The sequence below is a fragment of the Bacteroides helcogenes P 36-108 genome (genome assembly GCF_000186225.1).
Taxonomy (GTDB): Bacteria; Bacteroidota; Bacteroidia; order Bacteroidales; family Bacteroidaceae; genus Bacteroides; species Bacteroides helcogenes.
This window is the reverse complement of the sequence record NC_014933.1, coordinates 1,038,085-1,095,755: the sequence shown is the minus strand read 5'-3', so window position 1 is coordinate 1,095,755 and position 57,671 is coordinate 1,038,085. Positions and strand designations below refer to the sequence as shown.

Here is a 57,671-nt window from a genome sequence, read left to right as displayed (position 1 = left end):
AGCATGTGCAGGAAGCCCACATCGTGTCGGTGAACAATGAATGTAAAGAGCTGCTGCTTGTACTGGGGCACGGCGAAAGTCTGTCGGCAGACGAAGTACCCATCCACTGCATCAATCTCGGACACGGCACTGATGCCGGACAAGGCATCAATCCCCCTGCCCTCGTCTTCACCCGCAGGAAAGAGAAAGAGCAGGCAGTGCCGCACACCACTGCACTCAAAGCCTATCTTTACGAACCGAATGCTTCTATCTTGAAAGCCGGTGCTTTCCGCAGCATTTGTGCCTCCTATAAGGTAGAGAAGTTGCACCCCAACAGCCACCTCTATACTTCGGATCAATACCTTGCCCACTTCCCCGGACGGAAGTTTAAGATAACCGGCAGTTGCGGCTTCAACAAGAAAGAAGTAAAGGAAATGGTGGGAGCAGAAAAGAAAGCGAATCTCACTGTACGCAACTTCCCCGCCACCGTAGCCGAACTACGGAAGCGGATGAAACTGGCAGAAGGAGGAGAAACGTATCTTTTCGCCACCACCCTGGGTGACGAAAAGAAAGTGCTGATACGCTGCCGGAACGTTTCAGAGAAGTAAGCACATATTCAATCGGAGGCAACGGTTATCTTACCTCGTCCGGCCACGGGCAAGGTTGTCCGCTTGCCTTGAATGACGGGCGCTGTCCGCCCACTTTGCGCAGATACTCGCCCAACTCTTTGGACAGACGTTTCACGATATCGGGATGACGGGAAGCTACATTGTCCTTCTCTCCGATGTCCTCCGGGATACAAAAAAGTTCTTTCGCGCCCGTCTCATAATAATAGACCAGCTTCCAGTCATCCTTCCGGATGGCACAGTTCAGGTTGATACCGGGACCGTCATTCCCCCAGATATTAGGGCAGTTCCATACCAAGGAGCGTCCCTTGGAAGGATTTCCCGTACCCTTGAGCAAAGGCAGAAAGCTGATGCCGTCCACAGGCGAAACCGTAGTATAGTTCTTGACTCCCGCCATATCAAGAATCGTAGGATAAAAGTCTTCTATCATCAGATAGTCGTTGCATCGCGTTCCGGGTTTCACCGTACCGGGCCAACTGACAATCATCGGTTCACGGATGCCACCCTCATACAGAGAACCTTTTCCACTGTTCAACGGTGCATTCTGAGTATGAATCTTTCCATCACGCCATCCGGGTTCGGATGCCAAGCCGCCGTTATCGCTCATAAATAGGATGATAGTGTTGTCTGCCTCACCATTCTCCTCCAGCCAATCCATCAGATCACCCAGACTTTTATCCATACCCTCTATCAGTGAGGCATAGGCCGCTTCCTTGTCGCTCAATCCTTTCCTTACATATTTGGGGAAGAAACGCATATCCTTGTCCACCGGCACATGGATAGCGTAATGAGCCATGTAAAGATAAAAAGGCTGGTTGTACTTCTTGGCCTTATCCAATGCCTTTACCGCCTCACGCGTCAGGGCTTCAGTGGCAAATACTCCCGTCCCCCAATAGTTCTCCAAACCGGGGATAGACATCAGTGAAGTGGGCTTCCCGTCACGAGTATGTCCATAGTTCTTTTCGCTAAGATATGTGGCAAGCCCTCCCGCAGCATGTCCGGCAATATTTACTTCAAAGCCCCAGTGCGTGGGATTCTCTCCCGGAGTGTCGATAGAGCCGAAATGCGCCTTACCGCAATGAATGGTGTGATAGCCGCTACGACGCAGCAACTCCACGAAAGAAGTGCCGACAAAGGTATTGTTGATGCCCTCCACCTGACTGATACCATTGTAGTTCCAGTCGGGCAGGTCTATGGTCTGGCTCTTGCGATCGGTCTGTTTATCACGCTGCAGCGTCCAGTTGGTGACGCGATGCCGACTCATGTTGGCTCCAGTCAGCAGACTGCAACGGGTGGCCGAACTGATGTTGCAAGCATAGGCCTGAGTAAACATCATGCCCTGCCGCGCCAGACGTTCCATATTGGGTGTCTCGTAAACTTCATTATAGTGCGTCTTCTGTGTCCAGAAAGGCAGTGAAGTATCTTGCCATCCCATGTCGTCCACCATGAAAAGGATGATATTGGGACGGGATGACAGAGGTTTCTCTGTGGGTGTCTTCTGTGCTTGTACCGTAAGCAACGTAGCAGCAGTAGAAGTCAATGCTAAGGAATATAAAAGATATTTGTTCATCAGTAGTTTTTATATAGATTATTAATAGATCTTCAACAGACTGTCAATAGATGCTGAAATTGATGATATCCGGCAAGGCAACCGCCTCAACAACTTTCAGCCTGACCCCGGTAGTCTCTACCGGTTCAAAGGTTTCAATACGCTTATGCCCCACAGCCTCACCGTCACAGACTGCCTGCCACTTCCCATTCACCTTTACCTCCACTTGATAGCGACGGATTCTCTCGCCTTTGGCAATATTCTCCTGAATGACGCAAGAGCTTATCACCTGCTTCTTTCCGAGATTCAGCGCCAGGCTTTTCTTCTGTCCGGTAGTCTTAGCCACAGGCATACCGAAACGGCGGTTTATTTCTTCACCCCATTCCTTCAGACGTTGCCGGTCACCTGCCGGAATCAGTCCGTCAGGATCGGGAGTCAGTCCCATAATCAGGGTAGCATTCCTTCCCACCGATTTCTCGTATATATCCATCAATGCCTCCAAAGAATAGACATTATTCTCATCATCCGGCTCCCAGAACCATTCATGCCGGCCATTGGCTCCGCGCAGGGGACTGTCGGCCATAGCAGGAACCCAGTATTTTCCAGCGGGATCTCCATGTTTCAACAGTTCCAGCAAATCAGTATCTGCTTCCAAACGCTTGTGGTGCGAGCAAGGCACAGGAAAGGTTGACCAGCAAGGATACTTCACCGTACCTGTTTCCGAACCACCCCAACGGAAGTCCGCACGATCTATATTATGATAGAACAAGCAGTTGGGCTGATACTTATTGACGATAGGCTCTACATCAGGCCCGTCACCTCGCGGATCATCCGCACCGCCATCGAACCATATCATGAACAGATCGCCATAGCGGGTGCAGAGTTCTTCCACCATCTTCTCGCACAAACGTTTGTACCAAGCCTGGCGGTTCTTGGCAAACTCTCCGTCACCTTCCGCCTTGAAGTTATGGATGCCCAGCAAAGAGTTCCAACGGATACCGATATAGATACCCGGTTGCAAACCATACTTGCGGCACGAATTAACGAAATCACGCACAATATCACCCTTTCCGTCACGCCATTTCACGGCTTTCAGGCAGTAGGGATTCACATCACTCTGCCAAAGCCCAAAGCCGGTTTCATGGGTAGCCGTCAGCACGGCGAACTTGCATCCGGCAGCTTTTGCAGCCAGCACCCACTGGTCGGTATCCAACTGCGTAGGGTTGAAAATATTATAGTCTTCTATCGGATTAATACGGTTGTTGCCTTGTCCGTAACGGATGCCATCGAAGACATGCAGGTCATAATGAAACACAGCTCCCATTTCGGCCTCATGCCACTTCAGTTGATGGGGCTTAGGGACAGTAATGTCTGACTGTGCAGAACATAAGAAGCAACTCATAAAGAGTATCACCAATACATATAGTTTCTTCATAACAGATATTCAAATTTTGTAGATATACAGGATTTCTCCTATAAGAAAGAATAAAAAGGATCGTCTTTCTCTCTCAACCACTGTTTGAGCTGAGCTTTCAGTTTCTTTACCAGCCTTTGCCGTTCTCCGGCAATATTTTTCATCTCGTATGGATCGAGCGTGCGGTCAAAAAGGAGTACATCGTCCACCTTTCCGTCCGTGGCATGCAGTACAAAAGTATGTGTAGGCGTGCGCAATCCGCGATAGCCGGTACTATGATTCGAAGGCAGGATATAGTAGTAAGGCTGCACCACGTCTCTTTTTTCTTCACCGGAGAGCAGAGCAGCAGAGAAATCCAATGTCTGCACCGTCGGCGGAATCTGTTTCTTGAATCCCATCATCGAAAGCAGCGTAGGATAAAGGTCGGCAAAGGCCAGCGGAGTGACATTATCCGTGCGCGGCTTCATCAGTCTGGGGCAGGAGACAATCATCGGAATGCGCATGGCCTCCTCATAGAAGATGTCCTTGCCGGCCAATTGATGCGCCCCCATGCAGATACCATGATCAGAGGTGACCACCACAATGGTATTGTGAAACAATCCGAGCCGCTTCAGTTCATTGACGATGCGGCCTATGTTCTCGTCCACTCCGGTGATACAGGCATAATAATTGCGGAGATTGTCACGAAAGTAGTCACCCATCTCCGTACCCTTGGCCGGAATATCGGGGCGATTGAGACAGAGAGCTTCCACATCGAGGTTATCATACATCTCTTTATAGCGGTCGGGGACAAGTTCATAACCAGTGTGAGGCGGGTTCATGGACACCACTAAGGCAAAAGGCTTCTTTCTGTCTATTGCATTCAAATACTTCACGGCTTTGGTTGCCTCGTACTCGGGCCCCCATTGGCTGACGTAATGGAAACTGTCACGCGGAGCATCCGTACTCCAGTACATGGGGTTCAGATGATTGTCATAAGTGCCGTATGCTTCCCAATAATCAAATCCATGACGGCGTTCCTTGGGACACCATTCGTTCCAAGCCACTTTTCCACGGTTGTTGTAAGTATCTACATAAGGCTGATAAGGAGCATCCAAGTGCCACTTGCCGATATATCCCGTCTGGTAGCCGCCATCTTTCAGCACATCACTCCAAGCACGCACGTCTTGGGGCAGTTCCACACCGTACGGGGCATTGGCAGAGTTGCAGTTTCCCGGCACGCCGCTTTTATGAGGATACATGCCACTCATCAGCATGCCGCGTGCAGGTGAAGAAACGGGGCAGCTACTAATGGCATTGGTGAAGTTAACACCTTCGGCGGCCAAAGCATCTACATACGGAGTTTTCACAGGTTCTTTGCCGATGCATCCCATGGCATCTCCACGCCATTGGTCGGCCATGATAAAGACAAGATTGGGAGAGTCCTGAGCATATAACTGCCCACTGATACAAAGCGGAAGAACACCCAGTAATTGTAACGGAGTACTTTTCATGTTATTCAGACGGTTAAAAGTATGTAAGAATTTCTGCAAAGGTAACATTATTTCCTTAGCATCCATCAATACGGGCTATATTAATAAAAAGGCGGAACTAACATGGCAAGGAGGATGTAACCGCATTGTAACCTCATTGTCACCCGTTCTTCAACCTCCCGTAAAATGCACGTAACGGCATACCCGTACTTTTGCGGCAGATTATTAACAGATGACAACAAGTATGAAACAAATCTTAAAAGCATGTCTATGCTTGCTATTACTCTTCGGAACGGCCAACGCGACAATGGCCGACGAAAAAGCAAATGTAACCAAACAAGGAACAGTGCGCGGACGTATTATCGACGCCACCAAACAAACTCTCCCGGGCGCCTCCATCTATATCGAGAAACTACACACTGGTGTGACGAGCGACGTCAACGGCTTCTACACATTCTCCAACCTGGACCCGGGAACTTATACAGTGAAGGTGAGCTACGTGGGCTACTCGCCTGTGGAACTGAAAATCACCATCCCCGCAGGACATACCTTGGAGAAGGACGTGACGCTGAATGAAGGCGTGGAGCTGCAAGAAGTGGTAGTGGGCGGAGCCTTCCAGGGTCAACGCCGTGCCATCAACTCGCAGAAGAGCAGCCTGGGCATCAGCAACGTGGTGTCCGCCGACCAAGTGGGCAAGTTCCCCGACTCCAACATCGGCGACGCGCTGAAGCGCATCTCCGGCATCAACGTGCAATATGACCAAGGCGAAGCCCGCTTCGGACAAGTGCGCGGCACGAGCGCCGACCTCAGCTCCGTCACCATCAACGGCAACCGCATCCCCTCTGCCGAAGGCGACACACGCAACGTGCAGCTCGACCTCATCCCCTCGGACATGATTCAGACCATCGAGGTGAACAAGGTGGTGACACCGGACATGGATGCCGATGCCATCGGCGGCAGCATCAACTTAGTGACGAAGAACTCGCCCTACAAGCGCTTCATCAGCGCCACGGCAGGGACGGGCTACAACCGGGTGAGCGAGAAGGCGCAACTGAACCTCGGCTTCACCTATGGTGACCGCTTCTTCAATGACAAGTTGGGCGTGATGCTCTCCGCCTCCTATCAGAACTCCCCCAGCGGAAGCGACGACGTGGAGTTTGTATGGGACAAGGACGCGAACTCCGGCGAAGTGACCCTGACCGACTATCAGATACGCCAATACTACCTGACCCGCGAACGCCAGAGCTACTCCGCCGCGCTGGACTACGTGTTCAACGCCAACCACAAGCTGACCTTCAAGGGCATCTTCAACAACCGCAACGACTGGGAGAACCGCTACCGCACGACCATCAAGGGCATCAACCTTGAGAAAGACGACAACGGCAACGACTACTGCTCCATCAATGACAAGGGAACCGTGCGCTTCCAGACCAAAGGCGGCAGCCCCGACAACCGCAACGCCCGCCTGGAACGCCAACGCACGATGGACTTCACCTTAGGCGGCGAGCACCTCTTCGGCAAGCTGAGCATGGACTGGAGCCTGAACTACGCCAAAGCGAGCGAGGAACGCCCCAACGAACGATACATTGACTATCAACTGAAAAAGCAGAAGTTCGACCTCGACCTCACGGACGAACGCCGGCCGCTCTTCACCCCGCAAGACGGCTCGTCCATGACGATGACCGCCGACCTGCTGGGCAACAAGAACTTCAGTCTGAAGGAAGTGACCGAGCAGCAGGAAGACATTCAGGAGAAAGACCTCAAAGCGAAGTTCGACTTCAAGCTGCCCCTGAAGAAAGGCTTCTATGCCAACGCCCTGCGCTTCGGCGCCAAGATGGTGCACAAGACCAAAGACAAGACCGTGGACTTCTACGAATACACCCCGCTGGACGAGACCGGATTTGACCAAGCTAACATGGCCGCCCTCACCAACCAGACACGCAGCGGATACATGCCCGGCAGCCAGTACGCGGCAGGCAACTTCATCAGCAAGGAATACTTAGGCAACCTGGACTTGAACAACAGCACCCTCTTTGAGAAAGCACAAGTGCCCGCAGAACTCGCCACCAACTTCAACGCCAAAGAGACCGTGACGGCAGGCTACCTGCGCTACGACCAGAAGTTCGGCAAGAAGTGGGACCTGATGTTGGGACTCCGCCTGGAGAACACCCACGTGAAGTACAGCGGCAGCCAGTACGACGCCGACAGTGACGAAACCACCCGCACCCCCTACGAGAGCCACACGTACCTCAACGTGCTGCCCTCCGTCCTGGTGAAGCATGACGTGAACGACGACTTCAAGCTCCGCGCCTCCTTCACCAACACCATCTCGCGCCCCAAGTACGCCGCCCTTGCGCCCAACATCAGCATCAAGCGCAGCGACAACTCCATCTCCGTGGGCAATCCCGAGCTGAGCCCCACCATCAGCTACAACTTCGACCTCAACGGCGAATACTACTTCAAGAGCATCGGGCTGGTCAGCGCCGGCGTGTTCTACAAGAAGATAAACGACTTCATCGTAGACCAGACCCTGCGCAACTACCAGTGGAACGGCAACTCCTACACCAAGTTCAGCCAACCCCGCAACTCGGGCGACGCCGACCTGCTTGGCGTGGAACTCGCCTACCAGCGCGACTTCGGCTTCATCGCCCCCGCCCTGAAGTGCATCGGCTTCTACGGCACGTACACCTATTCTTATAGCCGTGTGAACAACTTCAACTTTGAAGGCCGCGAGAACGAAAGCGGACTGCGCCTGCCCGGTTCGCCCGAGCACACCGCCAACGCCTCCCTCTTCTTCGAGAAGTACGGGCTCAACATCCGCTGGAGCTACAACTACGCCTCCGCCTTCATCGACGAGATGGGCAGCGAGAAGTTCTACGACCGCTACTACGATGCCGTCAACTACATGGACGTGAACGCCAGCTACACCTTCGGCCGCAAGCTCAAGACCACCTTCTACGCCGAAGCCACCAACCTGCTGAACCAACCCCTGCGCTACTATCAAGGCAGCAAGGATCGCACCATGCAGAGCGAACACTACGGCGTGCGGGTAAACGCGGGCGTAAAGATAAACTTCTGATTGTAAAGAATTATCAGTCCCTCCGCACAGACCCGGAAATACATGCGCACGGAGCAGAAAATGGAAGCGCAAGGAGTTGAAACTGCATGCGCTTCCATTTTCAACTGCATGCGCTTCCATTTTTCACTCCTTGCGCTTCCATTTTTCGCCCCCTCCAGAAGCACTTCTGACGGGGGTACGGAGACTCTTCCGGCATCCGCACTCTCCAAAGCGGCGGAAACGGCAGGCGGCAGGAACGTAAAGAGTTTTCAGCAGAAGCGCCTTTTGAATTATGAATAATGAACTTCGTAGCACTATCGGCCTCTAACGCCCTGAGTGAGCGAAATCCTTTTAGGCACGGAAACCGCAGATTAACGCAGAAAAAGAAAAAGCAAATCCGTGAAATCCGTGAATTCCGTGCCTGAAAAGAAATCATTAAACAAGCTTCGGCATCCCCCCCGCAGCGGAAAACTGAATACGGAGAAACCGATGCACCTGAATTATGAACAATAAACGATGAACAATAAACAATGAACGATAAGCAATAAACAATGAACTCTCAGTTTGCGGAGTATCGGCCTTTAACTCCTCAGCCCGCCTGCGGGCGATAACTCCCTGAGTGAGCAAAGCGAACGGTAACTCCCTTTAACTCCTTCAAAATAACAAGTAATGAAAACAACAATGAAGAAACTATTCCTCCTGCTGCTCGTCGCCCTGTTGGGCAACGCGGCAATCGCCCAAATCACCGACTACTCCGTCTTCGACAAGAAGCTGAACTTCTACGTGGCCAACGACCTGGGTCGCAACGGTTACTACGACCAGAAACCCATTGCCGAACTGATGGGCACAATGGCCGAGAACGGAGCCGACCCCGAGTTTGTCCTCGCCACCGGAGACATCCACCACTTCGAGGGCGTGCAGAGCGTAAGCGACCCCCTGTGGATGACCAACTACGAACTCATCTACTCCCATCCCGAACTGATGATCAACTGGTTCCCCCTCTTGGGCAACCACGAGTATCGCGGCAACACGCAGGCCGTGATGGATTATAGCAACGTCTCCCGCCGATGGAACATGCCCGCCCGCTACTACACCAAAGTCTTCGAGAAAAAAGGCATGACCCTCCGCGTCCTCTGGATAGACACCGCCCCGCTCATCGACAAGTACCGCAACGAGAGCGACACCTATCCCGATGCCTGCCGCCAAGACTACCGGGCACAACTGGCGTGGATAGACTCCGTGCTCACCGCCGCCAAGGAAGATTGGGTGATCGTGGCCGGACACCACCCCATCTATGCCGAAACGCCCAAGGACGAAAGCGAACGCGCCGACATGCAGGCACGCCTCGACCCCATCCTGCGCCGTCACAAAGTGGATATGTACATCTGCGGACACATCCACAACTTCCAGCATGTACGGGTGAAGGGCAGCGATACGGACTACATCACCAACTCTGCCGGCTCGCTGGCCCGCAAGGTGAGCCCCATCGAGGGCACGCAGTTTTGCAGCCCCGAGCCCGGCTTCTCCATCGTCTCTGCCGACAAGAAGACGCTGCAACTGCGCATGATAGACAAGCACGGGAATGTGCTGCACACGGTGACGCGCAGCAAGTAAGCCTGCCTGAAGTCTTGGGGTATACGGGGAATCACTTCTTCCCTTTCTCCCGCAAGTCATCCTTCGGAATAGTCGTCTCACTACCATCGCGCGTAGCCATGTAGTGGGGCGACATAATCTCAATCCCTTCCTCATTGAACTTGTCCTGGATGTTCTGATGAAGATCGGAGTATATCTGCGCCAGCTTGTCGGCCTCACGGATATACGCATTCACCTGATACACCGGATACCAATCGCTGAGCGAAGTCTCCAACACGAACGGGCGGGGGTCGTCCACCACGCCGGGCGTGTTCAGCGCAGCCTCTATCAACATCTGATGCACCTTGCGCCACGGAGCGTCATAGCCGATGGTGACCTCCGAATGGATAATCAAGCCGTACTCGCGCGCCGAAGCACTGTAATTCACCGTATGCGAAGACATGATGAAGGAATTGGGGATGGTGACCACCTCGTTCTTCGGGGTGCGGATGCGGGTCACGAGCGGCGTCTTCTCAATCACATTTCCCGTCGTATCATTCAACTTGATGCGGTCACCTATCTTAAACGGACGCATATACGTGATAACCAGTCCCGCTATGATATTTCCAATCACCGTACTGGAACCGAGTGACACTATCAACCCCACAAATACAGATATGCCTTGAAACACGCCCGATTTGGAGCCCGGAAGATAAGGATAAATCATCGCAATCATAAAGGCGCAAAGCAGAAAGCGAATAATGTGAAAAGTTGGAATTGCCCAGTCGGGATAAAATCCTCTCAACTTCAACCGTTCCGATTGAACTTCATTGGCAAGATAATGGAACAGCCTCACCAGATACTTCACCGCAAAGCATATCACAAAAATAGTGAACAGGTTAGGTATATAATCTACCACCCCGTTCAAGATGCTCTTGACAGGATTCCAAATATAGGATAATAACCGGTATGCAAGGCTTTCCGTCTGGGGAAATAAGGAAAAGAGTAATGGAACCGTCAACAACAATTGCAGAAACATAAAGGCATAGCGCAACAAGCTTGCCAAAAGGACCAATAGGTTTACCTGCTTCTGCGTATCCAGCAATTCATATTCTTGGATGGAAATTGGTTTCAGCCTGGTATCTTTCAACTTTTCAATGCAAACCTTGAGCTTCTTGAACAGCCAGATGGTGAGCTTAAACAATAGAAACTGACCGACAATCACCAAGAGGAAATAAAAGATTCGCTTACCCAACTGTATCAGGCCATGCTCTTCTTTCATTATTCTCAGCTTCTCAACAATAATGTGCCGCTTGCCGGCAGCCAGTTGCTGCCTCGTACAATTCTCCCACAATCCATCCTGGTCGGTAAAGGATACGATAACTTTATCGCCATACATCAAATCGGTCACTATGTCACTGTTTTCTATGTAAACCGAATCGGGGCGGAGGTTAAAGCGTTTTCCCAAATCGGTGATATTTTTCGAAATGGACTCCGCACGCTGCCGGGGAGTATGCCCGCCACGTTTGGCATATAAAAAGAAAAGAGTGTCATTCTCCACTGTCACCGGTATGCCGGGAGTCACTCTGCGCAACGAGTCGATGCGTTGCTTCTGGCGCGCCAACTTCACAGAGTCCACCGCATAACTCTCCAGCTTCATCTGCTCCATCTCCATACGCAGATTTGCCTCATTCAACTTCGCCGTCGCCAATTCTTGCCTGACCAACGATAATTTAACGGAGTCGGAATCTGATTTTGCAACCGAAGCTGCACGTAAACTGTCTTCATTGAATATATTGATGACTTTATCCACCAATTGTGCCGAAACGTCATTGAACGGCATCAGCAACAAACAAAAGCACAGAATGCGAATAATTACCATATCTTAATCTACTACTTGGTTGATTTTTCAAACATTTATCTAAAATAAATGCTTCAAACATACGGAATGTTTTTGACTTTCCGGCTTAATTTCAGTGCAAAGTATCATGAGTACAGAAAACAAACCATTATCTTTGTGCACAAATTTATATTTCTATGAATATACTGTTTCTTATCGGAGGATTGCTCCTTATACTCTTGGGTGCTAACGGACTGACAGACGGAGCCGCATCCGTTGCCAAGCATTTCCGCATACCGTCTATCGTCATCGGGTTGACTATCGTAGCTTTCGGCACATCTGCCCCCGAACTCACCGTCAGCATATCTTCTGCCCTGAAGGGAAGCGCAGACATCGCTATCGGAAACGTAGTGGGGAGTAATATTTTCAATACCCTGATGATTGTGGGATGTACTGCTCTTTTTGCTCCCATCGTTGTTACCCGAAATACTCTGCAAAGGGAGATTCCCCTTTGTATCCTGTCTTCTTTCACCCTACTGATTTGCGCCAATGACATACTACTGGACGGCAGCAAGGAGAACATCCTCAGCATTACCGACGGACTGTTACTGCTCTGCTTCTTCGCCATCTTCATGAGCTATACCTTTGCCATCGCCCAAAATAATCCGAAAGAGAAAGAGGAGGAAACAGAAGATATCAAGAAGTTCCCGATGTGGAAATCCGTCCTGTATATCCTCGGCGGCCTTGGTGCACTCATCGCAGGTGGAAGTTTCTTCGTGGACGGCGCCAGCGGCATCGCACGCAGCTTGGGCGTCAGCGAGTCCGTCATCGGGCTTACCCTTGTGGCAGGCGGAACATCCCTGCCCGAACTTGCCACCTCCATTGTGGCCGCCTTGAAAAAGAACCCGGAAATAGCCATCGGCAACGTGATAGGCAGCAACCTCTTCAATGTGTTCTTCGTTTTGGGCAGCTCGGCCTCCATTACGCCTCTGCATCTGGCAGGCATCAATAACATGGATCTATCGGTACTGGTCGGCTCAAGCATTCTGCTCTGGATATTCGGGAGCTTTTTCGGGAAACGTACCATTACCCGGATAGAAGGAAGCATCCTGATACTTTGCTACATAGCCTACACGGCAGCATTGATTTACAACCTGTGACATAACGACAGCACACATATTCACGGAATGATCGTTTTTTAATAACTCGGTGAGGTATTTTAAACATTATCGTGTATCTTTGCCGGCTCATAACGATATACAATTATGGCAATTACAATTAAAAAAGTTTCTACAAAGAAAGAACTGAAACAGTTCATTCGCTTCAACTACAAGCTATACAAGAACAATCCTTATTCGGTTCCCGACCTTTATGACGACATGCTCAACACATTCAACAAAAAAAAGAATGCAGCATTTGAATTCTGTGAAGCTGAATATTTCCTCGCTTACAAAGACGATAAGATTGCGGGACGTGTAGCTGCCATCATCAACCAAAAAGCCAACCAGACCTGGAACAAGAAGGAAGTGCGTTTCGGCTGGATAGATTTCATCGACGATCCGGAAGTTTCCGACGCCTTGATACGCACTGTGGAAAAATGGGGCAAAGACCGTGGAATGACTCATTTGCAAGGGCCACTGGGCTTCACCGATTTTGATGCGGAAGGCATGCTTATCGAAGGTTTTGACCAACTGAGCACTATGGCAACCACTTACAACTATCCTTACTATCCGCAGCACATGGAACGTATGGGATTTGAAAAGGATGCCGACTGGGTGGAATATAAAATCTACATACCAGATGCCATACCCGAAAAACATCAACGAATCTCAGACCTCATCCAACGCAAGTATAACCTCAAAATCAAAAAGTACACATCGGCAAGAAAACTTGCCCGCGACTACGGACAAGCCATCTTTGAACTAATGAACGAAGCATACAGCCCTCTGTACGGATATTCCGCCTTATCGCAACGTCAGATCGACCAATACGTAAAAATGTATCTCCCCATCGTGGACTTACGCATGGTAACGCTCATTACCGATGCAGAAGACAAATTGATTGCCGTAGGAATTTCAATGCCATCATTATCAGAAGCATTACAGAAATCTCACGGACGTCTGCTGCCCTTGGGATGGTATTACTTGCTGAAAGCATTGTTCATGAAGCGCCGTGCCAAAATGCTGGATTTGTTGTTGGTAGCCGTGAAACCCGAATACCAGAACAAAGGTGTTAACGCTTTGTTATTTTCCGATTTAATTCCGGTTTATCAAAAATTAGGTTTTATATTTGCAGAGAGCAACCCAGAGCTGGAAATGAACGGTAAAGTACAAGCCCAATGGGAATACTTCAAGACCGAACAACATAAACGGCGCAGGGCGTTCACAAAAAAAATAGAATAAAGAGGACAGTACATTCAAAGAATTATGGAAGAAGTAGAAAACGGCTTGCAATCAAACGGACAATCGGTGGACTATACGGAAGAAAATATCCGTCATCTGGACGATATGGAGCATATCCGTGTCCGTTCCGGTATGTACATCGGCCGTCTTGGCGACGGCTCACAAAACGACGACGGTATCTATGTGCTGTTGAAAGAAGTAATGGACAACAGCATCGACGAATTTAAAATGGGAGCCGGCAAACGAATAGAAGTCACTATCGAAGAAAATCTCCGCGTGAGTGTACGCGACTACGGGCGGGGTATTCCTCAAGGCAAACTGATCGAAGCAGTCAGCAAACTCAATACCGGTGGCAAATACGACAGTAAAGCCTTTAAAAAAAGCGTCGGTCTGAACGGTGTAGGTATCAAAGCCGTCAATGCCCTCAGCAGTCGTTTTGAAGTACGCAGTTACCGTGACGGCAAAGTGCGCACCGCCATTTTTGAGAAAGGCGTGCTTCAAAGTGATGAAACCCGAAGCAGCGAGGAAGAAAGCGGAACTTTTATTTTCTTCGAACCGGATAGCACGCTTTTCCTGAACTATCTTTTCCAAAATACGTTTGTAGAAAATCTGCTACGCAATTATACATACCTGAACACAGGGCTTGCCATTATATACAACGGTCAACGCATCCTCTCCCGTCACGGACTGGAAGACCTACTGAAAGACAACATGACTGCCGAAGGCCTGTATGACATCATACACCTGAAAGGGGAAGATATTGAAATAGCCTTTACGCACACCAACCAATACGGTGAAGAATATTATTCCTTTGTAAACGGTCAGCATACTACCCAAGGAGGTACTCATCAGAGTGCTTTGAAAGAGCATATTGCAAAGACCATCAAGGAATTCTACAATAAAAACCAAGAATACTCCGATATTCGGAATGGTATTGTGGCCGCCATTGCCATCAATGTGGAAGAACCGCAGTTCGAAGGGCAGACCAAGACAAAGTTAGGCTCTCCCTCTATGGAGCCGGGTGGTGTCAGTGTCAACAAATATGTAGGTGACTTCATCAAAACAGAAGTGGACAACTACCTGCACAAGAATCCGTTGGTCAGCGAAGTAATGCTGCAAAAAATTCAGGACTCCGAAAAAGAGCGCAAAGCCATTGCGGGCGTCACTAAACTGGCACGCGAACGTGCCAAAAAAGCCAATCTGCACAACCGCAAACTGCGTGACTGCCGCTTCCACCTGAACGATGGAAAAGGAAAGGACAAAGAAACCGAATCGTGCATCTTTATCACCGAGGGAGACTCTGCCAGCGGTTCCATCACCAAAAGCCGTGATGTCAATACCCAAGCAGTATTCAGCCTGCGAGGCAAGCCACTCAACTCTTACGGGCTGACCAAGAAAGTGGTTTACGAAAATGAAGAATTCAACCTGTTGCAAGCAGCGTTGAACATTGAAGACGGCATTGAAGGCCTGCGCTATAACAAGGTGATTGTAGCTACCGATGCCGACGTGGACGGCATGCATATCCGCCTGCTTATCATCACCTTTTTCTTGCAATTCTTCCCTGACCTGATAAAGAAAGGTCACGTATATATCCTGCAAACTCCACTTTTCCGTGTACGCAACAAGAAGAAAACCAACTACTGTTACACGGAAGACGAACGCATCAAGTCTATCGAAGAACTGGGGCCGAACCCTGAAATCACACGATTCAAAGGGTTGGGAGAAATCTCTCCCGATGAGTTCAAGCATTTCATCGGTAAGGATATGCGCCTTGAACAAGTGTCTCTGCGCAAGACAGACCTTGTAAAAGAACTGCTGGAATTCTATATGGGCAAGAATACCATGGAACGGCAAAACTTTATTATCAACAATCTGGTTATAGAAGAAGATTTAGCATCATGAGAAGGGCTATCTTTCCGGGAACATTCGACCCCTTTACCATCGGACATTACTCGGTAGTGAACCGTGCACTGACTTTTATAGACGAAATTGTCATAGGAATCGGTATCAACGAGAACAAAAACACGTACTTCCCCACCGAGAAGCGCGAAGAGATGATACGGAACCTCTACTGGAATGAGCCACACGTCATCGTACAATCGTATGACTGCCTGACCATCGACTTTGCCAAGCAGATGAACGCCAACTTGATCATACGTGGCATCCGCACCGTAAAGGACTTCGAGTACGAGGAAACCATTGCCGACATTAACCGCAAGCTGACCGGAATCGAAACCATTCTTCTGTTTACCGAGCCCGAACTGACTTGTGTCAGCTCGACCACCGTGCGCGAGTTGCTGCAATACGGCAAGGACATCAGCATGTTCATACCGAAAGGGATGGAGTTATGAAGAAACAATAATCAGTAACCAATTTATATCGCAATAGTATCTCAACTCTCCTCCCCCCCGGAGGAGGAGAATTGAGATAGTACCAAGACAATTAATTACCTATATTTATGAGAAGAATCCTATTTATTATAATTTGTATATGCGCAGTGACGGTGCAGGCTCAGAAACAGAATAACGAAGCCCTGCGCAAGTTACAGATGGCAGAGTTTTTCATAACCAACTTATATGTAGATAAGGTGGACGAGAACAAGTTAGTGGAAGAAGCCATCATCAAAATGCTGGCACAACTTGACCCTCATTCCACATACAATAACGCAGAAGAAGTGAAGAAAATGAACGAACCACTGCAAGGTAATTTTGAAGGTATCGGAGTACAGTTCCAAATGATAGAAGACACACTGCTCGTCATACAACCCGTAACGGGCGGACCATCCGAGAGAGTAGGTATTCTTGCCGGCGACCGTATCGTATCTGTCAATGACAGCGCCATTGCCGGTGTGAAAATGAGTACGGAAGATATTATGTCACGCTTGCGCGGCCCCAAAAACTCAGAAGTGAAACTTACCGTAGTACGCCGCGGAGTGGACGATACGCTATATTTCACCGTAAAACGTGACAAAATACCTATCTTCAGCTTGGATGCGGCCTATATGATACAGCCCCAGACAGGCTATATACGCATCAATCGCTTTGCCGCAACCACTGCCGAAGAATTTACAAAGGCCTTGAAGGAGCTCCAGAAGAAGGGTATGACAGACTTGATTCTTGACCTGCAAGGAAACGGCGGTGGCTATCTGAATGCGGCCATAGACCTCGCCAACGAGTTTCTCGGACAAAAAGAACTGATTGTATATACCGAAGGGCGTACCTCCCATCGCAGTGACTTCTTTGCGAAAGGAAACGGAAACTTCAAGAACGGGCGTCTCATTGTACTGGTAGATGAATATTCAGCTTCTGCCAGTGAAATTGTGACAGGAGCAATACAGGATTGGGACAGAGGCGTAGTCGTGGGACGACGCACTTTCGGCAAGGGATTGGTACAGCGTCCCATCGACTTGCCGGACGGCTCGATGATACGCCTGACCATCGCCCGATATTATACTCCTGCAGGGCGCTGCATCCAAAAGCCCTACGACAACACCGCCAACCTTGACGGCACTCCTGGAAATGTGGACGGTCAGGAAAGGTACAATTCGGAACTGGCAAACCGCTTTAACCACGGAGAAATGATCCATGCGGACAGCATCCACTTTGCCGACTCACTGAAAGTTCTGACTAAACGTCTGAAGCGCACCGTTTATGGCGGTGGCGGTATTATGCCCGATTTCTTCGTTCCGATAGATACCACCCAATATACGGATTACCACCGCAACCTTGTAGCCAAGGGTGTAATAATCAGGGCAACTACCGGTTACATTGAAAAGCACAGGAAAGAGCTTCAAAACAGATACAAAAAGTTTGAGACCTTCAATGACAAATTTGAGATAGACAACACTTTCCTCACCGAAATACACACCCTTGCCGATAAAGAGAAAATCAAGTTCGATGAGAAGCAGTACAACCAATCGCTGCCGTTAATCAAAACGCAGCTTAAAGCTCTTATTGCCCGTGACCTATGGGACATGAACGAATACTTCCGGGTGATGAACGGTACGAACAAGAGTGTGCAACAGGCATTAGAGATACTGAATAAGAACATTTACAGCACAATCATCCGATAACAACGATAATATATCATTTATTGATCCCGGTTGCAGGCAGAGACAACAGAATCGACTATCTTGTCAGAACTTCAGATTAAGCAGCCTCTCCAGCAGACTCTTCTCTTTGGTTACAATAGAGGCTGTACCCTCTATTGTCTTTATCAGCGGAAGTTTCCTTCCATAGCTTGTTTCCATTCCCAAAGGAAGTATAATTTCTAATACATAACAGCCTTCGGAATCGGGAACGGGCGATATGGACATAATTCGTCCTTCAATGAATCCGAACTCCTGTTCCGGAAAAGCCGGCAAGCGTATGATGACCCGTTGCCCAGTTTTTACCTTGCCTATTCCCTCCATCGGCAACAGCGCTTTTCCCATAGGTTGTACTGCATTCTGCGGAATGACAACAAACATCGTTTCGCCGACTTCCACATTCTGATTCAGCTTCCATAGCTGCATAAACGCTATCGTACCATCCACGGGACTCATCAACAGATAATTCATTTCCCATTCAGCCAAGGCCACCTGCATAGATGCCACGGCATTTATAACTTCTGTTTCATAAATTCGGTTTTCCTGCATATGCTGCAGGTAGTTGCTCCAGGCCAGCAAGCAGGAAGAATAGGCTGTCTGAATAGATCCAAGTTCAGGAATCCGATGAAAAAACAACATGTCTATCCGTTCTACCAATGAACCTGAGTTTTTCCATTCTTTCAATTTCTCGCGCAAATAAAAAATATCTTCCGTGTTGGCAGTATTTTGTATCACACCTATAAGTTCCCCTTCACGAACGGGTTGTTTGTTCTCCACATATAGCTGCTCTATTCTTCCGGACGTCTTAGGGATGATATAAGCAGGCGATGAGCCACTACCACGACCGTTTTTCCACGATAGAACTCATGCAGATGCTCCATAATTTCTTTTTCATTATTAGCGTCGAGCGCGTTGGTGGCTTCGTCAAAGAACAGAAACTCCGGATTCTTATATACGGCGCGTGCTATCAGCAACCGCTGCTTCTGCCCACGGCAATATTATTGGCTATGGTGTCTGAAAAGATAAAGCCCTCTTGCATCACTGCCCCAAAGCCAAGCCTCTTACACTTATTTTGAACAGCTTCACCTGAATACGCTCCCACTGCCAGCGTTTTTGCTTTTCACAGTTGTTCAGCTTTATTTCTTGCATACCGGTAACCAACTGTATCAGGCTACTTTGTTCATTGGATGCCTGTGCAAAGCGCCGGATGTCCAGTTCGCGGCGGTACTTCATGAAGCATAGCACCCAGCCTATATAGAATGCGTTTCCCAAGAGGAAGATGCCCAATATCGTCCAGTTGTAATAAGCCAGAATAAAGCCGAAGATGAAGAAATTGACGAATGAAAACAGTGTACTGATCGATGATCCGGTAAGGAAAGTCTCGATGCGGTTATGGTCGCCGATACGCTGCATGATGTCGCCTATCATTTTGGTGTCGAAGAAGCGCAAAGGAAGCCTCATCAGCTTAGAAAGGAAATCCGAAATCAGAGAGATATTGATACGGGTGTTCATGTGAAGCAATATCCAACTTCGGATAAAATCTACCGATAGCTGCGAAACAGAGATAACCAGTTGAGCCACAAGAATCAGTGTGATGAAGCCAAGGTTTCCGTCGCGAATGCCCACATCCACAAGTGATTGCGTCAGGAACGGGAATATCAGTTGAAGCAAGCTTACACACAGCATTCCCAACATGAGTTGTATCACCTGCTTCTTGTAAGGAGACAGGTGGGACCGCAGTCCATGGCATCCAGTTGAAGATAGTGAGGAAATGTTCTCATTAGGGCCGTTTTGATGCGCCAAGGTACTACTTTTTAGTTAAACTTGATATTCATCCATCACTTTCTTTCGTAATACTACCTTCAATGTTATTATTTTGCATTACAAATATGTTTGATGACATGTTTTGATACTTTATCCCTACAAAAAGTCTTTTCCCCACTTTATAAAGTCTATATTTGTAACAAAACATTCTCACTTATTCTTCCTCTTTCATTATGCGCAATATACAGGGAAAACTTTATATGCAGATAAATAGCAATATCACTCAACACGGATAAATTATGAAATACACTTATCTGATTCTAATCGCCATAGCATGCTTCGGTTGTACTTCCACTCAGAAACCATCCGGTCAAGATACTCCGGAGGCACAACTTCCCCACATTATTGATCTGTCTGAACTGGAATTCTCGGATACACCGCAATGTCTGTCAGAATTTGCCGATAGCATCAGTTATATTCGTCTGTCAGAAGAGCCATTATTACGAGATCTTGGTTTGACCACTCTCTATTTAGACCGCAATAATAATATTTATATAGACGATCGCCTCATTTACAAATACACTCCTAAGGGAGAATTCGTGAAGTCTCTTTTTAGGTTCGGACAAGGGCCGGAAGAAGTAATACAAAAGTTAGGATCTGGCATTTATAACTCGGAGGAAGAATCTGTTTTAGTTAATAATTATGGTTCAGAAAGCTTCAGGAAATATTCTCTGAACGGGGATTTCTTAGATGATATTTCTAAAGAGGAAGGCCCGGGCTTCTATAAACAAATAGTTGCCAGTATTGGTGATAAAGAAATATTTTATTCTATACCCGTTCACCCCAATCGTGGAGATAAAGTGAATTACGACGGGGCTTACTTATGGTATGTCAAAGACCTCTCTAAAGACAGCATTGTTTATAAAATGAAGAATTCCCTGTTTCATATAAAAGCAGAGATGGGGTACGGGCTGATGCAAGAAGGAGCCTACCCCTTGTATCTTCAGACTATAGATTCCGTATTATGTATTCGTCATGTTCACCAAGACACTCTGTTTAGAACAACTGATGCTTTGAAATGGGAACCGTGGTACGTCATAAAACACCATGAGAGAGATGCAAATTACTCCATGCTCATAAGATTTAGAGTTTTCGATGTCTCAATAAGTGAGATAAATGGTAAATATCGGGTACATGAAGTATATCCACTGCCATCTGGTGTACTCTTTTTATATAGCGAACTGAATAGCACTTCTAAGAAAACAGGTTTCTGCAAACATGGAGAAAAAGCATTAACTTGCTCCACTAAATCCTTTAAGAACGATTTGGATGATTGTTTGACCTCATTAGACATATTGTCGCAGCCGCATTTTCAAAAGAATGGATATCTATACGTATTGGTCGATGCATTTGAATTCTTTAAAGAAGGAGCGAAATCTCCTTTTCCGGATTTGACAGAAGAAAGCAATCCGGTATTGGTGAAAATTAAATTGAAAGAAGCCTATGAACAATAGACAATTGTACAGCTTTAAAAAAAGACTAAAGCTGCTCAGAAACTGTTTTGGCACACCTGCATCAAGAATAAATATATGAAAAACACACTTCATTTCATTCCCATTCTATTGAGTATAAGTATATACTCAATTTACGCTTGCCAACAAAAAGTAGAAATAAACGAAAACAAATCATATTTCAACATAGACCCCAAAGACCGACAAATTGTTTTATCTGTATCACTGAATGACAGTATAAAGGCTCGCTTAGGTTTTGATACAGGAGGATATCTTATATTAGATTCTTCATTTTGTGCTACGCATCCTGACGTTATGCATAATCTAATACCTGATACTATTCTACAAAGCGGATCAGGTTGGACAAAATCCACTGTTTCTTCATTTATATACAACAATGCGCCAACAGTCAAGATTGGCGATAAAAAGATGATGTATGACGGCGTAAAAATTTACAATTGGAAGAAATATATGAATACGACTAATTCGGAAGGCATAATTAATATCCCCTATAATGACAGCACATACGTATGGGAGCTTAACTTTGAACATGGCTATATGGAAATTCATACAGCGTATGATTTTAAGATACCTCAGAATAGCTTCATATTCCCTTTGGTTAAGAAAAAAGAATACCCAAGCCTGCTTTATGTAAAGTTACCTATCAAAGTAAAAAGCTCTGATAATACAACAATGACTATGAAACGTCTGTTTATGATAGATACAGGAATGGCATGGGATATGGTATTGATGTCTAAAGCCGAAGAATTTGCTTTCTTCAATAAGCAGGAAAACACTGTATGGACTAAATATCTAAGAAGCTATCACAGATATTGCACGGTAGATGCTACATTATCAGACTCTTTCGATATAGATTCACTACGTATTTACACTTTCGACAATATTAATATAGGACCTTCCCATTACTTGATTGGACAAAATTTTCTAAAAAGATTCAACGTTTTTTTCGATATGAAACACCGACAATTAGGCTTGCAACCTGTATCAAACTTTCGTCGCATCATAAATCCACTACATAGGAGATTTCACCTCTCAGTTGAAATGAACTCGCAGAAAAAATGGATTATTACCAAAATGGCTGATAGTAAAGGAAACTATTATAAAAACGCAGGGTTGAAGGAAGGTGATGAAGTAAAGGCGCTCAATGGAAAGCATTACAAAAATTTCACTTATAAGGAACAGGATGACTTTGAAAAACAAGATACACTAATGTATGATATTGTCCGCAAAGGGAAGCCCTTAAGAATAAAAGTGGTAGTCAACAAAAGCGAGATACAAGGGGATTGAGATAAACAAGTAAATGAAAAAGTTACAGTCTCATCGCATCAAGTATTTATCCATCAGATTAGCTATATCTTTCAGTTGAACAAAGCGGTTGACGCCATCTATCTCTGCTCTGCCCCCGACATTGCTGAACAATATATTTCCCCTGTCATCAACCAAGATGAAAGTAGGAACGGCAGATGTATGAAACACATCGACGACCTTGGTTGCAGACTCCGGATGTCCGGACAGACTGGGCCAATCCACATTATCGGCACGAACAGCCCTTGACCAATCTTCAAACTTCTTATCGATACTCATACTGACAAAAGAGACGCGATCCTGATAATGACGATACAAGTCTTTCAGTTCAGGAAGTTCGGCTTTGCAAGGGCCGCACCAACTTGCCCAGAAGACAATCAGCCCCAATTTCCGGTCTCCAATGAAGTCCTTAAAGTGGTAGTTGTTTCCGTCTAAATCATAAAAGCTGAAATCCCTGGCTATTCCACTTTTAGCCAACGCTTCTTCTCTCGCTAAATACTCCTGCATTTCTTTTCCCAACGGAGATTCTTTTAGGGAGACATCAAATAGATTGAAGTGACTTTTTAAAGTAACAAAAGATTTATATTGGCCTTTAGATTCATAAACTGAATTCAATAAAGAGTAGCTTTTGGGATTTTCACGTATGAAGTCCGGATTAGTCAAGACACCTTCCTTATCAAAATAGTGGTTCACGAAAATCTCATCATTTACTTTTCTATACATTATATCCGTCTCTACAGAGCCTTCAATCCGAGCCGAAATCTCCCCGGCCATAGTTCCTTTCGTACATAGAGAATCAAGGTATATAGTAGTCCGGGAATTATCAAGATATATATCGCCACAATGGAACGTATAGTTCTTTTTTACAAAAGGGTTCACAAAAAACACCACCTGTTGTGTACTGTCATTTCTCTGCAAAAACACCTTGACCATTTGTGAGCCATTAGGTTCGTAATAGTTATATTCAAATTTTCCACCAACAACGGGAATTGAGTCGATAGTCTTCAGAGCACCGTGCACTTCTATATCCCACATCTTGAGAACAATATAAGCGCTATCTACGCCACTCACCGTGCCGGACAGCACACCTTTCAAGGCTCCGTCGGGAACAGAGGTATACGAGGAAGCAAGCATAACAAGAGAAAGCATCAAAAAAACTAATTTTTTCATAACGACATTTTGTTTAATTGGTTTAAATAGCAACTTCAATATACTAAATCAACAGGTCTCTACTTAGCACTTACATCAAGCAGAACAATAGCAAGTTACAGTTGAACCCGTACGCTTCATTGAACAATTAGTGCCCCCATTTTTCATAATTATTATAGATACATGGCGCAAATATAAATTAAAAAAACGGAATCACTCGACTTCCTACAGAGAAAAGAAAGGCATTAACACTATTTTCACCGCCGTGCAATTATGCTCTGAATCCATAACTTATCAATACTTTTCAGGAACGACTTTTAATATTTGACTAACAATTTATTGCCAGGTATCTATTTATTGGAGATTCTACGTATTTATATTCTTCATCACCCGTTGGCGGAATTTTTTATTAAACTTTATTCAAAGCCTGTGAATATCCGTTCGCAAGCTTTGAATATCCGTTCGCAGCCTGTGAATATCCGTTCGCACGCTGCGAACAGAGATTTCGTTTAACTTCGATACTTTTTAGCCTTAACATCAAAAGCTTTTTCCTTAGCTTTTCGGGAAGTTTCCAATAGATACCTGACAGGTGGGAAACGAAGACTCCAACATCGGGCAATCATCCGCAGACAGGTGGGACCGCAGTCCATGACATCCAGTTTAAGATAGTGAGGAAATGTCCTCATTAGGGCCGTTTTGATGCGCCAAGGTACTACTTTTTAGTTAAACTTGATATTCATCCATCACTTTCTTTCGTAATCCTACCCTCAATGTTATTATTTTGCATTACAAATATGTTTGATGACATGTTTTGATACTTTATCCCTACAAAAAGTCTTTTCCCCATTTTATAAAGTCTATATTTGTAACAAAACATTCTCACTTATTCTTCCTCTTTCATTATGCGCAATATACAGGGAAAACTTTATATGCAGATAAATAGCAATATCACTCAACACGGATAAATTATGAAATACACTTATCTGATTCTAATCGCCATAGCATGCTTCGGTTGTACTTCCACTCAGAAACCATCCGGTCAAGATACTCCGGAGGCACAACTTCCCTACATCATTGATTTGAGTGACGTGGAATACTCGGAAAGCCCACAACTACTATCTGATTTTGTGGAAAGCATTGAATACATAAAGCTTTCCGAAGAACCTTTGATTCCCGATATCTTCACGACATATTTGGCAGGAGACAACAAAGGAAATATATATGTAGATGCCATAGGTGATATTTACAAATATGATTCAACAGGAGCATATATAAAATCTCTCTTTAAAAAGGGACAAGGGCCGGATGAAGTAGCCCAAAAGATAGGACGTTCTGTTTTTAATATAGATAAAAATTATGTATTAGTCAACGATTATGGGAAAGTGGACTATTGTAAATTTACACTGGATGGCATTTTTACAGGAATGGAACGGAAACGTACCGGTTTAGTTTCGAAAGATATATTTGCTTTTTGGAAAAATACCGAACTTTATAGATATATAAATAACGCTCCTTATGAACATTATTCGGAAATTAATCGGGATAGTTTGTTTTTCTTCACTGTCCGTGATTTGTCTTCAGATTCCGTCATCCTAAAGCTAAGGAATTATCATTTTGATATCAAAGGAAAAGTTATTGGTGGTTATGCCATAAGTCCATGTGCCCCTGCTTATAGAGGTGTCATAAATGATTCATTATTATGGATTAAACCGTCAAATGTAGATACCGTATTTTGTACAACAGACTGGAAAGACTTACGTCCATTGTACATAATTAAACAACCGAAAAATGCAGCGGACTATGCTTGGCAAACTATATTTGAAGCAGGATCTGATAATTATTCCACTAATGAATACCTTAATAAAATGAGATTATTGGGCATATGCGCTTTGAAAAATGGCCTATTGTATTATTATTATCAAAATATGGAAAAATCAGGAATTGGCTTTTGCTCTGCTAACGGAAGGGGCAATACTTTCTCTCAACTGTTTAAGAATGACGTAGACAAGTATTGTCCTTCTATTGATTTTTCTAACCTTATATATCATGGGACATCTTTTCAAAAGAATGGATATCTCTATCTATTGGTAGATGCCTTTAAGTTCTTTGAAGAGGGTGCGAAATCTCCTTTCCCTGATTTGACAGAAGATAGTAATCCAGTTGTGGTAAAACTTAAATTGAAAGGAAGGAAATAGATAATTGGTAACGCAACTATAACTCAATATACTAAATCTGTACTGTTTTCCTAACAGGCTTCGCTATTCTCCGAAAAGCAACTTGTTCAGCCACTTATTTATATAAATATTGGCCACGGCACACCCTGCACCAATGGCAGCGCCCGCCAGCACGTCCGACGGATAGTGCACTCCCTCGTTCATGCGCGATACACCTACCGAACACGCCCACAGCGCGGACGGGGCAATGACGTACCACTTAGGATACTTTACACTCAAGGAGGTGGCAAGCGCAAAAGCCGTTGCCGTATGTCCGGAAGGGAATGAAGGACTGCTTTCATGGCTATACGGATGCACCCGGTCAGGATATTTCTCGTAAGGACGCTCACGGCCCACCAGATACTTCATACCATAAGTCACCACAAACGCTCCGGCGACACTTGTTCCCACATAGACGGCATCTTTCAGCAGGTCTTTATCATGTTTTATCCAGGCGGCTACCGCCATCGCCACCGGCACGCCGACAGCAACGTATGGTTCCGAACGCGAAATCACCTTATTATAATTGCGGATAAACTTGCCGTCCCAACCGTTTATCCGGTGAACAGTATTGATATCCCAGTTCTGGGCAGATAAATTTGATACAACAAGGAAAACAAAATATACAAAAAAAAGACTTTTCTTCATAAAATCTTTGTGTTAATTGGTCGCAAAGATAGCTGAAATAGTTAGAGTTTCCACAAAAATATTCTATCTTTGCTCCCACATTTTTAATAATTTGCCTATTATTTCATAACAATGGATACTTGCTGCACCCGACAAAGTGACTGCACTCTATGTCCCCAAATCTCAGAAGGAGCATTGGTTTATAACCAGTTCTCCAAAGGACAGCATTTCTCTGCCGAAAAGTGCACACAGAACTGCATGATTTTTATGCTGAAGGGTGAACTGCTTGTCAACAGTGAGGAATACCCCGGAACCACTCTGCAAAGCCACCAGTTCATCCTACAAGCCATCGGCTCCAAAGTGGAATTATTAGCACTGACCGATGTGGAATATATTGTATATTGGTTTACCGAACTTCCCGTACTTTGCGAAGATCGGTATAAGGAGATACTCAACCGTTCGGAAGTTCCGCTGACATACAGTCCGTTGGTGGCCATACCCAAATTGAGAAGTTTATTGGAAGACCTCTCCGACTATCTCAAAGAACAAACACCGACCTGCGGCAAGTATATCAATCTCAAATGTCAGGAATTGGTCTATATTCTGACCTGCTATTATCCTTTACACCAGATCAGCACGTTTTTCTACCCCATCAGCACTTATACCGAAAGCTTCCACTACTTCGTCATGCAGAATTACGACAAAGTGAAGAATGTGGAAGAATTCGCCCATTTGGGAGGATATACGACAGCCACGTTTCGCCGACTGTTTAAAAATATGTATAACGTACCGGTCTATGAATGGATTCTGGACAAAAAGCGTGAAGGCATCCTGAACGACTTGCAACATACCAAGCAGCGCATATCAGCCATCAGCACCCGTTACGGCTTTGATTCACTGTCACACTTCGCACATTTCTGCAAAGACTCTTTCGGCGATACGCCCCGTTCGCTGCGAAAGCGTGCAGCCAACGGAGAGAAAATCACCATTATCTGCAAAGAGAAGGCCGGAGAAGACAACAACGACACAGAATCCGCCGATTTGTAGCATCTATATCCCTGGCTTACGGGATATATAGATGCAACGCGTCAGATATATAGATGCAATTCCCCGGACTTATTACGGAATAATTTCTTTAATTCCTTGTTTAATCAATGGATTTCCCCTATTTTTGCGAAACATTTACAGAAGTCTCTTTGTAGGAAATATTTTCTAACTATTAAATAATTTAAATTCAATCATTTATGTGGTTAAGTAATTCATCTGTAGGAAGGAAAGTGGTGATGAGCGTTACCGGTATCGCCCTTGTCCTGTTTCTGACATTTCACATGGCGATGAACCTTGTTGCATTGGTTTCGGCTGATGGCTATAACATGGTTTGTGAGTTCCTGGGAGCAAACTGGTATGCGCTGGTAGCTACGGTAGGTTTGGCTGCCTTGTTTATCATCCACATTATCTACGCTTTCTGGCTGACAATGCAAAACCGTAAAGCGCGCGGCAACGAGCGTTATGCCGTAGTGGACAAACCCAAAACAGTGGAATGGGCTTCCCAAAACATGCTCGTCCTGGGCATCATCGTAATTGTAGGTTTAGGCTTGCACTTGGTAAACTTCTGGGCAAAAATGCAATTTCCCGAGTTGATGCACAACATGGGTATGCATGCCGACACCCTCACTTTGGCGTATGCAGCCAACGGTGTCTATCACATCCAGAACACCTTCTCAAACCCGGTATTCGTAGTGCTTTATCTCGTTTGGCTGGGTGCACTGTGGTTCCACCTGACTCACGGTTTCTGGAGTTCTATGCAGTCTTTGGGCTGGAACAACAAAGTATGGATTAACCGTTGGAAATGCATCTCCAACATCTACTCCACTATCGTTGTTGTATGCTTCGCTCTGGTAGTTGTCGTATTCTTCATCAAATCAATGATGTGCGGCGCCGCTTGCTAAGAAAGTAAATTGTAAATGATTAAATTGTAATAGCATTATGACTAAGATAGATTCTAAAATACCGGAAGGACCGGTAGCTGAGAAATGGACCAATTATAAAGCTCATCAAAAATTAGTAAACCCTGCCAACAAACGCCGTTTGGACATCATCGTAGTAGGAACCGGACTTGCCGGCGCCAGTGCTGCGGCCTCTCTCGGTGAAATGGGTTTCAGAGTATTCAATTTCTGCATCCAGGATTCTCCGCGCCGTGCGCACTCCATCGCCGCACAGGGGGGTATCAATGCTGCAAAGAATTACCAAAACGACGGCGACTCCATTTACCGTCTGTTCTACGATACCGTGAAGGGTGGTGACTACCGTGCCCGCGAAGCCAATGTTTATCGTCTGGCAGAGGTATCAAACAATATCATCGACCAGTGCGTTGCACAAGGCGTTCCCTTCGCCCGCGAATACGGCGGCACGCTGGACAACCGTTCTTTCGGTGGCGCACAGGTGTCACGTACATTTTACGCTAAAGGGCAGACTGGACAGCAGTTGTTGTTAGGCGCATACTCCGCATTGAGCCGCCAGGTGAATGTGGGCACTGTAAAGCTGTTTACACGCTATGAAATGCAGGACGTTGTGCTCGTGGAAGGACGTGCCCGCGGCATCATCGCCAAAAACCTCGTAACCGGTAAGCTGGAACGCTTCGCCGCCCATGCAGTGGTTATCGCTACCGGCGGTTACGGAAACGCATACTTCCTCTCTACCAACGCCATGACCTGCAACTGCACAGCAGCCATTTCCTGCTACCGCAAGGGTGCATGGATGGCAAATCCCGCATACGTACAGATTCACCCGACCTGCATCCCCGTTCACGGTGACAAGCAGTCCAAGCTGACTTTGATGTCCGAATCTTTGCGTAACGACGGGCGTATCTGGGTTCCGAAGAAACTGGAAGATGCCAAAAAGCTGCAAGAAGGCACACTGCAAGGCAAGGACATTCCCGAAGAAGACCGCGACTATTACTTGGAACGCCGCTATCCGGCATTCGGTAACCTCGTTCCGCGTGACGTTGCCAGCCGTGCAGCCAAAGAACGTTGTGATAAAGGCTATGGCGTAAACAACACAGGCCTTGCCGTATTCCTCGACTTTAGCGATGCTATCAACCGCTTGGGTGTTGACGTGGTACGCCAGCGTTACGGCAACCTCTTCGACATGTATGAAGAAATCACCGATGTAAATCCGGAACACAATCCGATGATGATTTATCCGGCTATCCACTACACAATGGGTGGCATCTGGGTGGACTACGAACTGATGACTTCCGTCAAAGGTTTGTTCGCTATCGGTGAATGTAACTTCTCCGACCACGGAGCAAACCGCCTCGGCGCTTCCGCACTGATGCAAGGTTTGGCCGATGGTTATTTCGTACTGCCCTACACTATCCAGAACTATCTGGCAGACCAGATTACCGTTCCCCGCTTCTCTACCGACCTGCCCGAATTTGCCGCCGCAGAAAAAGCCATTCAGGAAAAGATTGACTGGATGATGAACATCAAGGGCAAGAAGTCCGTTGACTCCATCCACAAAGAGTTAGGTCACATCATGTGGGAGTTTGTAGGAATGGGACGTACCGCCGAAGGTCTGAAGGAAGGCTTGAAGAAGCTGAAAGATGTCCGCAAGGAATTCGAAACCAACCTCTTCATCCCCGGCGAAAAAGAGGGCATGAACGTAGAGCTTGACAAAGCAATCCGCCTGTATGACTTCATCATCATGGGCGAGCTGATAGCTTACGATGCCCTGAACCGTGATGAAAGTTGCGGTGGCCACTTCCGTGAAGAATACCAGACCGAAGAAGGCGAAGCCAAACGCGACGACGAAAACTTCTTCTACGTTGCTTGCTGGGAATACCAGGGCTCTGACGAAAAGGCTCCGGTGTTGCTGAAAGAACCGCTGGTTTATGAGGCAATCAAAGTACAGACTCGTAACTACAAGAGCTAATCGGGAAGTTGAACATTTAAAGAATTAAAGAAAATGGATAAAAATATATCATTTACGCTCAAGGTATGGCGCCAGAAGGGTCCGAAAGCAAAAGGCGCTTTTGAAACATACCAAATGAAAGATATTCCGGGCGATACTTCATTCCTCGAAATGCTGGATATTCTGAACGAACAGCTTATCAGTGAAGGCAAAGAACCGGTTGTATTCGACCATGATTGCCGCGAAGGTATCTGCGGTATGTGCTCCCTGTACATCAACGGACACCCGCACGGCCCCGCAACAGGCGCCACTACTTGCCAGATTTACATGCGCCGCTTTAATGACGGTGACACCATTACAGTTGAGCCGTGGCGTTCTGCCGGTTTCCCGGTCATCAAGGACCTGATGGTTGACCGCACGGCATACGACAAGATTATGCAAGCCGGCGGCTACGTCAGCGTACGTACGGGTGCGCCTCAGGATGCCAACGCTATCCTGATCCCGAAGCCGATTGCCGACGAAGCCATGGATGCCGCTTCCTGCATAGGTTGCGGTGCTTGTGTGGCTGCTTGCAAGAATGGTTCTGCCATGTTGTTCGTATCTGCCAAAGTAAGCCAGTTGAACTTGCTTCCCCAAGGCAAACCCGAAGCATTGCGCCGTGCCAAGGCCATGTTGAGCAAGATGGACGAACTCGGTTTCGGTAACTGTACCAACACGCGCGCTTGTGAGGCCGAATGTCCGAAGAACATCTCCATCAGCAACATCGCACGTTTGAACCGTGATTTTATCATTGCAAAACTGAAAGATTAATCGACTCTTTCTACATTTTAATACAGGAAGCGCTTTGGATAAACCTTTGAGCAGGCTCAAGTTTATCACTCAGCTTTCACTATATTTGATTAATATCACAGGAAACTCCTCTGCCGGCTTCTCGGCAGAGGAGTTTTTCTATCCCCCATTCTCCACCGAGAACGATGCTGTCATTTCGTCAAACAAAGTAAAAAAAGATAATCATAACGTCATTCCGTGCACGAGAACAATAAAAAGAAGTGAAAGAGTTTTAAAAACGGGCAAGATACGGACTTATATTTGGAGCATACGGACAAAAGCCATACATTTGTATCGTGATTTTTTTCATAGTATTAGATTTAAGGTTAACAAAGGTTGGAGTACAGCGGTACTCCTTTTTTTATGTCCAACAATGAAAAAAGTTCCTATCTTAATCTTGCATACCATCAAGCTATTGGTAAAATAAGACACTGTGAATCAAAACAAAAGAGATGTAGCCAGTAAAAAGGGTTGAATAATCAGTAATCTGTATAACAACCTTATACCATAATTGCCGTACTTTTGCAGTGATACTAAAAAGAACTGAACATGAAGAATCTATTAATCGCCCTCCTCGCCCTGGTCTATACCACAGGCGCAATGGCACAAAGCAAAGAAACAATGAGTACAAACAAGACACTGGTTGCCTACTTCTCTTGCACGGGCACTACAAAAAGCGCCGCCCAAAAGCTGGCAAAAAACATCGGAGCCGACCTCTACGAAATCAAACCACAGAAGCCTTACACTTCCGCCGACCTGAACTGGCACAACAGGAACAGCCGCAGCTCGGTAGAGATGAAAGACAGCTCATCGCGTCCTGCAATCTCCGGCAAAATAGTCGATATGAAGCAGTATGATACCGTTTTCGTGGGATTCCCCATTTGGTGGGACCTTGCACCAACCATCATCAACACCTTCCTCGAAAGCTATGATTTCAGCGGAAAGACGGTCATACCTTTCGCTACTTCAGGAGGCAGCAGCATCTCAAACAGCGAAAAGAACCTGCGCAAAGCTTATCCGAAGATAAAGTGGGAAACCGGAAAACTGATGAACTAAACCACAGTCCCATCTCACCCATTACCGACAGGCACTTTATCACTACATCGACAAAAAGCTCGGTGCAATATCCTTCATGCAAGCACACCACCTTCAAAAAGATGCCCCTTCAGATTTCGCCGAGTGATAAAAAAGCATTATCTTCGGCAAAATTTTCCTATTTATCTTTTCATAGAATGAAGAATGTGATATACATACTGTTTGTAATGGGTCTGCTTGCCGCAGGATGCACCCGGAGAACTTCTCCATCCGCCAAAGTCCCCCTTGCAAGCGGACACCGGGGCACAACTGCCATTGCTCCCGAGAATACCATGGCATCGGCTGACTCATGCATCAAATATGAAGCCGGAAACATAGAATGTGATATCTGCATCAGCAAGGACAGTGTGTTCTACGTGCTGCACGACTCTATGTTAGACCGCACCACCAACGGAACGGGCAACATCAAAGAGTGGCTCTCCGCCGACATTGATACATTGGATGCAGGCTCCTGGTTTGCCCCCGAATTTGCCGGTCAACGCATACCGCGCTTTGCCGACCTACTGCACAAAGCCAGACTCAACGGGATGAAGCTCACGGTGGACTTCCGAAACGGAGATATGCACAAGATGCTGCAATTGATCAGGCAGGAAGGCATGCTGGAAAATTGTAATTTCTCTTTCTATGAAGAAAGTGACACGAAACGCTTCAGAGCCATCGCCCCCGAAGTGAAGACTCTGCAAGCCTATGTAAGAAATCCAGGAGAACTGAAAAGGGTAATCAATGAACTGAAACCTAACATTGTCACCATACAGATTGACTCGCTGACACCGGAGTTTGTGCAACAATGTCACGAACAAGGCTTACTGGTGAACGCCCTGATATTGGGACTGGACGACAAAACGGAACAGAACCAAAAGGCTGTGGATTTAGGTGTGGATATAGTAGCGACTGACCGGCCGGAACAATTTATCACAAAATACGGAAACGGGAAATAGTAAGAACAAGTTTGTCAGATCCCCCCCAACAGATGATAGACGCCACCCACCATCGCCTTTATCACTCCTTTCATTTCCAATTCAAACAGCAAGGCACTCATACGGTTTACAGGCACATTGGCTTCCACCACCAAAGCGTTGACATGCAAGTCTCCCTGACGCATCAGGATACGCACCACCCGTTCCTCATCTTCCGTCAGTTCGGGGAAAAAGGTACGCTGAATGCCTTCCACTCCAGACGATTCTCGTGGTGAAGCCCATCCCATAGCTTGCACAAACTCCTCCGCACTCTGCACAAGCGCCGCCTTATTGTCGCGTATCAATCGATTGCAACCCACGGAAGCAGTATCCGTAATGCGACCGGGAACGGCAAAACAATCTCTGTGATAGCCTCCGGCCAGTTCCGCCGTAATGAGAGATCCACCTTTAGCTGCCGATTCTACCACGATGGTAGCATCACTCATACCTGCCACAATACGGTTGCGACCAACAAAATTGTGCTTGTCCGGATTGGTTTCCGTAAGAAATTCGGTAAGAAGTCCACCGTTTGCCAGCATATCCACAGCCGTCTTCCTGTGAACATAAGGATAAAGCCGGTCTAACCCATGAGCAAGAACGGCAACGGTGGAAAGGCGATTTGCCAAAGCGGCGCGATGGGCATGGATATCAATTCCATAGGCCAATCCACTGACTACAAGCACATCCGGACAAAGATTGGAAAGATCGCGCAGAAAATCGGCGCAAAACTGTTTGCCATAGTCCGTTGCTTGCCGCGTTCCTACCATATCAATGACGTGCAGTCGGTTGAGATCGGCATTTCCCTTAAAAAACAACACCACAGGAGCATCCTCACACTCACGCAAGCGACTGGGATAGGCTTTGTCCTTCAAGGTCAGACAAGTGAGGCGGTTTTTCTCCACAAACTCCATCTCACGTTCGGCACGTAGGAAAGCGGCAGGGTTATCAAGGGCAGCAATGACGACAGGGCTGATGCCGGGTAGCAATTCGGGAAGTTCTTTCCGCCGCCCGAATATTTCGGAGGCACTGCCTATGCTATCTATCAGACGCTTTGCCCCTATACGTCCAATACCGGAACAAAGTGTCAGGGCTATGCTGCAAATACGTTCGTCGTTGTTCATTGAAAAGAATCAATCGTTTCCCAGATAAGGAGCAAAGAGCTTGTCAAACAGTTCACTGTCACCAAGACGGCCGTTTACCACACAGACAGTCTCTACAACACCTTTCAAGGAAACTTTACCGTCGCTTTTACGGAAAATGTCCTGATAGAAAACGTACTTGATGCCTTCTTTCTTCATGTAAAGTTTGGAGACAAACTCATCTCCGCTTTTCAGAGGGGTCTTGAATGCCATATTGATGCGTGCCACCACCGGATCGATGCCATCTTCATGCAACTTGGCGAAGCTGACTCCCGTGGAAATCAAAAATTCATGGCGCGTATGTTCCAGATAATGCTGATAATTGGCATTGTTGACAATACCTTGCAGATCGCATTCATAATCGCGTACTTTCATTGTCAATTCATAAATGTACTTCTCCATAATCTTGTCTCTTTAAAATACCTAAATCAAAATAATACAGTGATAATACTCTTTTATACAGTGCTCCTCAATTATTTTCCTATGGGATCAGCCCCGTTGTTTCTCTACATCCAATCCCTTGAACTTCTTCAGTTCTTCCACGGAAACCAACTTATAAAGCTTGTCGCTGGGACGTATTTTAGGCGATTTCATCGAGAAATGCTGCCCTTTGCACACTGTATGCACAGGCTTCAGATCCACACGAGGCTCCTCCAAAGTCAGGAACTCAGCTCCAGTTGTCGGGCCCGTTATCAGCAACTTGTCACCTGCACTGACCTCGGCAGCTTCCACCAAAAACTCAGCCACTCCGATATTGCTGAAATAGCGGATACCCTTACCCACATAAATCTTACGCTCCGTAGCAGCAGAACCGTAATTCCTTGTCCATTCGCCCAGACGCTGTCCCAGATAGTAACCATCCCAAAAACCCCGATTGAAAACAGTCTTCAGACGTTCGTCCCAAATCGCAATCTTCTCGTCGGTAAAGCTGCCATCAAGATAGGCGTGAATGGCCTCTTTATAACATTCCACTACTGTACGAACATATTCGGGACCGCGCGCACGGCCTTCAATCTTAAAGACGCGTACACCGGCATCCAGCATTTTATTCATAAAGTGGATGGTCTTCAGATCCTTGGGCGACATGATATATTGGTTGTCCACTTCCAGTTCCACATCCGTCTCCTTGTCACGCACCACATAGCTGCGGCGGCATACCTGCATACAGGCGCCCCGATTGGCGGAATGATTCATCTCGTGCAATGAAAGGTAACATTTGCCGGACACGGCCATACAAAGCGCACCATGGCAGAACATCTCGATGCGTATCTGTTCTCCACCCGGTCCACAGATGTTTTCCTCACGGATATGGCGGTAGATTTCCGCTACCTGCTCCAGATTCAATTCACGCGCCAGTACCACGACATCGGCAAATTGGGCATAGAAACGGAGTGCCTCCACATTGGAGATATTCAACTGTGTACTGAGGTGCACTTCCTGTCCTATCTTGCGAGCATAACTCATCACCGCCACATCTGCTGCAATCACAGCCGAAATGCCTGCCGCCTTTGCCGCATCCACAATGGTACGCATCAAAGGTACATCATGGTCGTATATGATGGTATTGACGGTGAGATAGCTTTTCATCCGATGCTCATCACAGGTTCGGGCTATCTCCCTCAAGTCATCAATCGTAAAGGTGTTTGCCGAACGAGCACGCATGTTCAGGTTCTCAATGCCGAAATAGATAGAATCAGCGCCTGCTTGTATGGCTGCCGCAAGAGATTCGCGAGAGCCGACAGGCGCCATGATTTCAAAATCAGAAAGTCGAGAAGAATTCATAAAACTCATAGAGAAAGAAAACGTTTATTTACTTACCATATTGGCTATCTCGCTCTGCATCTGCTGACCGATTTCCATGCCAAGCTGCTGCCCCATCTGCATGCCCTCTTTAGTAATGGGAGGCGTAGCGGCAGACATCTTCTGTCCCACGGGAGTGTCATAAAAAGCCAAGATGGCTTCCAAATCTCCCTGCGTAAGATATTTCTGATAAATAGGGGCATATCTCTCCACCATCTTGTCGATGAACTGCTTGGTCCAACGCTTGGTGAAATCTTCCCAAAAAGAATCGGGCTGCGATGCAGCCTGCTGCTTCATCATTCCTACAAGTTGCGGAACCATCTGTTTCACGGCTTCCAGCCCACCCGATTTATCCATCATCTTGTAAAGAGTCTCTTTGTACTTGCCGTTCACATCTTGTGCATAAACACCGGCCGACTGCATCGACAACATTGCTATGCACATCGCTGCCATGAAGAAAAGTTTTCTCATCCGAATTGTAGTTATTAGTGATTACTCTATCATTTAACTCGCCAAAGGTAGTTTTTTTTATCTTATGAATGATTAACTTTGCCCACAAAATAGATTTCACATGAAGATAGCCAATATAGACTTGGGCGAATATCCCGTACTTCTCGCTCCCATGGAAGATGTCACCGACCCTGCTTTCCGCCTGATGTGCAAGCAGTTCGGCGCAGACATGGTATATACAGAATTCGTGTCTGCCGATGCTCTGATACGTTCTGTGAGCAAAACCGAACAGAAGCTGAACATAAGCACCGAAGAACGCCCCGTGGCCATACAGATATACGGGAAAGATACAGAAACTATGGTAGAAGCCGCCCGGATTGTGGAACAGGCACACCCGGACATATTGGACATCAACTTCGGCTGCCCGGTGAAGCGCGTAGCAGGTAAAGGAGCCGGAGCCGGAATGTTGCAAAACATCCCACTGATGCTGGAGATTACCCGAGCAGTAGTGGATGCTGTGAAGATACCCGTCACCGTAAAAACACGTCTCGGATGGGATGCCGACCATAAAATCATTGTTGACCTGGCCGAACAATTGCAAGACTGTGGCATTGCCGCACTTACCATCCACGGCCGCACCCGTGCACAAATGTACACCGGCGAGGCAGACTGGACACTGATCGGTGAAGTGAAAAAGAATCCACGCATGCATATCCCCGTCATCGGTAATGGCGACATCACAACCCCCGAAAGAGCCAAAGAATGCTTCGACCTGTACGGCGTAGATGCCATCATGATAGGCCGTGCCAGCTTCGGCCGTCCGTGGTTCTTCAAGGAAGTGAGGCACTATCTGGAAACCGGGGAAGAACTGCCACCCCTAAGTCCCGAATGGAAGCTGAATGTGCTTCGCCGGGAAGTGGAAGACAGCGTCAACCTGCTGGACGAACGTAGAGGTATCCTGCACGTACGTCGGCATTTAGCGGCGAGTCCTCTATTCAAAGGCATTCCCAACTTCCGGGACACAAGAATAGCCATGTTGCGGGCAGAGACGAAAGAGGAACTGTACCGCATCTTCGATGCCGTCAGCCCATTGCTTGCCACAGCAGAAAACCTCACTTGAACATGGGCTGTGCAAACCACCGCTTGAACATCCATGTCACCGCTATGTAGAGCCCGATAGCAGAGATGAATCCGACAATGGCGTCAATCAGATAATGAGCCTGTATATATACAGTGGCTCCGCACAGCAGAAGATAGAAAGGAAACAGGCAGGCAAACAGATATTTGCTGCCACGCCATGCCATAATCATCAAGATAGTGGACATACCTACATGTGAACTGGGAAAAGCAGCTGTGGGACGTTCACCCACTTGCTGGGATCCTTCCACCAAATTATAAAAGAAACCATGTTCATAGCCCGGACCGGGCAAAAGCTCCTGATGATGGTGAAAATAGTCTCCGATGGAAGGATATACACCCCGCGCCACATTATCAGCCCCGATAGCGGGAAAATAGAACTGCGGCCCTGCAACCGGCACGAATATATATATAAGGTAATAGATGAAAAAAGCGGCCACAATGACAAACGATACCTTCTCGAATAGCTCATAACGGAAAAAGAAGTACCACAGCACCACAACCAGTATCATCGGGTAATAGGAGAAATATCCCATATTGAACGGCTCGCTTACCCACATTTGCGGAAAACAGTCACAGAACCACACGGCAGGCTGTCCTCCGAATATCCACTGCTCCACCGAAGCAAACACATGGTCGAGGTTGGGAAATATGCGGTTAAATTCAAACGTATCGGGATACCAGTAAGATAATAGTGACATCTGGATGGCTATGCGCACAAAAGCAGAGAACTTACAGGGGGCAAGCCGATAGAGATACATCAACAGGAAAGTCATTCCTGCAATAAGGACACGGTCAACGAGCATTTGCACCGGGTGATCCATTTCCTGAAAAAGAAACAGAATGAGAATAGAAGTCAGCAATGTGTATATCAGTGTGATCTTCTCTACTGCAAAAAGCCCTTTACGGGTTTCTACCTTCTTGAATAAGTCTAAAGCCATCCTTTATTTTTATACCAAGCAATTGTTTCTCTTACCCCCTGTTCCAGTTTATATTCAGGACTGTAACCCAGTTCCTCAATTGCCGGGGTAATGTCACACTGCCAGTTGCGTTGTTTCATGATTCTATATTTATCCGAATTGAGCGTGCTGACCGTCTTGCGCCGCTTTGCCCAGAATTCAGCAAGCAAAGATACTATTTTCAATACAATTAACGGACATTTCAGACGAATAACCAATGGATTGCCCAATTCTTTCCGTATCAGATCCGAAAACGCGCGGCTCCGGTACACCTCTCCGTCTGCCAGAAAATAGGCGCGACGAGATACTTGTTTTTTAATTCCAAGAAATACCGCCTGCACGATATCTTTGACATAAACAAACGTCAGATCCTGCCGACGGAATCCCACCGAGAAGTCGGTATGCTTCCGGATGGACTTCGCCATAAGGAAATAATCTTTCTCACGCGGACCATAAACACCCGTAGGACGATAGATGACGTAGGGGAAGCCAGGAATGCTCTGCAAATAAAGTTCAGCCTTCAGTTTACTAAGGCCGTAGGCAGTATTTGGAGCCGGAATATCATTTTCCTTGATCGGCTCGTAAGTCTTTTCACGGATAGGGCCGAATACACTGAGCGTACTGATAAATACAAACTGTTTGGGAATCATATTCAATTCTCTCAACGCATCTACAAAATATTTCGTCTGGAGATAGTTCACCAGGTCAAACTCATTCTTGTCTGCACACTTGGTGACACCGGCACAATGGATGATGTAGTCAAACTTGTTATAAGTACCCTTGTGACCGGATAACTGCGCCCGTAATTCATTGGGATGTGCAAAATCCAATTCGAGGACATGTATCTTACGATCCTGCAAATACTCACGGCTGCTGGATGAACGAATACCTGCCCATACACCAAACCCGCGTTTCAACGCCTCTTCCACGATGAAACTTCCGATAAATCCGCTTGCACCTGTAATTAAAACCGATTCCACTTTAAATAAGTTCTCTTAATTATTATATAGCACTCCCGTTCTCTTCCTTCTTTACCGGCTCTACATGAATACCTACATGAGTGCCTTTCCCAAACTGCCCTTTCAGTTTCTCCTCTATGGCAGTTGCCGTGCGGTGGGCTTCTTCCAACGAAATATCCCCATTCATACGTACATGTACCTCAATGGCATAGCAATTACCGATACGGCGGGTACGGAGATGGTGAGGGGAACTCACTCCGGAAAACGAAAGAATGGTTTTCTGTATCTCGCTCTCTACATCAGCAGGTAATGATTTCTCCAACAGTTCATCCACACAAGGTATCAGCAGCTTGACAGCCACCTTCATTATGAAAAAGCTGACAATCACAGCAGCAACCGGATCGAGTACCCGCCAGTGACTCCCCAAAAGAATGGCCCCACCAATACCGATGGCCGTACCTATGGAAGAAAGTGCATCGCTGCGGTGATGCCATGCGTTGGCCACCACTGCCTGTGAGTTCAGTTTTCTACCTGCGAGTACCGTATATTGATACAAGACTTCTTTAAAAACAATGGATACAAGGGCGGCAACCAGCGCCAACATCCCCGGCTCCTGCAAAGTACCTCCCCGGAGAAAACCATAAATAGACGTGACCCCATTCCAGAATATACCGAAGCCCACAAACAAAAGAAAAATGCCGATAATGGCAGTAGCCAGTGTCTCGTATTTGCCATGACCGTAATCATGTCCCTCGTCTTCGGGCTTCGCAGAGATGCGGACAAAAACTATCACTATGATATCCGTAATGAAATCGGACAATGAATGGACTGCGTCTGCCAGCATAGCGGCACTATGCCCCGCAATGCCTGCAAAGAACTTGAAGACGAGCAATAAAAAGTTCACTATACTTCCCGTTATCGTCACACGATAAATGCCTTTTTCGCGTGACGCATCACCGTTGTTTTGAGATTGTTTTTCCATTCGTTCATTGCTAAGTCGTTGCAAAGATAGCACATAAATCCATTACGAACAGCCGTTCTTGCATTATTTTCAGTAAGATAGCAAGATTTTAGAGTGAGATTGAACTACCGAAAACAATAATTTGTTTACTTTGCAAGGAAGATAAATGATAAGAGTATATATTATGGCCAAGACAAAAGAGAAAAAAGAAAAGAAAGCCGGCAAACGGATGAAGAAAAAAGAGCTTGTCAAAGTATTGCTGGACTTCTTCCACACAAAACAAGACGAAGTCCTGTCCTTGAAATACATTTTTGAGCAACTGCGCCTCACGACACATCCCCTGAAAATGCTGTGTATGGATATCCTTTCCGAACTGTCGGACGACGACTACATCACAGAAGTGGATAAGCATAAATACAAGTTGAACTGCCACGGAACCGAGATGACGGGCACTTTCCAGCGCAAGAGCAACGGCAAGAACTCCTTCATCCCCGAAGGCGGCGGCGACCCCATATTCGTGGCCGAACGCAACTCGGCACATGCCATGAACAATGACAAAGTGCGCATTGCCTTTTACGCCAAACGCCGCGGGCGCGAAGCTGAAGGAGAGGTGACCGAAATCCTGGAACGAGCCAACGATACCTTTGTGGGCACACTGGAAGTAGCCGAGTCATACGCCTTCCTGGTGACGGAAAACCGCACACTTGCCAACGACATCTTTATCCCCAAGGAGAAGCTGAAAGGTGGAAAGACGGGCGACAAAGCCATCGTGAAGGTAGTGGAATGGCCCGACAAGGCAAAGAACCCCATCGGGCAGGTCATCGACATCTTAGGACGCACCGGAGACAATACCACCGAGATGCACGCTATCCTGGCCGAATTCGGTCTGCCGTATGTATATCCTTCTGCCGTAGAAAACGCTGCCGACAAGATATCCGACGAGATACCTGCTGAAGAAATAGCCAAACGTGAAGATTTCCGGAGCGTCACCACATTCACCATAGACCCCAAGGATGCAAAGGATTTCGACGATGCCTTGTCTATCCGTAAACTGAAGGAAGGGCTTTGGGAAGTAGGCGTGCACATTGCCGATGTGACCCATTATGTAAAAGAAGGCGGCATCATTGACAAGGAAGCCGAAAAGCGTGCCACATCCGTTTATCTTGTGGACCGCACCATCCCCATGCTGCCCGAACGGCTGTGCAACTTTATCTGCTCCCTCCGTCCCGATGAGGAGAAACTGGCCTATTCCGTCATCTTCGAAATGACGGAAAAAGGGGAAGTGAACAATTCACGCGTAGTGCATACCGTAATCAAAAGCAACCGTCGCTTCACCTACGAAGAAGCACAGAATATCATAGAAACGAGAAAAGGGGATTTCAAGGAAGAAGTCCTGCAATTGGACAGACTTGCCAAGCTGCTGCGCGAAAGCCGTTTCAAGGCAGGCGCCATCAACTTTGACCGTTACGAGGTGAAGTTTGAGATAGATGAAAAAGGGAAGCCTGTCAGCGTTTACTTCAAGGAATCGAAAGACGCCAATAAATTGGTGGAGGAATTCATGCTGCTCGCCAACCGTACCGTTGCCGAGAAGATAGGCCGCGTGCCCAAAGGCAAAAAAGCCAAAGTGCTGCCTTACCGCATCCACGACCTGCCCGATCCGGAGAAGCTTGACAACTTGGCACAGTTCATCGCACGTTTCGGCTACAAGCTGCGCACCGGCGGGACGAAGACGGATGTTTCCAAGTCCATCAACCACTTGTTGGATGACATTCAGGGGAAAAAAGAAGAAAATCTCATCGAAACAGTATCCATACGTGCCATGCAAAAAGCACGCTACTCCGTACACAACGTGGGACATTACGGCCTGGCATTCGATTATTATACCCACTTCACCTCGCCCATCCGCCGTTACCCCGACATGATGGTGCACCGCTTGCTTACCAAATATCTGGATTTAGGCGGGCGCAGCGTGTCCGAGCAGAAATACGAAGCTCTTTGTGAACACAGCAGTTCCATGGAGCAGATAGCGGCCAATGCCGAACGCGCCTCCATCAAGTACAAACAAGTGGAGTTCATGACCGAGCATTTGGGACAGACCTACGACGGAGTGATTTCCGGCGTGACGGAATGGGGGCTCTATGTAGAACTCAATGAGAACAAGTGTGAAGGCATGATTCCTATCCGTGACCTCGATGATGACTATTACGAATTTGATGAGAAGAACTATTGCCTGCGCGGACGCCGCAAGAACCGCATTTACAGTTTGGGCGACGGCATTACAATCAAAGTGGCACGCGCCAATCTGGAAAAAAAGCAGTTGGACTTTGCATTAGTGTAGAAGAATAAGCAAAGGAACCCTGCAAAAGAAAAGAGGGCTAAACAGATTACTCGCATTAATATCTGTTTAGCCCATTATTATTTCAGAAATGATAAAGCCGCAAAAATAGCCTTCTATTCCTTATTTCTTTCTACCATCCCAGTCTTCCCATTGAGAATGACGCATTTTAAACCCACGTCCTTCCCATTTTGTCCTTATAGACTTCATTCGAGATTGAATACTTATCCTGTCTGAATCATTATAGTCCCGTTCATAATAGGTGTTCATTTTAACCAACAGACTTTCATCCTTGCTATAAGTATTGCTATCTGTATTCTTGGCCTGAACATCACTAACGCTATTATTTGATGAACTTCTGCTCGTAGAGCCTGATGCAGAACCATTCGTATTATTACTTACACTATATCCACTTCCCGTATTATCAACATTATCATTCACGAAAGAAGACCCTGTACTTTCCGTATAAGCATCTGCCACACTCCCCGCTACACTGCCTACAGCAGCCAATCCTGTTCCAATCCCTCGCCAAACGCTATTTCCAAACTTCACCCCAATAGTCAGGAAAACGCCTTCTTTTGCCATGTTCTTATAAGGTTCATGGCAAGTTATATTATAATTCAAGCCAACATTTACTTTTTTATACTCATAAACGACGCAACTCGTTACTCCAGCTCCAAACAACTTCATTGACCCATTCATCCCCGCCGAGACATAAGGGCCTACTCCAAACCTCAAATTAGAATTTTCTGCAAGCCTCAACTTATATCCAAACTTAACAGGCAACTCCAAAATATTGGCCCGTATATCTTCACCGTCAGCGGCGTATGGTTTATAAGTATCATAATCAACATTATCCAGATCATCTACAAATAATATATTCTTATAACGCAATCCTGCCTCTAAAGAAAACTTTTCTTTGATGGGTATGTCTATGCCAAGTTCACCCATATAATCCAATTTGCGTTCATCACATACATTGTGATAAGAGGCTCCGACTTTAAAATCCCATAACACTTGTGCATCAACAGAGCTTAAAACCCCAGTCCCCAATAAGCAGTAAATGATAAACACTTTCATACACAATCCACTCTTCATAATTTTATATCTTTTTAGTTATTTGGCAAAAATACATAAACGGTGAAGTATAGAAAAACCGTAATCTTGAAGAAATGGAACATTAATCTAAAAAAGCAGATTATATAGTTAAAAACAAAGACTATATTATTCATTTTTATATTGCTTCCGTTTTTTCTAAAATTCCGTATGTAGTATTCAAAAAAGCATTATCCTCCTTCTTCTTAAATGCGAGAATAACGTAACTTTGCCCAATATTTCAATCAGAAGACAGTTTATGAAAACAATTACCATCACAGACCTTGCACAGATAGAGGAAATCATCAATCATTGTCCTTATTGCATGGTAGGTATCACGGATGCAGATGGCAACCCGTATGTAGTACCCATGAACTTTGCCTATCGGGACGGAACGGTTTATCTGCATTCCGGCCCCGAAGGCAGCAAGGTGGAGCTGGCGACACAGCATCCGCAAGTCTGCATCACCTTCTGCGAAGGGCACGAGCTGGTGTATATGCACCGGCAAGTGGCATGCAGTTACAGCATGAAGTCGCGCAGCGTCATCTGCCGCGGAAAAGTGCAGTTCATCGAAGATATGGCAGAAAAGCGCAAGGTGCTGGATTTCTTCATGAGCCGGCACACCGACAATGAGTGCACATACTCCGACCCTGCCGTGCGACACGTCAAAATATGGGAAGTGAAGGTAGAAGAAATGACATGCAAATCGTTCGGACTGCGGGCTAACGAAACCTGACAGTTCTCCCCGGCAAACGGGACAAATAGCCGGAACACTTTTGCATATACTATTATTATTTCTACATTTGTAAGCTAAAAACCTTGTGTATAATGCTTATAAATGATGAAATACAGACATTAAAGCTACTGCGAAGCGGTGACGAACGAGCCTTCAAACTCTTGTTCGACACTTATTTCGTTCCTCTATGCCGCTTTATGAAGCTATATCTCAAGGATGAAACCTTAATAGAAGAAATCGCCTTGGACATCTTCATGTATATATGGACCAATCGAGAAAATTTCACAATCAGGCTTACCATCAAGGCCTATCTATTTCAAGCGGCCCGAAACCGTTGCCTGAACGTTCTGCGCGATAACAAACAGACTTGCCCCGTTGATGAATTCTGCGAAACACTGAGCGACAGCCACACCATAGACGCCGACATGGAAGCAAAAGAGCTGAACCGTTTGGTAGAGGAAGCCGTCTGTTCCCTGCCCGACAAATGCAGGGAGGTGTTCCGGCAAAGCCGGCAAGAGAATCTCACAAACAAAGAAATAGCGGAAAAGACACAGACTTCCGTAAAGACAGTGGAGGCGCAGATTACAAAGGCTTTGAAGCATATCCGTAAATATCTTGATAAAAGTTATTCTTACCTATTCTAAAAGCTTACATCCGGCAACAAACCAAGATGCCGTAAAGTAAAGCGTAATATCTTGGGCTATATATACTTATTTTGCCAATATATAGGCAACACCTCACCAACTTGCCGGCAAGAGACTGACAGAAGCTCGAAAAAAAGTTCCATCCGGGAGTAAGGGTACTTTCCGCTTCATGTGTCATATTTGTAAGAAGTAAGAAGAAAACATGAAGCAGAATATACCCTGGGGCTTGATAATAGCTTGTCTGAAGCACGAAGAAAGTGACGGACAGAAGCAAGAATTGGAGCTGTGGACGGCTTTGCCCGAGAACCGTGCCCTATATGAAAGATTATCCGGCCTTTGGCTCGACATTCAAAAAGAAACCGAAACATATACTCCCGACAAAGACTATTATTGGAAGAAGTTGCAGGCACGCATCGCCGATAAGAAAGCGAAGAATCCAAAGCCGTCTTTCTTCTTCATGCGCTATGCGGCAGCGGCAGCCATCTTCCTGGCCGTAATGATAAGCGGGGCCGCCTACCTGACAATGAAGGAAGCACAAAACATGGCGGCTCAGGAAGTGCAGTTCACTAACCTCAACGGAAAGTCGCAGGCTCTGCTGGCCGACGGCAGCAAAGTGTGGCTGCACAACAACACTTCACTGAACTATCGCCGCCTTTCACGCGAAGGCTACCGCGAGGTGAGCATGAACGGCGAAGCCTTCTTCGAGGTGGCTCACGATGCCGAACATCCATTCGTTGTACAGATGGACGGCGTAAAGCTTACGGTTTACGGAACCAAGTTCAATATACGAAACATGGCGCACAGTGACAAAGTGCAGATAAGCCTGATAGAAGGATCGGTAGGACTGGAAACCTCACGCGAAAGCCGTAAGATGCTACCGGGTGAGACAGCCCTTTTCGACCGCAAGACCCACAATCTGCTGATAAAGAATGGAGATGTGGGATTTGACAGTTTTTGGGCACAAAGACAAATTATCTTCAACCAAAAAACGTTGGGATACATCTGCCGTTATCTTTCCCGATGGTACAACGTAGAAATAGATTTGGAACCGGCACTGGCCGGCAAATATCTGTACACCTTCACCCTTCGCAATGAGCCTTTAGAAGAAATAATGAGACTGATAGCACGCATCAACCCCGTGGGGTATCAGTTTGACGAAGACAACAGGTTGCAGATATTCAGTAAGAAGAAGTAAGTAAACCGATAACCTTATTGTATAATTTATAATAAAACAACAATGCCTATGAACTAACACCCCAAACGAAGAAAAAACAGGAGACACTGCCCATCGGCAGCATCTCCATCTTGCAAAAAACAATTAATTAACCACGGGTACGGAAAGTGACAGGGAAATGTCGCAAATCTCTCTATCCCGAAGACCCAAATAGTTAACTTTTAATTTACAAAGCTATGAATAAAAAACTATGCTTACTATTTTTCACATTGTTATTTAGCTTTATCAACGTCTTTTCACAGAGCGAAAAGATTGACAAGCCGATTTCCATTCAATTCTCTAATCTATCTCTAAAAGAAGCCCTAAACAAATTTGAACAAGTATCGGGCTACACATTTTTCTATGACGCTGAACAAGTAAACCTGAAGCAAACCGTCAGCATGAACGTGAAGCAGGCAACCGTCGGCAAAGCTGTAACGGAATTGCTGAAAAACACCGACCTCGGCTTTGAGATTGCCAACCTGCAAATCACCCTTATCAGTAAGAAGGCCTCCGTTGCCCAACAAAAGAAAGAGGTGAAGATTTCGGGAATAGTTTCGGACGACACGGGTGAGCCTGTCATCGGCGCTAACGTGTCCGTACAGGGAACCACTATCGGAGCCATCACTGACCTGGATGGGCGCTACACGTTGAACGTACCCGCAGGCTCCACACTGATTATCTCCTATATCGGCTACATCAACCGCCAAGTAAAGGTGAATGCCGCAGGAAACTATGACATCCGTCTGAAAGAAGACTCTGAAATGCTGAACGAAGTAGTAGTTGTGGGCTACGGCACACAAAAGAAAGTAAACCTCTCCGGCTCAGTAGCTACCGTTGACAGCAAGGAACTTCAGAACCGTCCTATCCAAAACCTCACCAACGGCCTGCAAGGATTAATGCCGGGCGTCACCATCACAGGTACAAACGGAGCTCCGGGACAAGACAACGGCAACATCCGTGTACGCGGTACAGGTACGCTCAACACCGCTTCCCCTTACATCCTGATAGACGGCGTGGAATCGGGCACACTCAATGCCATCGATCCCAACGACATTGAAAGTATCTCCGTACTGAAAGACGCTGCCTCGGCCGCCATCTACGGTTCAAAGGCTTCCAACGGCGTTATCTTGATTACTACCAAGCGCGGAAAGACCGGCAAGCCGCAAATATCATACAGCGGCTATGTCAGCTTCCAGAATGCCACGAACATGATAGAGCGCCTGAGCTCCGCCGAATATGCAGCCTTGTACAACAGCGCACTGAAGGCCGAAGGTAAAGCCGAACGCTTCACCGCCGATGAAATCGCCAAGTTCGAGTCCGGCACAGACCCTAAATATCCCAACACAGACTGGTATGGCCTGGCTTACAAGACCGGCATACAGCATCGCCACAACATCAACATCAACGGTGGAGCCGAGAATGCCTCATACATGGCTTCCATCGGCTACTTGAACCAGACAGGCGTTCTGCCCAATGCCGGACGAGAACAGTTCAACGCCCGCACCAACCTCGACATGAAACTGTCCAAACGCTTCACCGCACGCATGAATCTGGCCTTCATCAAGAACAAGTACGATGATGCCAGCTCTGCCTACGCAGGCGGCAGTTCCGACCAGATTATCCGTCAGTTGAACCTCATCGCCCCCTGGATTGTGGCGCGCAATGACGACGGCACTTGGGGAACCATTTCCGACGGTAGCCCCATCGCATGGCTGGACTCAGGCATGAAGGTAACGCGTGACAATTATAACTTTACGGGTATGGCTGCACTGGACTATCAGATTATGGACGGGTTGAAGCTTACCATGAGTGGGGCATACGTACACAATATGCAGAACTACCAGTATTTCCAGAAATTCATCCAATACAACGAGAATAAGAAATCCGACCCTAACTCTTTGGACGAACGCTTCTACAAATGGGACCGCACCAACTATGATGTCCTCCTGAACTATGATAAGAGTTTCGGGCAACACAATCTGAAAGGGTTGTTGGGCTGGCATACCGAGAAATACAATTACAAGTATCAGAAAGCCTACCGCAAAAACTTCCCTAACAACGAACTGACCGATATGAACGCCGGTGACAGCTCTACTCAAAAGAACGAAGGCTTCACCCGCGAACTTGCCATGATTTCCTGGTTTGCACGTGTCAACTACGACTACGCAGGCAAGTATCTGTTGGAAGCCAACATCCGTTCGGATGCTTCTTCCCGTTTTGCCGAAGGCAACCGCTGGGGATATTTCCCGTCTTTCTCCGCAGCATGGCGCATGAGTGAGGAAGCATTCATGGAAAATGCCAAAAGCTGGCTGAGCACTCTGAAGCTCCGTGCCTCCTGGGGTATGCTGGGCAACCAAGATGCGCTGGATGACTATTATCCCGCCCTGAACACTTACAACCTGGATGCCACTTATCCCTTTGACGGCTCGCTGAACAGTGGCTACTACCAGAAGAAGTACCGCCTGTCCACCATCTCTTGGGAAAAAGCCACCACTTGGGGCATCGGTCTGGACCTGGGATTCCTGAACAACAAGATTAATGCAACCATCGACTATTATAACCGCAAGACCACAGGCATTCTCATGGATGTACCAGTACCCAGCGAATTCGCATTGGACGCTTATAAAGATAATGTGGGAGCCATGCGCAACAGCGGCGTAGAACTGAACGTAAGCTACAACGACAAGTTCGGTGACTGGAAACTGGGCGTTGCGGCCAACTTCACTTACAACAAGAATGAGATACTTGATTTGGGATTTGCAAGCGATGTAGCTAAAAAAGATCAGATCAGAGAAGTAAGCGGAGGTTATAAACAGCAAAATCATGTCGGTGGTATGATTAATTCATACTATATTTATGAAGCCGATGGTTTCTTCAATTCACAAGAAGAAGCGGACGCATATACAGAGAAATACAAACCTTCATTGGGTGGTGGCAAACTGAAAGCCGGCGACATCCGTTATGTAGATACAAACGGCGACGGATTGTTGACTGAGGACGACCGTGTCTATTGCAACAGCCCCGAACCTGCATACACTTTCGGTTTGAACCTGAACGCCGGATATAAAGGATTCGACCTCTCGCTGATGTTCAACGGTGCAGCCAAGGTGGCTCGCTTGTTTGATTCCCACGAAGTATATGGAGCTTTCTCCGGTGATGCCGGACACCCCGCATCCATCTGGAAAAATGCCTGGACAGAGACCAATCACAACGCGGATATGCCTCGCATCTTCACCAACACCAATTCTCCAAGCAGTTCGAGAAACGTACAATCCACTTTCTGGTTGCAAAATACCAGCTATTTGCGTCTGAAGAACCTGCAGTTGGGCTACACCTTCCCCAAAGAATGGTTAAGCTCTTTGGGAGTTCAGAACCTGCGCCTCTATTACTCGGTAGAAAACCTGCTTACCATAGACGGCATGAAAATCAACATCGACCCGGAAGCTACCAGCCAGCGTATGTCTTCCTATCCGTTGCTGCGCACACATGCATTTGGCGTTAATATCTCATTCTAAACTCTAAATCATTAACATTATGAATAGTATTAAAAACTACATATTGACAGGAATGGTTGCTTTGAGCACCACTTCATGCAATGACTTTCTTACCACGACTCCTTACGATGCACTTTCACCTGCCACTACTTGGAAGAGCGAAGACGATGCACAGAAATTCCTGATTGGTTGCTATGACGGCTGGGAAGACGGAGGCACACTTCTATATCTGGATTGTATGTCCGACTTTGCCTACAACAACTTCTCTTGGGAAGGTTTTACGGCATACGGCAACGGGACTGCCGTTGGAGGTGATTCAGAAGCCAATTTTTACAATTATTCTATCATCCGTCGTTGCAACACTTTCCTCGAAAACGTAGAGAGCATCACCTTCAATGATCCGGCAGCGAAGAAAGACTTGATTGCTCAAGCCCGCTTCATCCGTGCCTATCAGTATTTCATCATGAACTGGATGTATGGCGGCGTGCCTATCATTGACAATTACAGCACCGCTGATGAGGCAAAAGTTCCCCGTGATACCGAAGCCAAAGTACGTGAATTCATAGAGAAAGAACTGGATGAATGCACCCCCGACCTGAATGACGAGCCCGCTGCCCTCGGCCGTGTAGCCAAAGGCGCCGCATTGGCTTTGAGAATGCGTGAAGCTCTGTACTATGGTGACTGGGCTACGGCCAAAGACCGTTCACAGAAGATTCAGGCACTGAACCAGTACTCTTTGGATGACAATTACAGCAATCTGTTCCGTGTCAGTGGCAAAAGCTCCAAAGAAATCATTCTGGCAGTGCAATACATTCCCAATACAAAGACTTTGGGAACTATCGGGCAGATGTACAACAACGGTGACGGCGGTTGGTCTTCCATCGTTCCCACCCAGAACTTGGTGGACGAATACGAGATGTCAAACGGACTCACTACGGATGAAGCTGGTTCGGGCTATGATCCCACCCATCCCTATGCCAATCGTGACCCGCGCATGGCCATGACAGTTTATTATCCCGGATGCAATTATACCAAAGATGACGGCACAGTGACCGTATTCAATACTTTGGATAAAGAAATCGGTGGAAAGACGAATGCCAACTATGCTTTAGCAGCAGACAATGCTTCTAAAACCGCATTGACGTGGGCCAAATACTTGGATCCCATCACCCAGTACAACGCAACGGGTATCTGGGATACGGAAGCAAGTCCCATTGTATTCCGCTATGCTGAAGTCCTGCTTTCATACGCCGAAGCCGAGAATGAACTGAACGGACCGTCAGCCGGTGTTTATGAAGCCTTGGACGCAGTTCGCGCCCGTGCAGGCATGCCCGCTGTGGATAAAGCGAAATATGCCACGAAAGACAAACTGCGTGAGTTGATTCACCGTGAACGTGCGGTAGAATTTGCAGGTGAAGGTCTGAGACGCGCCGACATTGTTCGCTGGAAAACATCCGACGGTAAGATGGTAGCGGAAAAAGTAATGAATGGTACTCTGCAACGTGTAGTCGGTACGGTTTCTATGGACGCATCCGTTGCTCCCGAAATGCGTGCAACGATTAATCCCAATGCAAGCAAAAAAGAACGTCTGATCGAAGAACGCATCTTTAAGCCCCACCATCGTTATTTGCCTATCCCTCAGTCTGCCTGTAACAAGAATCCGCAGTTGACTCAGAATGATGGGTATTGATAAATAGCTAATTACTGTTAAAGTAAATCCCCATAAGACCTGTTTCTTGTGGGGATTTATCATCTTTACACTCCATAACCCTATAAGCTAACTTTTTATGAAAGGAATTGTTTGTACACTATTACTCAGTTATTGTATGTTGCCTGCCGTGGCGCAGGACAGCCCCCAACTGAAAGGATTCGAGTATGGCTCCATTCAAGCCCCCGACGGCAAAGAATGGGAATCGCCCGAACGACTGGCACTGAACAAGGAGCAGCCTCATGCCACCTTCTTCTCTTTTGCCGACGTCACCACCGCCCGGAAAGTGCTGCCTGAAAACAGCGCCTACTGGATGAGCCTCAACGGTGACTGGAAATTCAAGTGGGTTCCCAACCCCGAAGAACGCCCGAAAGATTTTCAAAACACGGACTACGACGTGTCCGCATGGGACAACATCTATGTGCCCTCAAGCTGGAACATTTATGGTATCCAAAAAGACGGTACGCAGAAATATGGCACTCCCATCTACGTGAACCAACCTGTCATCTTCCAGCACAAAGTGGCGGTGGACGACTGGCGCGGAGGAGTGATGCGTACCCCGCCCGCCAACTGGACCACCTACAAGCACCGCAACGAAGTGGGTTCCTACCGCCGCGATTTCACCCTGCCTGCCGACTGGGACGGTCGCGAAGTCTTCATCAACTTCGACGGAGTGGATTCCTTCTTCTACCTCTGGATAAACGGGCAATATGTCGGTTTCTCCAAAAACTCCCGTAACCTGGCAAGCTTCAATATCACCCCCTACCTCACAGCCGGAAAGAACACCGTGGCAGCCGCAGTCTATCGCAGTTCGGACGCTTCTTTCCTTGAGGCACAAGACATGTTCCGCCTACCGGGAATCTTCCGTACGGTGGCACTTACTTCCGTTCCGAAACTACACGTGCGCGACCTGGTGGCTACACCCGACTTGAATGCTACCTTCGATGAAGGCACACTCTCCATCAAGGCCGACATCCGTAATCAGGACAAAAAGGAAGCGAAAGGTTACAGCATGGTCTATTCTCTCTATGCCAACAAGCTCTACTCGGACGAGAATACCCCGGTTGCAGGCATCACCGCCACAGCAGCCGTAAGCCCTGTCACCAAAGGTGGCATCAGCACCTGCCAAACTACTTTAACGCTGCCGAAGCCTCTCTTATGGTCGGCAGAAACGCCCTACCGCTACACGCTTGTAGGCGAGCTGAAGGACAAGAAGGGACGGACCATAGAGACCGTTTCCGCTTTTGTGGGCTTCCGCAAGGTGGAAATCAAGGACACGCCGGCCTCTGCCGATGAATTCGGACTGGCCGGACGCTACTACTACATCAACGGCAAGACCGTGAAGCTGAAGGGCGTGAACCGTCACGAAAGCAATCCCGCACTGGGACACGCCATTACCCGCGAACTGATGGAAAAAGAAGTCATGCTGATGAAGCGCGCCAATATCAACCATGTGCGCAACTCTCACTATCCCGATGCTCCCTATTGGTACTACCTTTGCGACAAGTACGGCATCTATCTGGAAGACGAAGCCAACCTTGAATCACACGAATATTATTACGGAAAGGCATCCCTGTCTCACCCCGTGGAGTGGGAGAACGCACACGTGGCACGTGTGATGGAGATGGCGCACAGCACCGTCAATCATCCTTCCATCGTCATCTGGTCATTGGGCAACGAAGCCGGACCGGGCAAGAACTTCGTCACCGCCTACAATGCGCTGAAAGCTTTCGACCTCTCTCGTCCCGTGCAATATGAACGGAACAACGCCATTGTGGATATGGGCTCCAACCAATATCCTTCAATCGCCTGGACACGCGAAGCGGTAAAAGGCAAATATGACATCAAATACCCCTTCCATATTTCGGAATATGCACACTCCATGGGCAACGCCGTAGGCAACTTGGTAGATTACTGGGAAGCCATCGAATCGACCAACTTCTTCTGCGGTGGCGCCATCTGGGACTGGGTAGATCAGTCCATGTACAACTACACCCCCGATGGCAAGCGTTATCTGGCTTACGGCGGTGACTTCGGCGATACTCCCAACGACGGGCAGTTCGTAATGAACGGCATTGTCTTCGGCGACCTTGAGCCTAAGCCCCAATATTATGAAGTGAAGAAGGTCTATCAGCACATCGGCGTGAAAGCGCTGAATGTAGCAAAAGGCAGCTTCGAAATCTTCAATAAATACTACTTCAAGGATTTGTCCGGCTATCAAGTGCGCTGGTCGCTATACGAGAATGGCAAAGAAGTAAAGGATGGCCTGCTCTCTTTAGGACAAGTTGCTCCCCGTAGCCGTGTTACGGTTGATATTCCTTACAACTACCAGACTTTGAAACCGGAAGCTGAATACTTCGTGAAGGTTCAGTTCCAACTGAAAGAAGCTGCTCCCTGGGCTGAGAAAGGCTATACGATGGCCGAAGAGCAGATTGCCTTGAAACAGGCAACGGGCTTACCGGCCATCTCTACGGTTACTGCTGCCGCCGGAAACATATCATATACAGAAAGCTCTGCATCGGACAAGGCCGACCAACGCTTTATCACCGTTAAGGGAGAAGGCTTTGAGGCTCGTTTTGATATGCAGACCGGAAGCATCTATAGCCTGAAGTACAACGGCGAGACGATTGTTGCCGACGGAAACGGGCCGAAACTGGACGCTTTCCGTGCTTTCGTCAATAATGACAACTGGGCGTACACGGCTTGGTTCGAGAACGGATTGCACAACTTGCAGCATAAAGCCATTCAAAGCAAAGTGATGCAACGCGCCGACGGTGCTGTGGTACTGGCATTCACCATAGAATCGCAAGCGCCGAATGCCGCACGCATCCTTGGCGGAACAGCCAGCGGCAAGAACAAGATAGAAGAATTGACCGACCGGAAATTTGGCGAGAACGACTTCAAGTTCACTACCAACCAAGTGTGGACCGTCTATCGTGACGGCTCGGTAGAACTTCAGGCAGGCATCACGTCCAACCGTTCTACACTGGTATTACCGCGCCTGGGCTACGTGATGAAACTTCCGCAGCAATACGATAACTTCACCTACTACGGCCGTGGCCCCATCGAGAACTATCCCGACCGCAAGACCGGACAGTTCATAGAAATTCACCGCAACAAGGTGGCCGACGAATTTGCCAACTTCCCCAAACCGCAGGACGTGGCAAACCATGAAGACGTACGTTGGTGTGCGCTGACCGACGCCGCAGGCAGTGGGGCACAGTTCATCGCCACCGGAGGAAAAATGTCCGTTGCCCCCTTGCAATATACAGCCACTGAAATGATTCTGGCAGGACATCCTTATCAGCTTCCGGCTGTGACGGGCACATACCTGCATCTTGACTTAGGCGTCACGGGACTGGGCGGCAACAGTTGCGGACAAGGCGGCCCGTTGGCACAAGACAGAATATTGGCAGGACAGCACTCGTTCGGTTTCATCATCCGCCCGGCGGCACAAGACCTGAGCGCGACTGCACAAGTAGCCGCCGCCGGAGAGATTCCACTGAACATCGTGCGCAATGAGGCAGGCGAAGTGACATTTGTCTCCACCCGTCCCGAAGCAGAAATATGCTACATCGTGGGCAAGGCAAAGAAAGCGAAAGTCTATACCGCCCCCATCCCGATGCGCGAAGGCGGCAACGTGACGGCATGGTTCAAGTCCACTCCCGACATCAAGGCCACGCAAACCTTCAACAAAATAGAGAAAGTACGGGCCGAAGTGATAAACGCCAGCAGTCAGGAGACCGGCGGCGGAGAGGCCACGAACCTGACGGACGGGGATGCCGGAAGCATCTGGCACACCATGTACTCCGTGACTCTGGCCAAATATCCACATTGGATAGACTTGGACACCAAAGAAGTGAAGCTACTCAAAGGCATCACCTATCTGCCCCGCCAAGACAGCGACAACGGAAACATCAAGGATTACAGCATCCAGGTAAGCATGGACGGCCGGAACTGGGGCGAACCCGTGGCCAAAGGCAGCTTTGAGAAGAACCGGAAAGAAAAGACCATACGCTTTGACAAGCCTGTGAAAGCGCGCTACATCCGCTTCACTGCACTGAGCGAACAGTATGGACAGGATTATGCGTCGGGAGCAGAACTGGGCATCCTGGCCGAATAAGAAGAACATCACAGGCTGCAATAGCCTAATCTTGCAAGGCGTGAAGCCCTAACCTCACGAGGTGCTATAAGAAAACAACCGGTAAGCAATGCCATTACGCACGCTTACCGGTTGCTTGTTTTCGGGGAAGAGAGCCTTTACAACAGATATTTCTCAAAAGAAGGGTCTTTACAACGGATACTCCTCGAAGGCATATAGCAACGTGGATAGATAGCGCTCACCCGTATCGGGCAAAAGGACAACGATCGTCTTCCCCTCATTCTCCGGCAGCATTGCCAACCGGGTAGCTGCAGCCACGGCTGCACCAGAAGATATACCGACAAGCAATCCTTCATATTTGGCCAATTCGCGCCCTGTACGGATGGCATCATCTCCCGATACCTGCAAAATTTCATCCACCACAGCGGCATTATAATTCTTTGGAACAAAACCCGCCCCAATTCCCTGAATCTTATGGGGACCGGGCTTCCCGCCGGAAAGTACCGGAGAATCTACGGGCTCCACGGCCACAATCTTCACCTTGGGGTTATGCTTCTTCAGGGCAGTGCCCACACCGCTTACCGTTCCGCCCGTACCTACTCCGGCTACAAAAATATCCACATCACCGTCCGTATCCCTCCATATCTCCTGCCCCGTGGTGCGCTCATGGACGGCTGGATTATTGGGGTTGTCAAACTGCTGCAAGATGATTGAACCAGGAATAGTGGCCTTCAACTCCTCGGCGCGGGCTATGGCTCCCTTCATTCCATCGACACCCGGTGTCAAAACCAATTCCGCACCCAGCGCCTTCAGCAGATTGCGGCGTTCCACACTCATCGTATCGGGCATCGTCAAGACAAGCCTGTAACCTTTAGCGGCGGCAACGAATGCCAGTCCCACCCCGGTATTTCCACTGGTAGGCTCAATAATCGTAGCTCCGGATTTCAGCAATCCTTTCTCTTCAGCAGCTTCTATCATGGCAAGGGCTACCCGGTCTTTTACACTGCCGGCAGGATTAAAATATTCCAGCTTGGCTATCACACGTGCTTTAAGAACCTTACTTCTGTTATAATTGTTGAGCTCCAGCAAAGGAGTGTTGCCTACCAGTCCGATAAGGCTTTTTGCAATCTTCTTCATAATCCATAAGTTTTTTGTTTCTGATAGGACAAAAATAGTGTGAAACCAGCTCTTCCCCAATACCACAAACATGGTAAATCCATACTATAAATGAGGGATATGTAGGAAATTTAGCGAATACTTTGTACCTTTGTAGCCACTTTAAATAAAGGATATCATAATGAATCCACTCAACTTTACCCACATCCTGACACAAGCAGTCGATGAGCTATCGGAAAGCGAATCTTACAAAGGACTGTTTCACCAGCATACGGACGGCAATCCACTGCCTTCGGCCAAATCCTTGTGCAATATCATCGAACTGGCACGTGCCATCCTGTTTCCCGGATATTTCGGCAACTCCACGGTCAACAGCCGTACCATAACTTATCACATCGGCGTCAACGTAGAACGCCTGTTCGACCTGCTTACCGAGCAAA

The 57,671-nt window shown here is 47.2% G+C and carries 43 protein-coding genes and 1 pseudogene (2 of these 44 only partly in view); 27 read left to right on the top strand and 17 right to left on the bottom strand.

Features of this window, described 5'->3' with window-relative positions; genetic code table 11:
* On the top strand, positions 1-587 hold the 3' end of the coding sequence (locus BACHE_RS04180) for a class I SAM-dependent methyltransferase (protein WP_013546460.1). The gene continues 661 nt to the left of window position 1, outside the view; only the last 587 of its 1,248 coding nucleotides appear in the window; the start codon falls outside the window, past its left edge; the stop codon is at positions 585-587.
* 25 nt (positions 588-612) lie between these two features.
* Here the strand turns inward: BACHE_RS04180 and BACHE_RS04175 are convergent, their stop codons facing one another.
* From BACHE_RS04175 to BACHE_RS04165, 3 genes are read right to left on the bottom strand one after another with little or no spacing between them, the layout of a single operon-like run.
* Positions 613-2,175, bottom strand: a complete 1,563-nt coding sequence (locus BACHE_RS04175) for a sulfatase (protein ID WP_013546459.1) — start codon at positions 2,173-2,175, stop codon at positions 613-615.
* A 43-nt stretch (positions 2,176-2,218) separates the two neighbouring features.
* Positions 2,219-3,589, bottom strand: a complete 1,371-nt coding sequence (locus BACHE_RS04170; protein ID WP_013546458.1) for an alpha-L-fucosidase — start codon at positions 3,587-3,589, stop codon at positions 2,219-2,221.
* A 38-nt stretch (positions 3,590-3,627) separates the two neighbouring features.
* Positions 3,628-5,061 (bottom strand): sulfatase family protein, encoded by a 1,434-nt coding sequence (locus BACHE_RS04165; protein WP_041579641.1) that lies wholly within the window; start codon positions 5,059-5,061, stop codon positions 3,628-3,630.
* Between the two features lie 223 nt (positions 5,062-5,284).
* On the opposite strand from BACHE_RS04165, the gene BACHE_RS04160 reads away from it, so the two are divergent.
* The 3 genes from BACHE_RS04160 (at position 5,285) to BACHE_RS04150 (ending at position 9,712) form a co-directional block, all read left to right on the top strand.
* The gene (locus BACHE_RS04160) at positions 5,285-8,119 is read left to right on the top strand and encodes a TonB-dependent receptor (protein WP_041579183.1); all 2,835 of its coding nucleotides are present in this window, start codon (positions 5,285-5,287) and stop codon (positions 8,117-8,119) included.
* A 60-nt stretch (positions 8,120-8,179) separates the two neighbouring features.
* On the top strand, positions 8,180-8,398 hold the full coding sequence (locus BACHE_RS04155) for a hypothetical protein (RefSeq protein ID WP_148229812.1): 219 nt from the start codon (positions 8,180-8,182) through the stop codon (positions 8,396-8,398).
* Positions 8,399-8,779: 381 nt separating this feature from the next.
* Positions 8,780-9,712 (top strand): metallophosphoesterase, encoded by a 933-nt coding sequence (locus tag BACHE_RS04150; protein ID WP_013546455.1) that lies wholly within the window; start codon positions 8,780-8,782, stop codon positions 9,710-9,712.
* A gap of 31 nt (positions 9,713-9,743) precedes the next feature.
* Here the strand turns inward: BACHE_RS04150 and BACHE_RS04145 are convergent, their stop codons facing one another.
* Complete coding sequence (locus BACHE_RS04145; RefSeq protein ID WP_013546454.1) at positions 9,744-11,552, bottom strand: mechanosensitive ion channel family protein; 1,809 nt, start codon at positions 11,550-11,552, stop codon at positions 9,744-9,746.
* A 155-nt stretch (positions 11,553-11,707) separates the two neighbouring features.
* Here BACHE_RS04145 and BACHE_RS04140 point away from each other — a divergent pair, with 155 nt between their 5' ends.
* The 5 genes from BACHE_RS04140 (at position 11,708) to BACHE_RS04120 (ending at position 17,984) form a co-directional block, all read left to right on the top strand.
* Positions 11,708-12,670, top strand: coding sequence for a calcium/sodium antiporter (locus BACHE_RS04140; protein WP_013546453.1), 963 nt, complete (start codon positions 11,708-11,710; stop codon positions 12,668-12,670).
* Between the two features lie 105 nt (positions 12,671-12,775).
* On the top strand, positions 12,776-13,912 hold the full coding sequence (locus BACHE_RS04135) for a hypothetical protein (RefSeq protein WP_013546452.1): 1,137 nt from the start codon (positions 12,776-12,778) through the stop codon (positions 13,910-13,912).
* A 24-nt stretch (positions 13,913-13,936) separates the two neighbouring features.
* Complete coding sequence (locus BACHE_RS04130) at positions 13,937-15,814, top strand: DNA topoisomerase IV subunit B (protein ID WP_013546451.1); 1,878 nt, start codon at positions 13,937-13,939, stop codon at positions 15,812-15,814.
* On the top strand, positions 15,811-16,263 hold the full coding sequence (gene coaD / locus BACHE_RS04125; protein WP_013546450.1) for a pantetheine-phosphate adenylyltransferase: 453 nt from the start codon (positions 15,811-15,813) through the stop codon (positions 16,261-16,263). Before BACHE_RS04130 ends, coaD begins: the two co-directional genes overlap by 4 nt.
* A gap of 107 nt (positions 16,264-16,370) precedes the next feature.
* Positions 16,371-17,984, top strand: coding sequence for a S41 family peptidase (locus BACHE_RS04120; RefSeq protein ID WP_013546449.1), 1,614 nt, complete (start codon positions 16,371-16,373; stop codon positions 17,982-17,984).
* Between the two features lie 63 nt (positions 17,985-18,047).
* Here BACHE_RS04120 and BACHE_RS16605 read toward each other — a convergent pair whose 3' ends face one another.
* Positions 18,048-18,776 (bottom strand): HlyD family secretion protein, encoded by a 729-nt coding sequence (locus BACHE_RS16605; RefSeq protein ID WP_245530914.1) that lies wholly within the window; start codon positions 18,774-18,776, stop codon positions 18,048-18,050.
* An 11-nt stretch (positions 18,777-18,787) separates the two neighbouring features.
* Positions 18,788-19,814 (bottom strand): annotated as a pseudogene (locus BACHE_RS04110) (ABC transporter transmembrane domain-containing protein); the annotation flags it as partial.
* 248 nt (positions 19,815-20,062) lie between these two features.
* Between BACHE_RS04110 and BACHE_RS04105 the strand changes: the two are divergent.
* Both BACHE_RS04105 and BACHE_RS17720 read left to right on the top strand, forming a co-directional pair.
* Positions 20,063-21,277 carry a hypothetical protein gene (locus tag BACHE_RS04105; RefSeq protein ID WP_013546448.1) on the top strand — a complete coding sequence of 405 codons (1,215 nt, stop codon included), beginning with the start codon at positions 20,063-20,065 and terminating at the stop codon, positions 21,275-21,277.
* Positions 21,278-21,352: 75 nt separating this feature from the next.
* Positions 21,353-22,582, top strand: a complete 1,230-nt coding sequence (locus BACHE_RS17720) for a hypothetical protein (protein ID WP_013546447.1) — start codon at positions 21,353-21,355, stop codon at positions 22,580-22,582.
* A 30-nt stretch (positions 22,583-22,612) separates the two neighbouring features.
* On the opposite strand, the gene BACHE_RS04095 is transcribed toward BACHE_RS17720, so the two are convergent.
* Complete coding sequence (locus tag BACHE_RS04095) at positions 22,613-23,770, bottom strand: TlpA disulfide reductase family protein (RefSeq protein WP_013546446.1); 1,158 nt, start codon at positions 23,768-23,770, stop codon at positions 22,613-22,615.
* A 947-nt stretch (positions 23,771-24,717) separates the two neighbouring features.
* Here BACHE_RS04095 and BACHE_RS04090 point away from each other — a divergent pair.
* Positions 24,718-25,944 (top strand): hypothetical protein, encoded by a 1,227-nt coding sequence (locus tag BACHE_RS04090; RefSeq protein WP_013546445.1) that lies wholly within the window; start codon positions 24,718-24,720, stop codon positions 25,942-25,944.
* Between the two features lie 63 nt (positions 25,945-26,007).
* Here BACHE_RS04090 and BACHE_RS04085 read toward each other — a convergent pair whose 3' ends face one another.
* Positions 26,008-26,610 carry a phosphatase PAP2 family protein gene (locus BACHE_RS04085; protein WP_013546444.1) on the bottom strand — a complete coding sequence of 201 codons (603 nt, stop codon included), beginning with the start codon at positions 26,608-26,610 and terminating at the stop codon, positions 26,008-26,010.
* Between the two features lie 111 nt (positions 26,611-26,721).
* Here BACHE_RS04085 and BACHE_RS04080 point away from each other — a divergent pair, with 111 nt between their 5' ends.
* From BACHE_RS04080 to BACHE_RS04055, 6 genes are all read left to right on the top strand, one after another.
* Positions 26,722-27,636 carry a helix-turn-helix domain-containing protein gene (locus BACHE_RS04080; protein ID WP_083808241.1) on the top strand — a complete coding sequence of 305 codons (915 nt, stop codon included), beginning with the start codon at positions 26,722-26,724 and terminating at the stop codon, positions 27,634-27,636.
* Positions 27,637-27,833: 197 nt separating this feature from the next.
* On the top strand, positions 27,834-28,538 hold the full coding sequence (locus BACHE_RS04075) for a succinate dehydrogenase/fumarate reductase cytochrome b subunit (protein WP_013546442.1): 705 nt from the start codon (positions 27,834-27,836) through the stop codon (positions 28,536-28,538).
* 37 nt (positions 28,539-28,575) lie between these two features.
* A complete protein-coding gene (locus BACHE_RS04070; RefSeq protein ID WP_013546441.1) occupies positions 28,576-30,522 on the top strand; it encodes a fumarate reductase/succinate dehydrogenase flavoprotein subunit in 1,947 nt (648 codons plus the stop codon).
* A gap of 33 nt (positions 30,523-30,555) precedes the next feature.
* Positions 30,556-31,311, top strand: a complete 756-nt coding sequence (locus BACHE_RS04065) for a succinate dehydrogenase/fumarate reductase iron-sulfur subunit (protein WP_004291708.1) — start codon at positions 30,556-30,558, stop codon at positions 31,309-31,311.
* 567 nt (positions 31,312-31,878) lie between these two features.
* The gene (locus BACHE_RS04060; protein ID WP_013546439.1) at positions 31,879-32,385 is read left to right on the top strand and encodes a flavodoxin; all 507 of its coding nucleotides are present in this window, start codon (positions 31,879-31,881) and stop codon (positions 32,383-32,385) included.
* 206 nt (positions 32,386-32,591) lie between these two features.
* Entirely contained in the window at positions 32,592-33,362 is a 771-nt protein-coding gene (locus tag BACHE_RS04055; protein ID WP_049778958.1) for a glycerophosphodiester phosphodiesterase, read from the top strand.
* A gap of 14 nt (positions 33,363-33,376) precedes the next feature.
* Here BACHE_RS04055 and dprA read toward each other — a convergent pair whose 3' ends face one another.
* The 4 genes from dprA to BACHE_RS04035 all read right to left on the bottom strand — a co-directional run bounded on the left by dprA (position 33,377) and on the right by BACHE_RS04035 (position 36,790).
* Positions 33,377-34,501: a DNA-processing protein DprA gene (dprA, locus tag BACHE_RS04050; protein ID WP_013546437.1), complete on the bottom strand. Its 1,125-nt coding sequence runs from the start codon at positions 34,499-34,501 to the stop codon at positions 33,377-33,379.
* Positions 34,502-34,510: 9 nt separating this feature from the next.
* Positions 34,511-34,921: an acyl-CoA thioesterase gene (locus tag BACHE_RS04045; protein ID WP_013546436.1), complete on the bottom strand. Its 411-nt coding sequence runs from the start codon at positions 34,919-34,921 to the stop codon at positions 34,511-34,513.
* Between the two features lie 87 nt (positions 34,922-35,008).
* A complete protein-coding gene (locus tag BACHE_RS04040; protein WP_041579636.1) occupies positions 35,009-36,301 on the bottom strand; it encodes a peptidase U32 family protein in 1,293 nt (430 codons plus the stop codon).
* Positions 36,302-36,325: 24 nt separating this feature from the next.
* Positions 36,326-36,790, bottom strand: coding sequence for a DUF2059 domain-containing protein (locus BACHE_RS04035; RefSeq protein ID WP_013546434.1), 465 nt, complete (start codon positions 36,788-36,790; stop codon positions 36,326-36,328).
* Between the two features lie 100 nt (positions 36,791-36,890).
* Between BACHE_RS04035 and dusB the strand changes: the two genes are divergently transcribed.
* Positions 36,891-37,889, top strand: a complete 999-nt coding sequence (dusB, locus tag BACHE_RS04030) for a tRNA dihydrouridine synthase DusB (RefSeq protein ID WP_013546433.1) — start codon at positions 36,891-36,893, stop codon at positions 37,887-37,889.
* On the opposite strand, the gene BACHE_RS04025 is transcribed toward dusB, so the two are convergent.
* The 3 genes from BACHE_RS04025 to BACHE_RS04015 are packed head-to-tail and all read right to left on the bottom strand — an operon-like array spanning position 37,882 to position 40,806.
* The gene (locus tag BACHE_RS04025) at positions 37,882-38,847 is read right to left on the bottom strand and encodes a phosphatase PAP2 family protein (RefSeq protein ID WP_013546432.1); all 966 of its coding nucleotides are present in this window, start codon (positions 38,845-38,847) and stop codon (positions 37,882-37,884) included. The two genes, dusB and BACHE_RS04025, sit on opposite strands and share 8 nt — an antisense overlap.
* Positions 38,838-39,845, bottom strand: a complete 1,008-nt coding sequence (locus BACHE_RS04020) for an NAD-dependent epimerase/dehydratase family protein (RefSeq protein WP_013546431.1) — start codon at positions 39,843-39,845, stop codon at positions 38,838-38,840. The genes BACHE_RS04025 and BACHE_RS04020 overlap by 10 nt, the downstream gene beginning before the upstream one ends.
* Positions 39,846-39,867: 22 nt before the next feature.
* Entirely contained in the window at positions 39,868-40,806 is a 939-nt protein-coding gene (locus BACHE_RS04015) for a cation diffusion facilitator family transporter (protein ID WP_013546430.1), read from the bottom strand.
* 163 nt (positions 40,807-40,969) lie between these two features.
* Between BACHE_RS04015 and rnr the strand changes: the two genes are divergently transcribed.
* Positions 40,970-43,123: a ribonuclease R gene (gene rnr, locus BACHE_RS04010; protein ID WP_013546429.1), complete on the top strand. Its 2,154-nt coding sequence runs from the start codon at positions 40,970-40,972 to the stop codon at positions 43,121-43,123.
* Positions 43,124-43,243: 120 nt separating this feature from the next.
* Here the strand turns inward: rnr and BACHE_RS04005 are convergent, their stop codons facing one another.
* Entirely contained in the window at positions 43,244-44,218 is a 975-nt protein-coding gene (locus BACHE_RS04005; RefSeq protein ID WP_013546428.1) for an outer membrane beta-barrel protein, read from the bottom strand.
* A 256-nt stretch (positions 44,219-44,474) separates the two neighbouring features.
* On the opposite strand from BACHE_RS04005, the gene BACHE_RS04000 reads away from it, so the two are divergent.
* From BACHE_RS04000 to BACHE_RS03975, 6 genes are all read left to right on the top strand, one after another.
* Positions 44,475-44,951 (top strand): pyridoxamine 5'-phosphate oxidase family protein, encoded by a 477-nt coding sequence (locus BACHE_RS04000; RefSeq protein WP_013546427.1) that lies wholly within the window; start codon positions 44,475-44,477, stop codon positions 44,949-44,951.
* Between the two features lie 92 nt (positions 44,952-45,043).
* Positions 45,044-45,595 (top strand): RNA polymerase sigma-70 factor, encoded by a 552-nt coding sequence (locus BACHE_RS03995; protein ID WP_013546426.1) that lies wholly within the window; start codon positions 45,044-45,046, stop codon positions 45,593-45,595.
* Between the two features lie 202 nt (positions 45,596-45,797).
* Positions 45,798-46,790, top strand: a complete 993-nt coding sequence (locus tag BACHE_RS03990; RefSeq protein ID WP_013546425.1) for a FecR family protein — start codon at positions 45,798-45,800, stop codon at positions 46,788-46,790.
* Between the two features lie 215 nt (positions 46,791-47,005).
* Positions 47,006-50,326, top strand: a complete 3,321-nt coding sequence (locus BACHE_RS03985) for a TonB-dependent receptor (RefSeq protein WP_013546424.1) — start codon at positions 47,006-47,008, stop codon at positions 50,324-50,326.
* 19 nt (positions 50,327-50,345) lie between these two features.
* A complete protein-coding gene (locus tag BACHE_RS03980) occupies positions 50,346-51,995 on the top strand; it encodes a RagB/SusD family nutrient uptake outer membrane protein (RefSeq protein ID WP_013546423.1) in 1,650 nt (549 codons plus the stop codon).
* Positions 51,996-52,092: 97 nt separating this feature from the next.
* Entirely contained in the window at positions 52,093-56,136 is a 4,044-nt protein-coding gene (locus tag BACHE_RS03975; protein ID WP_013546422.1) for a glycoside hydrolase family 2 TIM barrel-domain containing protein, read from the top strand.
* Between the two features lie 168 nt (positions 56,137-56,304).
* Here BACHE_RS03975 and cysK read toward each other — a convergent pair whose 3' ends face one another.
* Positions 56,305-57,252: a cysteine synthase A gene (gene cysK / locus BACHE_RS03970; protein ID WP_013546421.1), complete on the bottom strand. Its 948-nt coding sequence runs from the start codon at positions 57,250-57,252 to the stop codon at positions 56,305-56,307.
* A gap of 160 nt (positions 57,253-57,412) precedes the next feature.
* Between cysK and BACHE_RS03965 the strand changes: the two genes are divergently transcribed.
* Positions 57,413-57,671 carry the 5' end (the start) of a serine O-acetyltransferase gene (locus BACHE_RS03965; RefSeq protein ID WP_013546420.1) on the top strand. 641 nt of this gene lie beyond the right edge of the window, so the window shows 259 of its 900 coding nt (coding positions 1-259); the start codon lies at positions 57,413-57,415; its stop codon lies off the right edge, out of view.

Bases quoted from the DNA above. Each gene is read 5' to 3' on its own strand.
- BACHE_RS04105 (WP_013546448.1), top strand. From the start codon at position 20,063: ATGAAATACACTTATCTGATTCTAATCGCCATAGCATGCTTCGGTTGT.
- BACHE_RS04150 (WP_013546455.1), top strand. From the start codon at position 8,780: ATGAAGAAACTATTCCTCCTGCTGCTCGTCGCCCTGTTGGGCAACGCG.
- BACHE_RS04040 (WP_041579636.1), bottom strand. From the start codon at position 36,301: ATGAATTCTTCTCGACTTTCTGATTTTGAAATCATGGCGCCTGTCGGC.
- BACHE_RS03985 (WP_013546424.1), top strand. From the start codon at position 47,006: ATGAATAAAAAACTATGCTTACTATTTTTCACATTGTTATTTAGCTTT.
- dprA (WP_013546437.1), bottom strand. From the start codon at position 34,501: ATGAACAACGACGAACGTATTTGCAGCATAGCCCTGACACTTTGTTCC.
- BACHE_RS04160 (WP_041579183.1), top strand. From the start codon at position 5,285: ATGAAACAAATCTTAAAAGCATGTCTATGCTTGCTATTACTCTTCGGA.
- BACHE_RS04170 (WP_013546458.1), bottom strand. From the start codon at position 3,589: ATGAAGAAACTATATGTATTGGTGATACTCTTTATGAGTTGCTTCTTA.
- rnr (WP_013546429.1), top strand. From the start codon at position 40,970: ATGGCCAAGACAAAAGAGAAAAAAGAAAAGAAAGCCGGCAAACGGATG.
- BACHE_RS04120 (WP_013546449.1), top strand. From the start codon at position 16,371: ATGAGAAGAATCCTATTTATTATAATTTGTATATGCGCAGTGACGGTG.
- BACHE_RS04155 (WP_148229812.1), top strand. From the start codon at position 8,180: ATGGAAGCGCAAGGAGTTGAAACTGCATGCGCTTCCATTTTCAACTGC.
- BACHE_RS04015 (WP_013546430.1), bottom strand. From the start codon at position 40,806: ATGGAAAAACAATCTCAAAACAACGGTGATGCGTCACGCGAAAAAGGC.
- BACHE_RS04005 (WP_013546428.1), bottom strand. From the start codon at position 44,218: ATGAAGAGTGGATTGTGTATGAAAGTGTTTATCATTTACTGCTTATTG.
- BACHE_RS03975 (WP_013546422.1), top strand. From the start codon at position 52,093: ATGAAAGGAATTGTTTGTACACTATTACTCAGTTATTGTATGTTGCCT.
- BACHE_RS04140 (WP_013546453.1), top strand. From the start codon at position 11,708: ATGAATATACTGTTTCTTATCGGAGGATTGCTCCTTATACTCTTGGGT.
- BACHE_RS03990 (WP_013546425.1), top strand. From the start codon at position 45,798: ATGAAGCAGAATATACCCTGGGGCTTGATAATAGCTTGTCTGAAGCAC.
- BACHE_RS04085 (WP_013546444.1), bottom strand. From the start codon at position 26,610: ATGAAGAAAAGTCTTTTTTTTGTATATTTTGTTTTCCTTGTTGTATCA.
- BACHE_RS04080 (WP_083808241.1), top strand. From the start codon at position 26,722: ATGGATACTTGCTGCACCCGACAAAGTGACTGCACTCTATGTCCCCAA.
- coaD (WP_013546450.1), top strand. From the start codon at position 15,811: ATGAGAAGGGCTATCTTTCCGGGAACATTCGACCCCTTTACCATCGGA.
- BACHE_RS04045 (WP_013546436.1), bottom strand. From the start codon at position 34,921: ATGGAGAAGTACATTTATGAATTGACAATGAAAGTACGCGATTATGAA.
- BACHE_RS04090 (WP_013546445.1), top strand. From the start codon at position 24,718: ATGAAATACACTTATCTGATTCTAATCGCCATAGCATGCTTCGGTTGT.
- BACHE_RS04000 (WP_013546427.1), top strand. From the start codon at position 44,475: ATGAAAACAATTACCATCACAGACCTTGCACAGATAGAGGAAATCATC.
- BACHE_RS04035 (WP_013546434.1), bottom strand. From the start codon at position 36,790: ATGAGAAAACTTTTCTTCATGGCAGCGATGTGCATAGCAATGTTGTCG.
- BACHE_RS04060 (WP_013546439.1), top strand. From the start codon at position 31,879: ATGAAGAATCTATTAATCGCCCTCCTCGCCCTGGTCTATACCACAGGC.
- BACHE_RS04075 (WP_013546442.1), top strand. From the start codon at position 27,834: ATGTGGTTAAGTAATTCATCTGTAGGAAGGAAAGTGGTGATGAGCGTT.
- BACHE_RS04065 (WP_004291708.1), top strand. From the start codon at position 30,556: ATGGATAAAAATATATCATTTACGCTCAAGGTATGGCGCCAGAAGGGT.
- BACHE_RS04175 (WP_013546459.1), bottom strand. From the start codon at position 2,175: ATGAACAAATATCTTTTATATTCCTTAGCATTGACTTCTACTGCTGCT.
- BACHE_RS04055 (WP_049778958.1), top strand. From the start codon at position 32,592: ATGGGTCTGCTTGCCGCAGGATGCACCCGGAGAACTTCTCCATCCGCC.
- BACHE_RS04095 (WP_013546446.1), bottom strand. From the start codon at position 23,770: ATGAAAAAATTAGTTTTTTTGATGCTTTCTCTTGTTATGCTTGCTTCC.
- BACHE_RS04145 (WP_013546454.1), bottom strand. From the start codon at position 11,552: ATGGTAATTATTCGCATTCTGTGCTTTTGTTTGTTGCTGATGCCGTTC.
- BACHE_RS03995 (WP_013546426.1), top strand. From the start codon at position 45,044: ATGCTTATAAATGATGAAATACAGACATTAAAGCTACTGCGAAGCGGT.
- BACHE_RS03980 (WP_013546423.1), top strand. From the start codon at position 50,346: ATGAATAGTATTAAAAACTACATATTGACAGGAATGGTTGCTTTGAGC.
- cysK (WP_013546421.1), bottom strand. From the start codon at position 57,252: ATGAAGAAGATTGCAAAAAGCCTTATCGGACTGGTAGGCAACACTCCT.
- dusB (WP_013546433.1), top strand. From the start codon at position 36,891: ATGAAGATAGCCAATATAGACTTGGGCGAATATCCCGTACTTCTCGCT.
- BACHE_RS17720 (WP_013546447.1), top strand. From the start codon at position 21,353: ATGAAAAACACACTTCATTTCATTCCCATTCTATTGAGTATAAGTATA.
- BACHE_RS04135 (WP_013546452.1), top strand. From the start codon at position 12,776: ATGGCAATTACAATTAAAAAAGTTTCTACAAAGAAAGAACTGAAACAG.
- BACHE_RS04070 (WP_013546441.1), top strand. From the start codon at position 28,576: ATGACTAAGATAGATTCTAAAATACCGGAAGGACCGGTAGCTGAGAAA.
- BACHE_RS04165 (WP_041579641.1), bottom strand. From the start codon at position 5,061: ATGAAAAGTACTCCGTTACAATTACTGGGTGTTCTTCCGCTTTGTATC.
- BACHE_RS04025 (WP_013546432.1), bottom strand. From the start codon at position 38,847: ATGGCTTTAGACTTATTCAAGAAGGTAGAAACCCGTAAAGGGCTTTTT.
- BACHE_RS04130 (WP_013546451.1), top strand. From the start codon at position 13,937: ATGGAAGAAGTAGAAAACGGCTTGCAATCAAACGGACAATCGGTGGAC.